Genomic DNA, 56,437 nt, shown 5'->3' on the forward strand with positions numbered 1-56,437 from the left:
GTCATCGGCCAGCAGGGGCCGGTGTCGATGTTCCCCGACGACCTGAACCCGGCGCTGGTGATGACCGGGTACTACGGCCGCCCGCAGCCCGAGACCGGGAAGCCGGAGTCGGTGTACCAGCTGGACAAGACGAAGCTGACGCAGTTCACCCAGAACGGTGACAAGTGGCGGTTCCAGCTCGCCCCCGGGCAGAGCGTCCCGCTCCCCGACAAGGCCGGGTCGCTCACGTTCGACGGCTACAGCCGCTGGGTGAAGCTGCAGATCAGCGACACGCCCGGCAAGAACCTGGCGCTGGGGGGCATCCTGCTGGCGATCCTCGGCCTGATGGGCTCGCTGTTCGTGCACCCGCGCCGTACCTGGGTACGGGTCCGCGACGAGGACGGGCGTACCGTTGTCGAGGTCGCCGGTCTCGACCGGGGACTGGAGCGTGGACTCGGTGACGAGATCGGCGCGATCGTGAAGAGCCTGAAGAAGCAGGAGCAGGTATGAACCCGTCCACCCTGGCATCGCTGTCGAATCTGCTGATCCCGACCGCGACGATCATCTACGGGCTCGCGATGCTCGCGCACGCGGTGGAATGGGCGAGCGGCCTGCGGGTGGTGAAGAAGGACGCCGAGGCGAAGGTGCTGGTCGCCGCGGACGGCGGGGAGGTTCCGGACGTCCCGGCCGATGCCGCTCCGGCCGATGCTGTCGCGGACGAATCGTCGGTGCGTGGCGACCAGGCGAGCCGGATCGGCATCCTGCTGACCGTGCTGGCCTTCGCGCTGCACGCCGGCGGTGTGCTGACCCGCGGACTGGCCGCCGGGCGGGTGCCGTGGGGCAACATGTACGAGTTCTCCATCACGGCGTCGCTGGCGGTCGCGATCGTGTACCTCGCACTGCTCAAGCGTCAGCGGCTGCAGTGGCTCGGTCTCGGAGTCACCTTCGTCATCACCGCCGCGCTCGGCATCGCCGTCCTGGCGTTCTACGTCCCGGCCGGTGACCTGCTGCCGGCGCTGCACTCGTACTGGCTGGTGATCCACGTGTCCGCGGCGGCGATCGCCGGTGGCGGGTTCACGCTGGGCGGGCTGGCCTCCGTGCTCTACCTGATCAAGTCCAGGGCCGAGGCCCGGGCCGTCGACGGCAAGCCGATGCCGGCCGCGCTGCGCCGGGTCCCGTCCGCCGAGTCGATCGACGCGGTCGCCTACAAGGTGCACGCGTTCTCGTTCCCGATCTGGACCTTCGGCGTCCTCGTCGCCGGGCCGATCTGGGCGTACTACGCCTGGGGTCGCGCCTGGGGCTGGGACCCGAAGGAGGTCTGGTCGCTGGTGACCTGGGTGGTCTACGCGGCGTACCTGCACGCCCGCGCGACGGCGGGCTGGCGCGGCCGCCGCGCCGCCTGGGTGGCGATCGCCGGGTGGGTCGTCTTCCTGTTCAACTTCGTCGGCGTCAACCTGCTGCTGTCCGGCTTCCACGCCTACTCCGGGCTCTGAGCCGGGGCTACCAGCAGATCACGCCGGTCTGATAGCGCCCGACGACACTCCCGCCGGCATCGTCGTACTGCACCATCACCCCACGCCCGCACACGAGCGGGGGAGCCGGTCAGGCGGTTGCTCGCCCTGTTCTGATAGGTGCCGTACTGGCAGTCGGTGATCCAGTCGGAGGCCGACGGCGTCAGCAATGTGCCGACCAGCGCGAGTGTTGCTGTGATGCCCAGCATCAGAAGGTCTTGTAGGAGGGGTCGGTGCCTTTCTGGAAGTGGACTCCGCTGCCGCTGTAGCTGACGCTGAGGAAGCCCCACCCGGCCGAGGCGCTGAAGCCGGACTGGCCCTGGTTGTGCTCGTAGGTGTACTGCGCGCCGTGGCCGTGCTTGGAGCAGCCCCTGGGCCGGGTGAGGATCACGTCGGTCACACCGTGGTCGGTGACCATCTTGTGGCCCGACGTCGCGTCCTTCACGGCACTGATCGGCGCGTTGGTCCCCAGGCCGCCGTGATACAGGTACGCCGCATTCGGAGTCTGCTCGTTGGTGTAGTCGTAGGTGCGGGTGATCGTCTGCTTGATCCGGGTGCAGCCGAGAGACAGTTGCACGCTCGAGAGGTCCTCGGGCCGTACGCCACCGACGAATCCGTCCCGGAAGTCCCAGATCCCGCGGGCGACGGTGCCGACCCAGACGAAACCGACGCTGAGGTTGTCCGCCGGGTTCTTGCCCGCCTTCCGTGCCGCCCAGCGCCGGTCGAGGATCTCTTGCGCCGCTGCGCCGGTCACGGGCTTGGCGATGCCGTTCAGCTGCACCTCGATACCTGCTCCGGTGTGTTGCCGGGAGACCCGGTCGAGACCGGCGAGGTCGAGTGGGTGAGCCACTGCGTACTCGTACACCGCGTCACCTGCCGGGACTGCCGCGGCCGGAACCGGAGCCACTGTCAGCGCGAGAGCGCCGACGACGACGGCAAGACGCATCATGCCCACCCCTTTCACGATGTGTAGTCCTTCGATTTCGGATCGTAGTCGGGGTGGGGGTCGTCGAGGCGAGGTCGGCGGGTGTGTGATGCTGTGAGGCGAGGAAAGGGATCGCTGTGAAGGAATTCGCCATCTACACCGGCCTGCGGGCCGCGCTGTTCGCCATCTGCTTCGCGGTGCTGTGGTTCGCGTTGAACAACTGGCTGACCGTCTTCCCCTTGCTGCTGATCGCCCTGATCCTCTCGTCGATCCTGTCGATCTTCGTCCTCCGGGCCGCCCGCGACCGGCTGGCCGGCAAGATCGAGACCCGCGCCACGAAGATCTCCACCCGCCTCGAGCAGGCCCGCTCGGCCGAGGACGACGACTGACCGCCCGCTGACCTGTGCGGTGGCGCCGGCGGCAGGATCGCCGCCGGCGTCCGCGGTGGGTCATGCCGCGTCGAGGGCTTCGGTGATCTTGCGGATCATCTCGGTCATGGCCGGTCCGGTCCCGCCGCGCTCGGCGCGGGCGCCCGCCTCGACCGCGGTGAGGACGGTGCTGCGGAAATTGGCGGCCTCGGTCTGATCCTGCTGCTGAAGCAGGCTCATGGACGCGGTCAGCGCCGGCAGTACCGTGTCGGCGAGTTCAGCGGTGGACTTGCCCTTGAGTTTCACGCTCTTCTGCTTCTCGGCGAGCGCGTGCCCGACCGGGCCGGTCGCGGCGGACAGGGCGAGGGCGCCGGCGACGGCGACCTTGCCGGCCGACTTCACGCCGGCCGCGGTGATGAGCGTGATCGCGCCGTGCGCGGCGGTGGCGAGGGTGAGCTTGTCGTTGTCGGTCAGGCTGATCGAGGAAGTGCTGTTGTTCGTCATGGGAAGACCATCGCGGTCCCGGCTGACACCGGTCTGTCCGCGCCCTGACACGGCCCCGACACGCCCGGGCGCCTCTGCGTACCAGTCGAGCACTGGTACGCAGAGTGATTTACGCCACTGGTGAATTTCGGGGAAAATCGTTTGTGCACTCCTTCACATGAGTCGTAACGTGGTGGATGAAACGAAACCGTTTCGTTCTATCGGTGTTCTTGTAGCTACTCAGGGTGATGACTGTGGATGTGGTGCGCCAGCGGCCGCGGGTCGAAGGCGGTCGGGAGGAGGAGATCCTCGATGCGACCGTCGCGGTGGTGGCCGAGCTCGGCTACGACCGGCTGACCATGGATGCGGTGGCGACGGCGGCGAAGGCCAGCAAGGCCACGCTGTACCGGCGCTGGTCCACCAAGGCGGAGCTGGTCGTGGACGCGATCAGCCGGGCGAAGGGCTGCCCGATGCCGGAGGACGTCGACACCGGCAGCCTCCGCGGCGACCTGGTCTCGATGGCGTGCGGCGACGGCGGTTTCACCGACGAGATGCCGATGTCGGTGGTGGCCGGCCTGCTCACCGCGCTGCACCGCGACGCCGACCTGCAGAAGGCCTTCCGGGAGCGCTTCCTGGCGCCCCGCAACGAGCTGACCAACAAGGTGTACGAGCGTGCCGTCCAGCGCGGCGAGATCGCGCCGGACGTCGACGTCGCCCTGCTGTCGGTGACGCTGCCCGCGGTGATCATCCACCACGCCTACATCCTCGGCGTCGAGCCGACCGACGACCTGATCCTCCGAGTGATCGACAACGTGATCCTGCCTGCGGCGCGGGGGTCGCAGGTGAGCTGACCGGTGAGGGGCCGGTCCGCGATTCAACCAGGCAAGTCTGCCCAAGAGGGGAAACACTCATGTCCGAAGAAGTCATCAACGCCGATCCGCCGGACGGCCGGCCGGTCGACGCTGTGGCGGCGACCGGAGCCAACGCGCACGGCCATCGCAACCTCGGCATCGCGCTCGCGCTGATCTGCATGGCGCAGCTGATGGTGGTGCTGGACGGCACCATCGTGAACATCGCGCTGCCGCACATCAAGAACGAGCTGGGCTTCAGCGACGCGTCGCTGCCGTGGGTGGTCAACGCCTACGCGCTGGCGTTCGGCGGTCTGCTGCTGCTCGGCGGCCGGATCGGTGACATCGTCGGCCGCCGCAAGGTGTTCGTGTTCGGCGTCGTCCTGTTCGGCCTGGCGTCGTTCGTCGGCGGTATCGCCCAGAGCGAGGGCGTGCTGCTGGCCAGCCGGATCCTGCAGGGCGTCGCGGCCGCGGCCGCCTCGCCGAACGCGCTGGCACTCATCACCACCACCTTCCCGGCCGGCAAGGAGCGCAACCGCGCGATGGGGGTCTACGCCGCCATGTCCGGAGCCGGAGCGGCGATCGGGCTGATCCTGGGCGGCGCGCTGACCGAGGCCGACTGGCGCTGGACGTTCTTCATCAACACGCCGATCGGTCTGCTGGTGGCCGTGGCCGCGTTCCGGTTCCTGGGGGAGTCGGAGCGGCAGACCGGCAAGTTCGACCTGCCGGGCGCGATCACCGGAACGCTTGGTCTCACCTCGCTGGTCTACGGCCTGACGCACGCCGCCACCGAAGGCTGGGGCGACACCTGGACGCTCGTCTTCATCTTCGCCGGCCTGGCGCTGATCGGGACGTTCCTCGGGATCGAGGCGCGCTCGAAGCACGCGCTGATGCCGTTCCGGATCCTCGCGAACCGGACCCGCGGCGTGAGCTTCTTCGTGATGCTGATCGTCGGCGCGGCGATGTTCTCGATGTTCTACTTCCTGGGCATCTTCGTGCAGTCGATCATGGGCTACAGCGCGATCAAGACCGGTCTGTCGTTCCTGCCGTTCAGCTTCGGCATCGTGGTCGCCGCGCAGGTCGCATCGACGCTGGTGGCGCGGGTCGATCCGCGCTGGATCTCCGGCGCCGGTGGCGTGTTCGTCGCGGCCGGCATGTTCGGGTTCAGCCGGCTCCAGGTCGACTCGTCGTACCTGACCGACCTGCTGCCGTACATCCTGGTGCTGTCGTTCGGTATGGGCCTGATCTTCGTCCCGCTCACGCTGACCGCGGTCAGCGGTGTCGCGGCCGAGGACTCCGGCGTCGGGTCCGCCGTACTGAACACGGTGCAGCAGATCGGTGGTGCGGTCGGCCTGGCGCTGCTGGGCACGATCTCCACCAGCGCGATCAAGGACAAGTTCGCCGAGCTGGCCCCGGGCCTGCAGAAGGCGGCCGAGTCCGGGCAGTCGCCGGAGCAGATCAAGCAGCTGCAGGGCCAGTTCACGGCGCTCGCCACGACGCACGGCTTCACCCGGGCGTTCATCTGGTCGGCGTTCCTGGCGCTGGGTGCGGCCGTGATCACGCTCGTCGGCCTGTCGATCAAGCACAAGGACCTGGCCAACGACGGCCAGACCGCGGTCCACGTGGGCTGATCGGCCGCAGTACCCGAAGGGCCTGCTTCCCGGGAGGGGGGAAGCAGGCCCTTCGTCTGTGTCTACAGCGGTTTGCGCATGACCAGTTCCCGCCGTACGCCGTCGGCCATCAGGTCGCCGGGCTCGTCGGTGTCGACGTACCCGTGCCGCAGGTACAGGTCGTGCGCCGGGTCGTTGCCCGGGACAACGGAAAGCTTCAGCGTCGCGGCGCCGATGCCGCGGGCCCAGTCCTCGATCGCGGTCATCAGCGCGTTGCCGACGCCCTTGCCGCGGCCCGCGGGCGCGACCCACATCGAGACCAGCTCGGCGGTGTCGTCGGCGCTCGGGAACCCGCCTGCCATACCGGCCGGCGTACCGTCGATCGAGGCGATCACCTGATAGGCGCCGGGCGAGCTCAGCCGCTCGCGCCAGCGGTCCTCGGTGGCGTCCACCCAGTCCGCGTACTGCGAGCCGAAGGCGTACGGCGCCTCCGCGAGCGCGGCGAGCCGGAGCTCGCGCCACGCCTTCCAGTCGTCGGGGCCGACGGGTCTTACGTCGGTCACGTCCTGCTCCGTCGGGTCAGGGGCGGCAGCCAGTAGAACGGAATGAGCAGCGAGAACGCGACGATGCCGAGGATCGGCAGGATCGCGCCGAGCGCCGTGCCGGCACCGTACAGCAACGGGCCGAGCAGGAAACGGCGGCTCATCCGGCGAGCCTCGTCCGGGTTGATCGTGTCGCCCAGCAGCCGGTGACCGCGGCGCGCGTACTCCCAGATCGCGTTGAACGGCAGGCCGCCGGCGACGAGCAGCGCGCCGTACAGGACGACCGCCGTCCGCTCGCCCTCGTGGTTGCGCAACGCCGACGCGAACACGCCGGCCGTGAACGGGATCAGGGCGACCAGCAGCAACAGGATCGTGTTCAGGAACAGCAGCGCCCGGTCCGCGCTCGCGATGTGGTCGAACATCGCGTGATGGTTCGCCCAGATCAGGCCGATCACCAGGAAGCTGATGACATAGCCCAGGTACGACGGCCACAGGTGGCCCAGCTGCTGCATCAGGTGAGAGGTGTCCTCGGGGACCTTGATCTCGATCACCAGCAGGGTGATCGCGATCGCGAACACTCCGTCGCTGAACGCTTCCAGACGAGCGGTCTTCAGCACCGGCCCCGTCACCGGGGTGGGAACTTCGAGGACACCCAGTCGCGGACGCCGCCGAGGCCGTCGCCGAGGTCGCGGAGGAACTTGGCCAGCGGGTCCTGCGAGCGGTTGAACGCGTCGGTGTACGACTTGGCGGCGTTCTTCGCCTCCTGCGAGATCGACGCGTCGGCGTCGCCCTGCCGCTTCGGGTAGTCGCCGGAGACGACCGTCGTGTACTCGCCCTCGTCGACCCAGCGGCGCAGCTCGTGCGCCCGGATGACGGCCATCGGGTGTGACTGCGCTTCGAGCAGCAGCAGCTTCAGCACGCTGTCGCGCAGGTCGCCGGCGCTCTCGTACTCCGTGCCCTGGGCGAGGAACGTGGTGGTGTCGAGTTCATCGAGCTGACCGCCGCTGGCGAGCTTCATCTGGACGCGCAGCGCGACCGCCGGGTCCTGGACCGCGAGCAGACCCGCCCGATCACCGGAGAGTTCCGCCTTGCGGTGCCACTCGTGCAGCGCGGCGATGATCGCGCGGAGGCCGAGGGCGCCGATCGGCATCCAGCCGACGGCACCGGTCAGCCGCATCAGCCAGAGCAGCAGCGACTGGTACAGCGCGTGCCCGCTCTGCGCGTGGCCGAGCTCGTGACCGAGGACGAAGCGCAGCTCCTCCTCGTCCAGGCCCTTGATCAGGGCGCTGTTCACCACGATGAACGGCTTGTCCATGCCGATCGTGACCGCGTTCCAGATCGGGCTGTTGGTGACGTACAGCTCGGGGAGCTGGCGGACGTCGAGCGTGGAGGCCGCCTCGGTGAAGAGCCGGTGCACGGTCGGGAATTGCCGCTCGTCGACCCGGATCGCGCCACCCAGGAACTGCAGCCGGAACGCCCGCTCGTTGATCATCCCCGACATCTTGCGCAGGACGTAGTCGAAGCCCTTCAGCTGCCGCAGCGCCACCAGCGCACCCCGGTCTGCCGGGTGCTCCCACGCCCGCGAGCTGATGTCGGTCAACGTCACCCGCTGCCGCGTCGGCCGATCACTGTTCTCGGTCATCGTTCCCCCTGCCCGGTCGTCATGGATTCCCAACCTAGCTCGCCCTCGGGGTCCAGCGGGGATTGAGCGCCGCGGCCAGCAGCCCGGTGGGGATCCAGCCGATCGGTACCGCCCACCAGCCGAGGCCCTGGCCGGCCGCGATGGCAGTCGTCCCGACCGACAGCGCCGTACCGGCCAGCCAGTACCAGAGCGCGTTCCAGCCGGGGCGCTGCGTGCCGCGGCGGTAGCCGACCCAGGCGAGCGTCAGGGTCGCGGGGAGGGCCAGGGCGATCGCGCCGACGGTGAGGATCGCGAGGATCATCGCGACCTCGGCCGGCGAGAACTCGATCGCGCCGAGCGGGATCACCGGGGCCGCCCGGCGTACTGCTGGGCGTGCAGCTGCTGGTACGGCGGCTGGTACAGGAGATGCGGGTGGCGGCCGGCGCGCAGGTACCAGTCAGGGACATCGATCATGGGACCGATCCTCGCGGCCGGGGTGGGTGGTTGCAGAGCGTAGGAATACTCAAATCGCGCCGTACGTCTTAGCCTGGCCCGCATGAGTGAGGTAGACGGGGTGTGCCGTGAGGTCGACCGGCGCGACGACAAGGCGCGGGCCTGGGTCTCCGAGGCGATCCGGATCGTCGACGCCGACGCGAACCGCAGCGCGGACACGCACCTGCACGTGTTCCCGATGCCGGCAGGTTCCGGCGTGGACCTGTACCTCAAGGACGAGTCCGTCCACCCCACCGGCTCACTCAAGCACCGGCTCGCCCGCTCCCTGTTCCTGTACGCGCTGTGCAACGGCTGGATCCACGAAGGCACCACCGTCATCGAGGCGTCCAGCGGCTCCACGGCCGTCAGCGAGGCGTATTTCGCCCGCCTGCTCGGCCTGCCGTTCATCGCGGTGATGCCGGCGTCCACGAGCCGCGAGAAGGTCGAGCTGATCGAGTTCTACGGCGGCCGCTGCCACTTCGTCGAGCGCTCCGGCCAGATCTACGGCGAGGCCAAGCGGCTGGCCGAGGAGACCGGCGGGCACTACATGGACCAGTTCACGTACGCCGAGCGTGCGACCGACTGGCGCGGCAACAACAACATCGCCGAGTCGATCTTCGGGCAGCTCTCGCTCGAGGCGCACCCGATCCCGACGTGGATCGTGGTCGGCGCGGGCACCGGCGGCACGTCGGCCACCATCGGGCGGTACGTCCGGTACCAGCGGTACGACACGTCGGTCGCGGTCGTGGACCCGGAGAACTCCGCGTTCTTCCCCGCCTTCGAAGCCGGCGACCACGACTTCTCCACCGGGCGCCCGTCCCGCATCGAGGGCATCGGCCGCCCGCGCGTCGAGCCGTCCTTCGTCCTCGGCGTCGTCGACCGGATGATCTCGGTCCCCGACGCCGCCTCGATCGCCGCGATGCGCTTCTGCTCCCGCGTCACCGGCCGTCTCGTCGGCGGCTCCACCGGCACCAACCTCTGGGGCGCCCTCCGCCTCGCCGCCGAGATGCGCCGCACCGGCGCCCGCGGCAGCATCGTCACCCTCCTCTGCGACAGCGGCGAACGCTACGGCAACACCTACTACGACGACACCTGGCTCCGCACCGCCGGCATCGACATCACCCCCTACACCACCACCCTCGAAACCTTCGCCACCACCGGCCACTGGACCGAACCGGAGTAAACAGCCCCCGCGTGCTACGCAGTACGTGTTTGTGGATTGCCGTCGACTGGTTGGTGTTCGGTCAGGGCAGGAGTGCGAGTTTGCCCACCGTGGCTCGGGAATCGAGTTCGGTGAGAGCTTTCGGGCCGTCGGCCAGGTCGTAGGTCGTGGGCTGGGCGGGGGTGAGTACCCCGGTGGCGATGAGGTGGAACAGTTCTGCCATCACCTCGCCGAAGATCTGTGGTGTGTGCTGGATCAGGGTGCCGATGTTGAGGCCGATGAGGTGGAGCTGGTGTTTATAGACCAGGTCCCAGTTGGTGATCGTGGCTTCTCCGGCGGGGAGGCCGGTGACGACTACTCGGCCGGTGACGCGTTTGGTAGCGGTCAGGCTGGTCTCGAGGGTGGGGCCGCCGATCGACTCCAGGGTCAGGTCGACACCGGCACCGTGCGTTAATCGCAGCACTTCGGCGGCCAGGTCGGTGCTGCGAGAGCTGAGGATGTGGTCGGCGCCAAGGGCGCGCACGACGTCGTGCTTCTCGGGGGAGGCGGTGGCGATCACCGTTGCGCCATAGTGCTTTGCCAGCTTCACGGCGGCTTGGCCGGTTCCGCCTGCCGCGGCGTGGATCAGCGCGGTCTGGCCGGCGGTCAGCCTGCCCAACGGCCGGAGCGCGGCCAAGGCGGTCGGCCAGCTGACGACCAGACCCAATGCCTGCTCGTCGTTCCATCCCGCAGGCACAGGCACGGCCGCGACCGTGGGCAGCACCAGGTGCTCGGCGAACGCTCCGCCGCCGATGCTGACGCCGATCACGTGAGTGCCGACCGCGAGCTGAACCCCATCACCGACGGAGACCACCTCACCGGCGGCCTCGATGCCGGCGATGTATGGCGGGTTCGGGCCGCCTGCGAAGGTGCCGCGGGACTGGGAGATGTCGACGTAGTTGAGGCCGGCAGCTCTGACTCGCACGAGAACCTCGCCGGGGCCGGGCTCCGGGATCGGCACGTCGGTCAGTTGCAGGTCCTGGGGTCCGTTGAGCGACATCTGCTGCAGTGCCCGCATGGCGCCTCTCCTTTGTTGGTCGATTGACCAACAAATCATGGCACCGCTGTACAGGTCGGTCAAGGTAAACTTGGTCGATCGACCAACAAAGTCGGGGAGGATCGATGGCAACCCGCGGCCGGCCGCGTACGTTCGACCCGGACGTCGCCTTGCGTCAGGCCTTGGACGTCTTCTGGGAACGCGGGTACGAAGGCACGTCGCTCAGCGACCTCGCCGGGGCGATGGGGATCCGGTCCGCGAGCATCTACGCGTACTTCGGCAGCAAGGAAACCCTGTTCCGGCAGGTCATGGCCCTGTACGGAACAACAGCCGGAGGTCCGCCTCGGCAGGCCCTCCGCGAAGGACCGACCGCCCGCGAGGCGATCCACGCGATGCTGCAGGCGACCGCGGATCAGATCACCCATCCAGAACATCCGCACTACTGCATGCTCGTCCTCGCCGCCCCGACCGGCGCCGTCGAGAATCACGCAATACGCGAGTTTCTGGCCGACGGTCGGCACGGCCAGTACGTCGAGATCAAGGACCGCCTGTCCCGTGGCGTGACCGACGGCGACCTGCCGACGCCAGTCATCGGGCTGGAAGCAATGGCCAGGTACTACGCGACCGTCGTCCAAGGCCTCTCGATCCAGGCCCGCGACGGCGCGACCCGCGCCGAACTGGAAACAATCATCACCTGCGCGATGGCTGCGTGGGACACCCTCGCCGCATGACTCGCATCCTGATCACCGGCCTGTCCGGCGCCGGCAAGACTGAGCCGCCATACGAACAACCCGTACGGCCGGACCGCGGACCAACAGGCCGAGATCGCCGGCCATGTCCGAGAAGTCGAGCCATTGCTGCGGCGAGGTGCGACTCTGGAACTGGACGGTGAACAAACGGTAGGGGAACTCGCCGACGCCATCGACGACCTGATCACGCGAATCCGCTGAGGCGGGGATCGTCAGGACCACACCGGTGGGAGGTGGACCATGCGGCTCGACCATCTCTGTGACGTCGAGTGGCGGTATGACTTGCTCCAGGCGGTCGAGCCGTCGGAGGCAGGCGACGGATTGCTGTACGGGCAGGGCACCGCGGTCTTCACGGGCCGGCTCAGCGGCACCGCTCGGTGGTCCAACAACCCCAGGATCCAGGGCGGGTACGCACATCCTGACGCCCGCGGAACGGTCGACGTCGGAGACGGCGGTTTCGTGCTGTTCCGGCTGACAGGTCTGTCGAACCTCGCCGACGGTGCAGGCCTGCATGTCCTCACCTTCGTGACCGATGACGAAACTCACCGGTGGCTCAACCATGTCCTCGCCATCGGCGAGGGCGCCGTCGACGTCGAGCGCGCTGCGCTGTCGATGCGCTACTACACCTGCGAGGTCGACTTCCGCCCCCGGGTTCCTGCCGACGAGTGAACGTTCGCGTCGGAACGGACTAGCCGCCCAGGGCGAGTCCAAGGCCGAGGCCGATCGCGTAGAGGAGTTCGGTCAGGCCGGTGAATTTGAGGACCGGGATGAGGGCGGGGCCTACGGCGTCGCTGAGGATTATGCGGGTGGACTTGATCGCCAGGGGGAGGGCTATGAAGGCGAGGAGGGTCCAGGGGGTGGCGATGGTGGAGACGGCGGCGAGGATGAAGGCTAGGGCGATCAACGCGGCGTAGAAGCGGCGGGAGAGGGCGGCGCCCAGGACCACGGCCAGGGTGCGTTTGCCGGTGACCGAGTCGGTCGGGATGTCGCGGAGGTTGTTCGCGACCAGGAGAGCGCAGGCGATGGCGCCGATCGAGACGGCGCCGGCCGCCGCGGTCCAGCTCAGGGTCTCGGCCTGGACGTACGTCGTACCGAGGACGGCGACCAGGCCGAAGAACAGGAACACGCTGACCTCGCCGAGGGCGCGGTAGCCGTACGGGCGCTTGCCGCCGGTGTAGAACCAGGCGCCGAGCAGGGACGCGGCGCCGGCGACCAGGAGCCACCAGCTCGACGTTGCGCAGAGCACGATGCCGAGGGCGGCGCCGATGCCGAAGCAGGTGAAGGCGGCGGTCTTGACCGCCCGTGGCGTGGCGACCTTGGAGCCGACCAGGCGGAGCGGGCCGACGCGGTTCTCATCGGTGCCGCGGATGCCGTCGCTGTAGTCATTGGCGTAGTTGACGCCGATCTGCAGCGCCAGCGCGACGCCGAGGGCCAGCAGCGCCTTCCACCAGACGAAGCCGTCGAGGTACGCCGCGGCGCCGGTGCCGACCAGCACGGGGGAGATCGCGGCGGGCAAGGTGCGGGGGCGGGCGCCTTCGATCCACTGGGCAGGGGTAGCCATGACCGTCGATTCTGTCAGCCGCACGGCCGACCGCCCGAAGCGCCCCGGCGCGCCGAGTCGTGGCGAATGGCTCCGGCCCTGTTCGCCGAGTCGTGGGAAATGGCAGGCCGGCACAGCCGGAATCCACGACTCGGTGGTCGGCCGCCGGTCGGCCGGTCCGGTGCGACCGGCTGGGTGGGTGGGCCGTACGCTCGGAGGGACATGTCTAGGTTGCGGCTGGTTCCGGGGACGCCGGACGGGGTGTTGGCGGCGCTCGCCGGGGTGTTGGACGGGAGCGGAGCGCCATTCGCGCCGGTGCCGGAGGACGCGGTCGGGGCCGCGCGGGTGCAGCAGGCGGCCAGGCCGGACGAGCCGGTCGAGGACGGCTGTGCGGTCGTGCTGACCACCTCCGGATCGTCCGGCGAGCCGAAGGGCGTGCTGCTCTCGCGGGAGGCGCTGGTCGCGTCGGCGGTCGCCACGCACGACAGGCTCGGCGGCCCGGGGCAGTGGTTGCTGCCGATGAAGCCGTACTTCGTCGGCGGGCTGCAGATCCTCACGCGCTCGCTGGTCGCCGGTACGACGCCGGTGCTGCTCGGCGACAACTTCACTGGAGCCGCCCGGCAGTTGACCGGCGTACGGCGCTACACGGCGATGGTGCCGACGCAGCTGGCCCGGTACCTCGAGACCGACCTCCAAGCGCTGCGCTCGTTCGACGCGATCATCATCGGCGGGGCGTCGACGCCGGAGCCGCTCAAACAACGCACCGCGGAGGCCGGCGTGAAGGCGATCCCGGCGTACGGGATGACCGAGACCGGCAGCGGCTGCGTGTACGCCGGCATGCCGCTGGACGGCACCGCGATCGACCTCGGCGCCGATCAACGCATTCTCATCAAGGGAAGCACGCTGTTCTCCGGCTACCGGCTGCGGCCGGAGCTGACCGCGGAGGTGCTGCGCGACGGGTGGTTCCGGACCCAGGATCGCGGTGAGCTGGTGGACGGTCGGCTGCGGGTGATCGGCCGCGTGGACGACGTGGTCATTTCCGGTGGGGTGAACGTCACGCTGACGACGGTGCAGGCCCGCCTGCTCGAGCATCCGCGGGTGAAGGACGCCGTAGTACTGGGCGTTCCGGATGCTGAGTGGGGGACGCGCGTCGTGGCGTTCGTCGTCGGCGAGCCGACGCGCGACGAGGCTCGGAACTGGGTCAGCCAGACCCTGCCGCGGACCTGGGCGCCGCAGGACGTCGTACAGCTCCAGGCGTTGCCGATGCTTGCTTCGGGCAAGGTGGATCGGCAGCGGCTCCTGGAGGGCGTGCGGTGATCACGTACTCGATCGGCCTCAAGAACAAGTTCCGCGGGATCACAGTGCGCGAGGGGATGCTGTACGAAGGCCCTGCGGGCTGGGCGGAGTGGAGCCCGTTCTTGGACTACGACGATGCCACCTGCGTGTCCTGGCTGCGGGCCGCCCGCGAGGCGGCCGAGGTCGGCTGGCCGGCACCAGTACGCGACCGTGTGCCCGTCAACTGCACTGTGCCTGCGGTAGGCCCTGAGAAAGCGGCCGAGATCGTCAGAGCATCTGGCTGCCGTACGGCGAAGGTGAAGGTGGCTGAGCCGGGTCAGACGCTCGCTGACGACTTGGAGCGCGTGGAAGCAGTACGGGACGCCATCGGCAGCGGACAGGTGCGCATCGACGCCAACGGGCTGTGGTCGGTGGACCAGGCCGTCCAGAACCTCAAGCAGCTGCAGCGATTCGACCTGGAGTACGTCGAGCAGCCGACAGCAACCGTGGAAGAGCTGGCCGAGGTCAGGCGCCGGACGGACGTACCTGTCGCGGCCGACGAGTCGATCCGGCGCGCTGAGGACCCGCTGCGGGTCAAGGAGCTCGACGCGGCGGACATCGCCGTACTGAAGGTGCAGCCGATCGGCGGCGTCCGTGCGTGCCTGGACATCGCGGAGCGGATCGGACTGCCCGTCGTGGTCTCGTCAGCACTGGAAACCTCGGTGGGTATCGCAGCCGGCGTTGCGCTCGCCGCCGCACTGCCGGAGCTGCCCTACGCCTGCGGCCTGGCCACGGTGTCGATGTTTACGCGAGAGGTCACCACCGAGCCATTACTGGCCAAGGACGGTTTCCTGCCGGTCAGACGCGTCGCACCGGATCCCGAGCTGCTCCAGCAAGCGCGGGCCGACGCGGACCGGACCAAGGTGTGGGAAGAACGCCTGTCCCGAGTAAGGAGTGCCGGATGAACCCCTCCACGGCCTTTGCGACGGTGGTGGTCGACGAGCTGATCCGCTGCGGCGTACGCGAGGCCGTGGTGTGCCCCGGCTCGCGCAGCGCCCCGCTGGCGCTGGCGTTCGCGGCCGCCGACCGGGACGGCCGGCTCAGGCTGCACGTGCGGATCGACGAGCGTACGGCGGGCTTCCTGGCGATCGGCCTGATGCGCGGTAGCGGACTGCCGGTGCCGGTCGTCACGACCTCGGGTACTGCGGTGGCGAACCTGCACCCCGCCGTACTCGAAGCGTCGCACAGCGGTCTCCCGCTGATCGTGCTGAGCGCGGACCGGCCTCCTGCGCTGAGAGGCAGTGGCGCGAACCAGACCACCGATCAGATCAAGGTGTTCGGCTCTGCGGTCCGCCTGTTCCACGAGATGGGTACGCCGGTGCGTGAGGCCGGCCAGGTGGCGTACTGGCGGTCGCAGGTCGCGCGTGCCGTGGCCAACGCGACAGGTGCCCGTTCCGCCGACCCGGGGCCGGTGCAGCTCAACTGCCCGCTCAGTGAGCCGCTGGTGCCTACTGACGGACCTGAGTGGCCGGAGCCGTTGCACGGACGCAGCACGGGACCGTGGACTGCTGTGCACGCTGCGAGTGCTCAACCCGCTGGCGTGTCTCCAGGGCCGAGGACCGTGGTCGTTGCTGGTGATGGGGCCTCGCAAGCGGCGCGGCTGGCTGCTGAGGCGGGGCGGTGGCCGTTGTTCGCGGAGCCGTCCAGCCGGGCGCGGACGGGCCCGGCGGTGGTCAGTGCGTACCGGCTGTTGCTGCAGGCAAGCCCTCTCGCCAGTGAGATCGAGCGGGTGCTGGTCTTCGGGCACCCGACCCTGTCGCGGCCGATCGCGAAGTTGCTGGCGCGGCCCGATGTCGAGCTGATCGTGGTCGCGCCGACCGGCCTGTGGCCGGACCCGGCCCGCCGCGCGGCCTCCGTGGTCTCCGGGCTGACCGTCACCGGACCCGACACGACCGGCTGGCTGCAGAGGTGGCAGGACGCCGACCAGGCGGCCCGTCCGGAGATCGACAAGGTGCTCGCGGACCGCCTCAGCGGACCGCGCGTCGCGGCGCTCGTCGGTGCGGCGGTCGGTGCCGACGGGATGCTCGTGGTCGCCTCGTCGAACCCGGTCCGCGACCTCGACCTCGCACCGGTCGTCCCGATCCGCACGATCGCGAACCGCGGCCTGGCCGGGATCGACGGCACGATCTCGACCGCCGTCGGCGCCGCGCTCGCGAACGCGGGCCCGACGTACGCGCTGATCGGCGATCTCGCCTTCCTGCACGACAGCACCGGGCTCGTCATCGGGCCGGACGAGGCCCGGCCCGACCTGCGGATCGTGGTCGTGAACGACAACGGCGGCGGGATCTTCTCCACGCTGGAACAAGGCGACCCGGACCACGCGACGCACTTCGAGCGGGTCTTCGGCACCCCGCACAACGTCGACCTCGGCGCTCTGTGCGCGGCCAGCGGTACGCCGTACACGCTGGTGGAGACGGTCGAGGAGCTGCAGGCCGCGCTGGCCCCCACGGTGGCCGGCCTGGACGTGGTCGAGGTGCGGGTCTCCCGGGACGGTCACCGGCCGATCGGCGCGGCACTGGTCGCGGCGCTCAGGCAGCTGTAACCGGCACCTTTCGCGCGGGCTGCAAGGTCCTGAGGTGGCTGAGCAGCGGGACGGCCATCGCGATGACCAGCGCCGTCGTGGTGAGGATAGGGATCGTCGCGCCGCGCAGTGACGAGTTGAGCGGGGCGGCGATGGTGAAGATCAGGCTGACCGCGGTGATGATCGTGGTCAGCCGGCGACCGGGCCGGGCCACAGCCAGGAACGGCAGACACCACAGGAAGTACCAGTCGTGCGCGCTCGGCCCGAGGACGACGACCGCGAGCAATGCGACGCCCACAGCCCTCGCCGCGTAGTGGATGGACGACCGGAGACTCAGCCACGCGATCAGGCCGAGCGCTGCGACCATACCGACCAGGCGGACGATCTGGAGAGCCTGTTCGGCCGCAGTGTCCTCACCGAGCCAGCCGAGGATGCCGGACGCGGCCATGCCGATCAGGTTGGCGATGGAGAACGGTGAACGGACCAGTCCGGGTACGTCGAGCGCCCCGAGCCAGCCGGAGCCCACACCGGTCAGCGCGCCGATGGTGACGAGCGTCAGTACAGATACCGCGCCCGCAACGGCCAGGCTGGCGAACCGGTGCAGCCGTCCGGCCAGCGGGCTCATCACTGCGGCAATGGCGACCGCCACCAGCCCGCCTGGAAGCTTCACGGCGGCCGCTGCACCAGCGATGACGGCCGCCGTACCCCAGCGGCCGGTCAGTGCGAGCGCAAAGGCGCTGCAGGCCAGCCCGAGCATCAGTACGTCGTTGTGCGCCGCACCGATGCCGTGGGTGATCAGCATCGGGTTCAGAACGACCAGCCAGGTGGCGACAGCCGGGTCGACGCGGCATGCGATCGCCAGCCGCGGCACGGCCCAGGCGATGAGCAGTATGCCCAGTACGGCGAGGAGGCGGTGCCCCAGCATCAGCACGTACGGGTCCATGGTGACGTGGGCGAGCAGGCCGCCGTACGCGAGCGGCAGGGGACCGTACGGCGCCGGTGTCTGCATCCACATCGGGTCGACGGCCTCGATGATGTGGCCGGACAGTACGCCGGGGCCTACGTCGTACGGGTTGTAGCCCTCGGCGACCAGGGCGCCCTGGGCCGCGTAGCTCCAGGCGTCCCGGCTGAACAGCGGCGGAGTGAGGAGGAGCGGTGCGCTCCAGCACGCCGCCATACGGAGCAGGGGGAGACGTGCGCCGGCCATGACCTGCCGGCCGACAGTCAGCCAGGCCCAGGCCGTCAGCCCGAGCCCGGCGACCATGAACGTCAACCCGACCATCCGACCGGGCAACGAGTGGCGAAGCGGAACCGCAGCGACCCACGACGACGCCGGCACCACCGACGTCACCAGGCTCGCCACCGCGACTACGACAGAGCCGACGACCCCACGGACCACCGGCGAGCGCATGAGCGGACCGTAGCCCGCCCATGCAACACGCCGATGAACATCAAGCGGACTCCTTGCGGAACGTTCTTGCGCCGACAGCGAGTCCGATGACTGTCAGCAGGACCACCCAGAACAGGCCCCAGAGCGAGGACGAGCTGCCGATGTCGCCGCGGAACAGGGCGCGGACGCCGTTCACCACGTGCTTCAGCGGGCTGATGTCGGACAGGTGCTGCAGCCAGGCCGGGCCGATCTGCATCGGCAGCAGGATGCCGGACAGCAGCAGCAGCGGCATGGCGATGCCGTTGAGCAGCGGCGCCAGTGCGTCCTCGCTCTTGGTGATGAGCGCGACCGAGTACGACAGCGAGGCGAAGGTGGCGCCGAGCAGCGCGACGATCACCAGCGACAGCAGTACGCCGCCCCACGGGGCCCGCAGACCCAGGGGGAGCGCTGCGAGCAGCAGGAGGATCGACTGCACCACGAGGACGACGACGTCACGCAGTACTCGTCCTGCCATCAGCGCGATCCGGGAGGCCGGGGTGACGCGGTCGGCCTCGATGACACCGGCCCGGTACTCCGCGATCAGGCCGAAGCCGACGAACATCGCGCCGAACATGCCGAGCTGCACGATCAGGCCGGGAATGAACACCTGGTAGGCGTTCGTGGTCGCGCCCTGGCTGATCTGGGCGGTGATCGGCTTCAGCAGCGGGCCGAACAGGAACAGGTACATCAACGGCTGGCTGAGCATCAGGATCGACCACATCGGGTTCCGCAGCGACAGCCGCATCGCGCGGTGGAAGACGATCCAGGTCTCACGCAGGACGGTCACGCCGCAGTCTCCTTGTCAGCCTCAGGTGCCGTGTCCTCGTCGCGGAGGGACCGGCCGGTCATGGTCAGGAACACGTCGTCGAGCGTCGGGCGGTGCACCTCGACGCCGTGCAACTCGATGCCCTGGGCATCGATCGAGCGGAGCAGGCCGGGCAGCACCGAACCGCCGCGCGGGATCCGGAAACCGACCACGTCGTCCGACGCCTCGACCTCGCCGGCACCGTCGAGTTCGCTGACGATCTTCATCACCACCGGCGCCTGCGCACCGTCCGCGAGACGCAGCCGGACGGCGTCCCCGGACACCTGTTCCTTGAGGTTTTCCGGCGTTCCGGAGGCGACGATCCGGCCGTGGTCGATGACCAGGATCCGGTCGCAGAGCGCGTCCGCCTCGTCCAGGTAGTGGGTGGTCAGGAAGATCGTCGCGCCCCGGTCGCGGAGGCCGCGGATGTGTTCCCACAGGTTGGCCCGCGCCTGCGGGTCGAGGCCGGTGGTCGGCTCGTCGAGGAAGATCAGCTTCGGGTCGTGGATCAGGCCCATCACGATGTCCAGGCGCCGGCGCTGACCGCCGGACAGCGTCTTGCACTGCCGGCGCCAGAGGCCGGGCAGGTCGAGCTCCTCGAACAGCCGCTGCCCGTCCGCGGCCGCCTTCGCCTTCGGCACGCCGTACAGCCGGGCGTGGTCGACGACCTCGTCGCCGGCGATCGCCTCGGGCAGCGTGGACCCGCTCTGCGGCACGTAACCGATCCCGCGCCGGACGCCGACCGGGTCCTTCGCCAGGTCGCAACCGGCCACCGTCGCGGTCCCCGCCGTCGGCGTGATCAGGGTCGCCAGCATCCGCATCGTCGTGGTCTTACCGGCCCCGTTCGGCCCCAGGAACCCGACGATCTCCCCGTCGGCCACCTCGAGATCAACCCCCTGCACCGCCTGTACAGGGCCTCTCTTCGTCTTGAACGTCCGCACCAGCCCGCGCGCTTCGATCATCATGCGGGCCAGTGTGACTAATCAACTTTGACTAGTCAATCTTGATTATCGCGCTCGGGGGCGTCCGGGATCTTGCCCCAGTGGGTCACCATGCCCGGGTACGGCTCCCAGTCGGCGGGCTCGCCGGCGAAGGCGTAGGCGCCGCCGCGGATCCGGTCGAGGAACTCGCGGGTCCAGCGCAGTTCGCCCTCGTCGCGCGCCTTGGTGATCCGGAACATCTCGACCACGTGGTTCGGCGTCCCGGGGTCTTCCTGGATCTGGCGCTCGGCGAACGGCTCCGACTTGAGCCAGGACTCGATCTGGGTGATCCGCGCCTCGAGTGCCGCGATCACCTCGTCGCGGCGCAGCGACCACAGGAAGCTGATCGTGGCCTGCATCTTGTCGGGATGGAACCCGTCCACGGTCCACAGCATGCCGCGCAACAGCGAGAAGTACTCCGTCTCGCCGTCCGCGGTCAGCTTGTACGACGTACGCCCGGGCCGGTGCGCGCCGTCCTGTTCCAGCTCCTGCAGGTACCCGTGCTTGGCCAGGGTCCGCAGGCCGGTGTAGATCGAGCCGGGGTTGATGTTCGCCCAGTTCTCCACCTGCCACGTCATCAGCTCGCGCCGCAGCTGGTACCCGTACGCCGGCTGGAAGATCCGCACGACGCCGAGCAGCAACAACCGCGTGGTGGACATGCCCGCAGTGTAAATCCGCAGGACCGGCCGGGCGCCGCAGGCGTACGCTCCAGGACATGGACGTCCGGGTGACGAGTGATCCGCGTGCCTTCGAGCAGACCGCATTCCCTTTCCTGCAACAGGATCCGGTGCTGCACAACTTGGTCATGACCGTCGTCCACGAGCGGGTGACGGGCCGGATGCGCGACGCCGAGCCGGCGTTCTACGTCTCCGTGCACGACCCGGACGTGGTCGGTGTCGCGATGCGGACCCCAGGACGTTACGTGTACCTGGGTGCGCTGCGCGAGGACCTCGCCGTACCCGTCGCCGACGCGTTCGCCGGTGTGCTGCCGCAGGAGGTCCCCGGCGTCGCGGGAGATCGACCCGTCGTGACCGCGTTCGGCGAGCGGTGGCGGGAGCATCGCGGCGGCCGGATGGACGTCGTTCGTGGCACCCGGCTGCACAAACTGATGGAGCTCACCCCGGCCGCGGCCGACGCCGGTGGCCCGCGGCTGATGACCGCGGACGAGGTCGACCTGGTCGCCGGGTGGGGCAAGGACGGGTTCGCCGAGGAGCTGCGCATCGGTTACCGCGAATGGGCCGAAGGGCACCTCGAGCACCGGACCCTGTGGATCTGGGAGGTCGACGGCGAGCCGGTCAGCATGGTCGGTTTCCACCGGCCGGTGTTCGGCGTCAGCCGGGTCGGCCCGGTCTACACGCCTCCGGACCGGCGCCGGCACGGGTACGCCGGCGCGCTGACCAGCCACGTGACGGCGCTGATCCTTGCCGACGGCAACCAGGCGTGTCTGTTCACCGACCTCGCCAACCCGACGTCGAACAAGATCTACCACCAGGCGGGCTACCGCCCGGTGGCCGACTTCGTCGAGGCCGAGCTCAGCTGAGCTCGAGGGACTGGCCGGGGGCCAGGCCGTGGTACGGGCGGCCGCCGGCTTCGCCGATCCAGCGCTTCATCATGCCGAGGCCGATGTCGCTGAGCAGGGCGTTGTGAATGCCGACGGTCTGCTCCGCCTTGACCGAGCGTGCGTACTCGACCGCCGCCGGCAGTGCGAACCACGGGCCGGAGATCGGCACCAGGTTGGTGTGCACCTCGCGGTCCGGCCGGGTGAACGAGTCACCGGGGTGGTAGACCGCGTCGTCGACCAGGTACCCGATGTTCTCGCACGGTACGCCGAGCTCCGGCAGGATCACCGCGTGGTCCTTGCCGTAGGCACGGACCGCGAACCCGGCCGCGTCGAAGGACTGACCGTCCGACACCACCGTGACCCGCTCGTCGCCCAGTTGGCCCGCGACACCGGCGGTGGTGAAGATCGGCGCCTGCAGCCCACGCAGCCGCTCGACGTCGACGTGGTCCGGGTGCTCATGCGTGATCAGCACGGCGTCCGCGGTCTCGAACGCGGCGTCCTCGCTGAACGTTCCGGGATCGATCAGCAGCACCTTGCCGTCCTTCTCCAGCCGGACACAGGCATGTGCGAACTTCGTCAGCTTCACCCTCAGTCTCCCAACGCGTCTCTCATCGGAACCAGCTTGGCGTTCGTCTCGGCCAGTTCGGCGTCCGGGTCGGACCCCGCGACGATGCCGGCGCCGGCGAACAGGCGCATCCGGCGCGGGTCGTCGGAGTCGGCCTGGCCACAGCGCAGCGCGATGCACCACTCGCCGTCGCCGGCGGCGTCCATCCAGCCGACCGGTCCGCTGAACCGGCCGCGCTGCATGCCCTCGATCTCGCCGATCAGGTCCCGCGCGACCGGCGTCGGCGTACCGCAGACGGCCGCGGACGGGTGCAGCGCGGCGGCGAGGCCGAGGGCGGAGGCGCCGTTGTTCGCGACGCCGGCGACGTCGGTCGCCAGGTGCATCACGTTCGGCAGGTGCAGCACGAACGGGGTCTCCGGCACGTTCATCGACGTACAGTGCGGCTCCAGCGCCTCGGCCACCGACCGGACCGCGAACTCGTGTTCCTCGAGGTCCTTCGAGGAACGGGCCAGCGACGCGGCCAGCGCCAGGTCGTGCGCGTCGTCACCGGTGCGCCGGATGGTCCCGGCCAGCACGCGGGACGTGATCAGGCCCTTCTCCCGGCGGACCAGCAGCTCGGGAGTGGCGCCGATCAGGCCGTCGACGGAGAACGTCCAGCAGTTCGGGTACGCCGTGGCGAGCCGGTGCAGCGGCCAGCGCTGGTCGATCGGCTGCTCGGCGATCGCGATCAGGTCGCGGGCCAGCACCACCTTGTCGAGCTCGCCGGCGGTGATCCGGCGGACCGCGTCGGCGACGATGCTCGACCAGTCCGTACCGGTCCGGGCGCCGTCGGCGAACGTCACGCCGAACACCGGGGACGGCTCGTGCCTGACCAGCTCCGGCGGGGCCGCCAGCGAACTGGCCGGCGAGATCGTGGTCACCCAGGTGGTGTCGCCGCGCCGGCCGACGATCACCTCGGGCACCACCAGCTCACTCGGGTCGGAGTCGGTGAACCCGAAGGACCCGAAGCAGACCAGCCCGGAGCCAGGTACGCCGATCTCGTCGCGGACCACCGCGGCGCCGGTCAGTTCCCGCCACCAGGTCACGGCCTGCTGGAAGCGATTGCCACCGGCAACGTCCAGCCGGGCGGCGACGCCCCAGCCGACGTGGCCGTCGCCACGCCGTACCCACGCGAGTCCGCCCTCGGCCGGCAGATGGTCGAGCAGGTGCGCCGACACCCCGTCCACCGGCTGACTGCGAACCACCAACTGCGGTGCGGGGCCTCGGGTCGCGAGGGCCGCACGGCTACCTGGAGATGCACTCACGAGATGCAAGCGTATGCCTCCTGTCGGCCCGGCCTCACCCCGCGTGATGAACTAGACAGCGTGACGCGCGCAGATCTCAGCAAGGACCCGCAGGCCGTGGCGGCCATGTTCGACAACGTGGCCGAGGGGTACGACCGGACCAACGCGGTCGCCACCATGGGGCTGGAGAAGCTGTACTGGCGGCCCGCGACGCTGGCCGAGATCGCGCCGCGGAAGGGGCTGAAGATCCTCGACCTGGCGGCCGGGACCGGCGCGTCGAGCATCAACCTGCGCGAGGCCGGCGCCGAGGTGGTGTCCTGCGACTTCTCGGTCGGCATGCTCCGGGTCGGCAAGCGCCGGCACCCCGAGCTGGACCTGGTCGCGGGTGACGCGCTCCGGCTGCCGTTCGCCGACGACACGTTCGACGTGGTGACGATCTCCTGGGCGCTGCGGAACGTGAACGATGTGGCCGCCGCCCTGCGGGAGATGCTGCGGGTCACCCGGCCGGGCGGGCGGCTCGTCGTCCTCGAGCAGTCGCACCCGACCTGGAAGCCGTTCCGGGTGGTGTACCTGGAGTACATGATGCGGGCGGTACCGGCGGTCGCGAAGGTGGTGTCGACGAATCCCGAGGCGTACGAGTACCTCGCGGAGTCGACCCGGGCGTGGCTGCCGCAGGAGCCGCTGGCCCGCGCGATCGAGGACGCCGGCTGGACCCGGGTGCAGTGGCGGAACCTGACCGGCGGCCTGGTGGCGATCCACCGCGGGGTGAAGCCGCGGCAGAATCCGGCCAGTTAATTACGCAACGGAACTTAAGCGAAAATCGCTTGTCCGCAAGGGGGTTGGGGCGAGTTTCGTGTCCGCGTCAGGCAGTCCTAGACTGTCGAGTGAAGAGGGTTCGTGAATGCCTTCACGAGCGCACAACGCCCCCCAACATCCAGGCCGGGAAGAGATGAGCCAGAGCGTGCCGAGCGGGCAGCAGGCGGAGACCGCCGATGTGATCGTCGTCGGCGCCGGACCCGCCGGATCGGCGGCGGCGTACCACCTGGCGAACGCCGGACTGGACGTCCTGCTGCTGGAGAAGACCGCGTTCCCGCGCGAGAAGGTCTGCGGTGACGGCCTCACCCCGCGCGGCACCAAGCAGCTCATCAACATGGGCATCGACATCTCCGAAGCGGCCGGCTGGATCCGGAACTACGGTCTGCGGATCCAGGGCGCCGGGCACGTGCTGCAGCTGGACTGGCCGGATCTGGCCAGCCACCCGAACTACGGCCTGACCCGCAACCGGATGGACTTCGACGACATGCTCGCCCGGCAGGCCGTCAAGGCCGGGGCGCGGCTGCGCGAGCGGACCAACGTCAGCGGGCCGATCCTGGACGACCGCGGCCACATCGTCGGCGTCACGGCGAAGCCGGTCGACGACAACGGCCGGCGGGCCGGCGACGACCTCGAGTTCCGGGCGCCGCTGGTGATGGCGGCCGACGGCAACTCGTCCCGGCTGAGCATCGCGATGGGCCTGCACAAGCGCGACGACCGCCCGATGGGCGTCGCCGTTCGGACCTACTTCACCAGCCCGCGGACCAACGACGACTACCTGGAGTCCTGGCTCGAGCTGTGGGCCGACGACCCCAAGCAGCCGGGCCAGCAGGTGCTCCTGCCGGGGTACGGCTGGATCTTCGGGATGGGCGACGGCACGGTCAACGTCGGGCTCGGCATCCTGAACACCTCCGACGCGTTCGGCAAGGTCGACTACGCCGACCTGCTGAAGGCGTGGCTGCGGAACACGCCGCCGGAGTGGCAGTTCACCGACGAGTTCCAGACCCTCCCGATCCGCGGGGCCGCGCTGCCGATGGGCTTCAACCGGCAGCCGCACTACACCCGCGGCCTGATGCTGCTCGGCGACGCCGGCGGCATGGTCAACCCGTTCAACGGCGAGGGCATCCCGTACGCGATGGAGTCCGGGGCGTTCGCCGCCGAGGTCGCCGCCCAGGCCCTGCGCCGGCAGCCGAACCAGCGCGAGCGCGCGCTGTCGGCGTACCCGAAGGCGCTCAAGCAGGAGTACGGCGGTTACTACACGCTCGGCCGGATCTTCGTGAAGCTGATCGGAAATCCGGAGGTGATGCGGCTGTGCACCAAGTACGGTCTGCCGCGCACCACCCTGATGAAGTTCACCCTGAAGTTGCTGGCCAACCTCACCGACCCGCGCGACGGCGACGTGATGGACAAGATCATCAACGGCCTCACGAAGCTCGCTCCCGCGGCCTGAATACGGCGGGGCGAGTGAGCTGAGCCACAGCGCAACTGATAACACAGTCCTGGTACAGGGCTGACCCGATAGACAGAACCAACCGGCTGAAGGAGGGAGCACGCAGCGATGCACCCCTACACACCGATTCTCGCTCTAGGTGTGCTCGCGGCGCTCTTCGTCGCGGGCAGTATCGCCGTCAGCGCGCTGGTCGGCCCGAAGCGCTACAACCGGGCCAGGCTGGACTCGTACGAGTGCGGCATCGAGCCGACCCCGCAGCCGGTCGGCGGCGGCCGCTTCCCGGTGAAGTACTACATCACCGCGATGCTGTTCATCGTGTTCGACATCGAGATCATCTTCCTCTACCCGTGGGCGGTCGCTTTCGACCAGATGGCGCTGTTCGGGCTGGTCGAGATGGTCATCTTCATCGTCACCGTCTTCATCGCGTACACCTACGTGTGGCGCCGCGGCGGACTGGAGTGGGACTGACATGGGTCTTGAGGAACAGCTTCCGGCCGGCGTGCTGCTGAGCACCGTCGAAGGACTGCTCGGCTACATGCGCAAGGCCTCGTTGTGGCCGGCAACCTTCGGGCTGGCCTGCTGCGCCATCGAGATGATGACCACCGGCGCCCCGCGGTACGACGCCGCGCGGTTCGGCATGGAGGTCTTCCGGGCCTCGCCGCGGCAGGCCGACCTGATGATCGTGGCCGGCCGGGTGAGCCAGAAGATGGCTCCGGTGCTGCGCCAGATCTACGACCAGATGCCCGGCCCGAAGTGGGTGCTGGCGATGGGCGTCTGCGCGTCGTCGGGCGGCATGTTCAACAACTACGCGATCGTCCAGGGCGTGGACCACGTCGTACCGGTCGACATGTACCTGCCCGGCTGCCCGCCGCGGCCGGAGATGCTGCTGGACGCGTTCCTGAAGATCCACGACCAGATCCAGAACATGAAGCTCGGCGCGCACAAGAAGGCGCTGCAGACCGAGCAGGAGGCCGCGGCCCTGACCGCCGCCCCGACGATCGAGATGAAGGGTCTGCTGCGGTGAGCGACACGCAACCCGAGAACCTTCCCGCGACCTCTGCGGCCGGGGACGCCCAGACTCCGGGCGCCGAGGTGATCGACCAGCGCGAGGGCATGTTCGGCGTCCGCGGCACCGGCGACACCTCCGGCTTCGGCGGCCTGCGCCGCCAGGTCGCGCTGCCGGGCAGCACCCCGCGGCCGTACGGCTCCTGGTTCGACGGTGCGGTGGACCGCCTCGAGGACCTGGCCGCCGACGGCGCGATCGAGAAGGTCGTCGTCGACCGCGGCGAGCTGACGCTGCACGTCAAGCGCGAGAACCTGGTCGAGGTCTGTCAGCACCTGCGCGACGACGAGGCGCTGCGGTTCGAGTTCTGCTCCGGTGTCAGCGGCGTGCACTACCCGCACGAGACCGGCCGGGAACTGCACGCGGTCTACCACTTCATGTCGATCACCCACAACCGCCGGATCCGGCTGGAGGTGGCGGCGCCCGACAGCGACCCGCACATCCCGTCGATCGTCGCGGTCTACCCGGCCAACGACTGGCACGAGCGGGAGACCTGGGACTTCTTCGGCATCGTCTTCGACGGGCACCCGGCCCTGACCCGGATCCAGATGCCGGACGACTGGCCGGGTCACCCGCAGCGCAAGGACTACCCGCTCGGCGGTATCGACGTCGAGTACAAGGGCGCTGTCATCCCACCGCCCGACACGCGGAGGTCGTACAACTGATGACCCAAACACAATCGACACCGTCAGACCCGTACGCGACCACCCGGGACACGACCGAAGGTCGGGTCTTCACCGTCACCGGCCAGGACTGGGACTCGGTCGTCTCCGGTCTCGGCGAGGAGCCGGAAGAGCGCGTCGTCGTCAACATGGGCCCGCAGCACCCGTCCACGCACGGCGTGCTCCGGCTGATCCTCGAGCTCGACGGTGAGAACGTGACCGAGGCCCGCTGCGGCATCGGCTACCTGCACACCGGCATCGAGAAGAACATGGAGTTCCGCTCCTGGACGCAGGGCGTCACGTTCTGCACCCGGATGGACTACCTGTCGCCGTTCTACAACGAGGCGGCGTACTGCCTGGCGGTCGAGCGGCTGCTCGGGATCGAGGACCAGATCCCGGAGAAGGCCAACGTGATGCGGGTGCTCCTGATGGAGCTCAACCGGATCAGCAGTCACCTGGTCTGCATCGCCACCGGCGGTATGGAGATCGGCGCGCTGACCGTGATGACGATCGGCTTCCGCGAGCGCGAGAAGACCCTCGACCTGTTCGAGCTGATCACCGGCCTGCGGATGAACCACGCGTTCATCCGGCCGGGCGGCGTCGCGCAGGACCTGCCGCCGGGGGCGCTGGACAAGATCCGCGAGTACATCACGTGGATGAACCGGCACCTCAAGGAGTACGCCGAGCTCTGCAACGCGAACCCGATCTTCAAGGCCCGGCTGCAGAATGTCGGCTACCTGGACCTGGCCGGCTGCATGGCGCTCGGCATTTCCGGCCCGACGGTGCGCTCCACCGGCTACGCGCTGGACCTGCGCAAGAGCCAGCCGTACTGCGGTTACGAGACGTACGACTTCGACGTGCCGACCTGGGACTCCTCGGACTCCTACGGGCGGTTCCGGGTGCGGCTGCAGGAGATGCACGAGTCGCTGAAGATCGTCGAGCAGTGCGCCGACCGGCTGGAGAAGATGGACGGTCAGCCGGTGATGGTCGCCGACAAGAAGATCGCCTGGCCGAGCCAGCTGGCCGTCGGCGCCGACGGGATGGGCAACTCGCTCGACCACATCAAGCACATCATGGGCGAGTCGATGGAAGCACTGATCCATCACTTCAAGCTGGTCACCGAGGGCTTCCGGGTGCCGGCCGGTCAGGCCTACGTGCCGATCGAGTCGCCGCGCGGCGAGATGGGCGCGCACGTCGTCTCCGACGGCGGCACGAAGCCGTTCCGGGTGCACTTCCGTGACCCGTCCTTCGCAAACCTGCAGGCGATGCCGATCATGTGCGAGGGCGGCCAGGTCGCCGACGTGATCGTCGCCGTCGCCAGCCTTGACCCGGTGATGGGTGGAGTGGACCGCTAAATGGCCGAGAACCACACGACTGCTACCGACAAGACGGTGCCATACAGCACCGGCGACTCGAAGATCACCGACGCCACGCTCGCCGAGATGCGCGAGATCGCGGCCCGGTACCCGGTCGCCCGGTCCGCGCTGCTGCCGATGCTGCACCTGGTGCAGTCGGTCGAGGGCCGGGTCACCCCGGAGGGCATCGAGGCCTGCGCCGACCTGCTCGGGTTGACCGGCGCCGAGGTGTCGGCGGTGGCCACCTTCTACACGATGTACAAGCGCCGCCCGGTCGGCGACTACCACGTCGGCGTCTGCACCAACACGCTGTGCGCGGTGATGGGCGGCGACCTGATCTTCGACCGCCTCAAGCAGCACCTGGACGTCGGCAACGACGAGACCACCGAGGACGGCAAGATCACCCTCGAGCACCTCGAGTGCAACGCCGCCTGCGACTACGCGCCGGTGATGATGGTGAACTGGGAGTTCTTCGACGACATGACGCCGGAGTCCGCGACCCAGCTGGTCGACGACCTGCGCGAGGGCAACGAGGTGAAGTCGCCCCGCGGTGCGACGGTCTGCACCTGGCGCGAGGCGGAGCGGGTGCTGGCCGGCTTCCCGGACGGCCGCGCGGACGAGGGCCCGACCGGCGGCAAGGCCTCGCTGGCCGGCCTCCGCCTGGCCCGCGAGCGCAACTGGTCGGCGCCGGGCGGCAACGGCGGCGGCTCCGGCCGTGCGGCCGAGACCACGGTGTCGCCGGAGGCGGCGGCCGGTCCGCGGCCGTCCGACCAGCCGGGCAAGGAATCGCAGGCAGTCGACGGTGACGACTCCCGGAAGGAGGACTGACGATGCTGACCCCCGTACTGTCCGACAACTGGGACCAGATCAACGCCTGGCAGCTCTCGTCGTACCAGCGAACCGGCGGGTACGACGCGCTGCGCACGGCGTTGCGGATGGAACCGGCCGACGTCGTCGCCGCCGTCAAGGACTCCGGTCTGCGCGGCCGCGGCGGCGCGGGCTTCCCGACCGGGATGAAGTGGTCGTTCATCCCGCAGGACAACCCGAAGCCGAAGTACCTGGTCGTCAACGCCGACGAGTCCGAGCCGGGCACCTGCAAGGACATCCCGCTGATGATGGCCTCGCCGCACACGCTCGTCGAGGGCGTCGTCATCGCGTCCTACGCGATCCGCGCGTCGGTGGCGTTCATCTATGTCCGCGGTGAGGTCCTGCACGTGATCCGCCGGCTGCAGCAGGCGGTCCAGGAGGCCAAGGACGCCGGCTACATCGGCCAGAACATCCTCGGCAGCGGCTACGACCTCGACGTGGTCGTGCACGCCGGCGCCGGCGCCTACATCTGCGGCGAGGAGACGGCGCTGCTGGACTCGCTCGAAGGTCGTCGCGGTCAACCCCGTCTGCGTCCTCCGTTCCCCGCGGTCGCGGGCTTGTACGGCTGCCCCACTGTCATCAACAACGTCGAGTCGATCGCATCCGTTCCCGTCATCCTCAAGAACGGCGCGGACTGGTTCTCCTCGATGGGCACCGAGAAGTCCAAGGGCATGACGCTGTACTCGCTGTCCGGGCACGTCACCCGCCCGGGGCAGTACGAGGCGCCGCTGGGCATCACGCTGCGCGAGCTGCTCGACCTGGCCGGCGGGGTCCGTGAGGGCCACCAGCTGAAGTTCTGGACGCCGGGCGGTTCGTCGACGCCGCTGCTGACGTCGGAGCACCTCGACGTCCCGCTGGACTACGAGGGCGTCGGCTCGGTCGGTTCGATGCTCGGCACCAAGGCGCTGCAGATCTTCGACGACTCGGTGTGCGTGGTGCGCGCCGTGCTGCGCTGGACCGAGTTCTACAAGCACGAGTCCTGCGGCAAGTGCACGCCGTGCCGCGAGGGCACCTGGTGGCTGGTGCAGATCCTCGAGCGGCTGGAGAAGGGCCAGGGGTCCGAGGCGGACCTGGCCGAGCTGCTCGACCTGTGCGAGAACATCACCGGCCGGTCGTTCTGCGCGCTGGCCGACGGTGCGACCGCACCGATCGCCAGCTCGATCGCGCACTTCAAGGACGAGTACCTGGCGCACTTCGAGAACGGCGGCTGCCCGTTCGACCCGATGGCAAGCACTGTCTTCGCGACTGCTGGAGCTAGCGCATGACGATCCAAGCGAACCCGCCGGCCGGGTCCGAGGTGGAGCGCACCGATCTGGTGACGGTCACCATCGACGACATCGAGGTCAAGGTTCCGAAGAACACCCTGCTGATCCGGGCCGCCGAGCAGATCGGGATCCAGATCCCGCGGTTCTGCGACCACCCGCTGCTCGATCCGGTCGGCGCCTGCCGGCAGTGCCTGGTCGAGATCACCGACGCCGGGAACGGCCGGGGAATGCCGAAGCCGCAGGCCTCCTGCACGATCACCGTCGCCGACGGCATGGTGGTCCGGACCCAGGTGTCCTCGCCGGTGGCCGACAAGGCACAGCACGGGATCATGGAGTTCCTGCTGATCAACCACCCGCTCGACTGCCCGGTCTGCGACAAGGGCGGCGAGTGCCCGCTGCAGAACCAGGCGATGAGCAACGGCGCCGCCGAGTCCCGGTTCCACGAGTCGCACGGGATCAAGCGGACCTACCCGAAGCCGATCAACATCTCGGCCGAGGTGCTGCTGGACCGCGAGCGCTGCATCCTCTGCGCGCGTTGCACGCGGTTCTCCGAGCAGATCGCCGGTGACCCGTTCATCGCGCTGATCGAGCGCGGCGCGCTGCAGCAGGTCGGCATCTACGAGAAGGAGCCCTTCGAGAGCTACTTCTCCGGCAACACGATCCAGATCTGCCCGGTCGGTGCGCTCACGAGTGCGGCGTACCGCTTCCGCTCGCGGCCGTTCGACCTGGTGTCGGTGCCGTCGGTGGCCGAGCACGACTCGTCCGGTGCCGCGATCCGGGTCGACTACCGGCGCGGCAAGGTGATGCGCCGGCTGGCCGGTGACGACCCGCAGGTCAACGAGGAGTGGATCTCCGACAAGGACCGGTTCGCGTTCCAGTACGCGAGCACCGGCGACCGGCTGACCCACCCGATGATCCGGGAGGACGGCGAGCTGCGGCCGGCGTCCTGGCCGGAGGCCCTGACCGTCGCGGCGGAGAAGCTGAACGCCGCGCGCGGCAACGCCGCGGTGCTGACCGGCGGCCGGCTGCCGCTCGAGGACGCCTACGCGTACTCGAAGTTCGCGCGGGTCGCGCTGGGCAGCAACGACATCGACTTCCGGGCCCGCCCGCACTCCGCGGAGGAGGCGGACTTCCTCGCCGCCGCGGTGGCCGGCACCGGCCTCGGGACGACGTTCGCGGACCTCGAGAAGGCCGGCTCGGTGCTGTTCGCCGGGTTCGAGCCCGAGGAGGAGGCGCCGTCGGTGTTCCTCCGGGTCCGTAAGGGCGTGAAGGCGCACGGCACCAAGGTGTTCACGATCGCGGCGTACGCGTCGCGTGGTGTGGAGAAGCTCGACGGCGTCGTCGTGCACGCGTCGCCGGGCACCGAGGCCGCCGTGCTCGCGGATCTCGGCAATGCCGGCGAGGCCGGGGCCGCTGCCCGGGCCGCGCTCGGACCGGACTCGATCATCGTCGTCGGCGAGCGGCTGGCCGCGGTGCCGGGCGGGTACTCGACGGCGCTCCGGCTCGCGCTCGACACCGGCGCGCAGCTGGCCTGGATCCCGCGCCGTGCGGGTGACCGGGCCGCGCTCGAGGCCGGCTGCCTGCCGGGCCTGCTGCCCGGTGGCCGCCTGGTCAGCGACCCGCAGGCGCGGGTCGACCTGCAGGCCGCCTGGGGTGTGGAGAGCCTGCCGGCCCAGCCGGGCAAGGACCTCACCGAGATCGTCCGGGACGCCGGATCGCTGCAGGCGCTGGTCGTCGCGGGTGTCGAGATCGACGACCTGCCCGACCCGGCCGCGGCGCTGGCCGCGCTCGCGGCGGCGCCGTTCGTGGTCAGCTTCGAGGTCCGCAACTCCCAGGTGACCGAGTACGCCGACGTGGTCTTCCCGGTCGTACCGCCGGTGGAGAAGTCCGGCACCTTCGTGAACTGGGAGGGCCGCGAGCGGCCGTTCCCGGTCGCGCTGAAGGTGCCGGCCGCGATGCCGGACGTCCGCGCGCTGGCCGCACTGGCGCAGGAGATGGGCCGCTCGCTCGGCTTCAGCACGCCCGATGGCGCGAAGCGGGAGTACGACGAGCTCGGCCGCTGGGACGGCGACCGGGCCCAGGAGCCGACGTACCAGGCCGGCCCGGCCCTCGGCGCGTTCGACTCCACCCGGCTCGCGACCTGGCGGATGCTGATCGACGACAGCCGCGCCTGCGACGGTGAGCCGCATCTGACCGCGACCGCGCGCAAGCCGGTCGCCCGGATCTCGCGCACCACCGCGCACCGGATCGGTGTCGCCGACGGCGACGAGCTGGCGGTGAGCACCGACGCCGGATCGATCCGGCTGCCGGTCGTCATCACCGCGATGACCGACAACGTGGTCTGGTTGCCGACGAACTCGGCCGACTCGCACGTGCGCCGGTCGTTGCACGCAGACCATGGCTCGATCGTGACGATCGCCGGAGGGAACGCATGAGCTCCATCCCACTCGCGGTACCGGACGCCGGGGTCGGGCACGACCCGTGGTGGGTCATCCTGATCAAGGTCCTGTTCATCTTCGTCTTCCTCGTGGTGCTGACGCTGTTCAACATCTGGTGGGAACGCCGGGTGGTGGCGCGGATGCAGCACCGGATCGGCCCGAACGTGCACGGCCCGCAGGGTCTGCTGCAGTCGCTGGCCGACGGTGTGAAGCTGATGCTCAAGGAAGACCTGATGCCGAAGGGCGTCGACCGGCTGGTGTTCGTCCTGGCGCCGGCGATCGTCGCGGTGCCGGCCTTCCTCACCTTCGCGGTGATCCCGTTCGGGCCGACGGTGAAGATCCCGTTCACCGACACCTACACCCGGCTGCAGCTCACCGACCTGCCGGTCTCGGTGCTGTACGTGATGGCGGTCGCCTCGATCGGCATCTACGGCATCGTCCTCGGCGGCTGGTCGTCGAACTCGACGTACTCGCTGCTCGGCGGTCTGCGCTCCAGCGCGCAGATGATCTCGTACGAGGTCGCCATGGGCCTGGCGCTGGTGACCGTGTTCCTGTTCGCCGGCTCGATGTCCACCTCGGAGATCGTCGCGGCGCAGTCGCACCAGACCGTGCACTTGTTCGGGGCCGACATCCCGCTGCCCGGGTGGTACGCGTTCCTGCTCTTCCCGTCGTTCGTGATCTACGTGGTCTCGATGGTCGGCGAGACGAACCGGGCGCCGTTCGACCTGCCGGAGGCCGAGGGTGAGCTGGTCGCGGGCTTCCTGACCGAGTACTCCTCGATCAAGTACGCGATGTTCTTCCTGGCCGAGTACATCAACATGGCGACCGTGTCCGCGCTGGCCACCACGCTGTTCCTGGGCGGCTGGCGGGCGCCGTGGCCGATCTCGCTCTGGGACGGCGCGAACTCCGGCTACTGGCCGGTGCTGTGGTTCATGGGCAAGCTGATGGGCTTCATCTTCTTCTACATCTGGCTGCGCGGAACGCTGCCGCGACTGCGCTACGACCAGTTCATGAAGCTCGGCTGGAAGGTCCTGATCCCGGTCTCGCTGTGCTGGATCCTGCTGGTCGCCACCGTCCGCGCGGTCGGCCGGGAGACCGATTTCAGCCGGACGACGCTCCTGGTCGCGGCCGCGATCGTGCTGGTGCTCGCGGTGCTCAGCATGTTCGCTCCGCAGAAGCCCAAGCCCGAGCAGGTCACCGAGGCGGACCGCGCGAAGGACTTCGACGCGTTCGCCGGCGGCTTCCCGGTGCCACCCCCGATGGCCGTCAACACTCCGAGCCGAAGCGAGGAAGCCAGCAATGGCTAGTGTCAAAGAGTCCCTCTGGGACCCGGTAGCCGGGTTCGGGGTCACCTTCCGGACGATGTTCCGCAAGGTGTTCACCGAGCAGTACCCGTTCGAGAAGAAGCCGACCGCGCCCCGGTTCCACGGCCGGCACCAGCTGAACCGCTGGCCGGACGGTCTGGAGAAGTGCATCGGCTGTGAGCTGTGCGCGTGGGCCTGCCCCGCGGACGCGATCTACGTCGAGGGCGCGGACAACACCGACGGCGACCGGTTCTCGCCGGGCGAGCGGTACGGCCGGGTGTACCAGATCAACTACCTGCGCTGCATCCTCTGCGGCCTGTGCATCGAGGCGTGCCCGACCCGGGCGCTCACGATGACCAACGAGTACGAGCTGGCCGACACCAGCCGCGCGTCCCTCATCTACGAGAAGAAGGACCTGCTGGCGCCGCTGCTCCCGGGCATGCAGGAGCCGCCGCACGAGATGCAGCTGGGCAAGACCGAGAAGGACTACTACCTCGGGCTCACCGGCGCTGCGGCCAAGGCCGACGGGAGTGACGCCAAATGATCGGTCTCGTCACCGGCCCGCAGGTCGCGTTCTGGATGCTGGCTCCGGTCATGATCCTGGCCGCGATCGGGATGGTGCTGGTCCGCAAGGCGGTGCACTCGGCGCTGCTGCTGGCGACGGTGATGATCTGTCTCGCGGTGCAGTACGCCGCGCAGGACGCGCCGTTCCTGTTCGCCGTCCAGATCATCGTCTACACCGGCGCGATCCTGATGCTGTTCCTGTTCGTGCTGATGCTGGTCGGCGTCGACGCGTCCGACTCGCTGGTCGAGACGATCCGCGGTCAGCGGCTGCTCGCCGGGATCGCGGCCCTGGGCTTCGGCGTCCTGCTGGTCGCCGCCGTCGGCAACGCGGTCTACGGCAACCCGGTCGGCCTGGCCGCCGCGCAGCCGGACGGGAACCCGAAGGCCATCGCGAACCTGCTGTTCAGCAAGTACGTCTGGGCCTTCGAGGTCACGTCGGCGCTGCTGATCACCGCGGCGATGGGCGCCATGATGCTGGCCCACCGCGAGCGGCTGACCAAGAAGCGCACCCAGCGCGACCACGCCGAGGACCGGATCCGCAAGTACGCCGAACAGGGCATCCACCCCGGCCCGCTGCCGACTCCGGGTGTGCTGGCCCGGCACAACGCCGTCGACACCCCGGCCCTGCTGCCGGACGGGTCGATCGCACCCACCTCGGTTTCGCGCGTGCTCCAGGCACGTGGCACCGTGTTGCCCGAGGCCGAGGAGCGCGCGGACATCGAAGAGGTGCGCGAGCTCGACCTGGGCGAGGCGTACCCGTCCGAGGCGGAGAGCACCGACACGACCGGATTCGTCGGCGAGGAGGACAAGAAATGACGACCGAGCCGTACATCGTGCTCGCGGCGATCCTGTTCAGTATCGGCGCGCTCGGCGTGCTGGTCCGCCGCAACGCCATCGTCGTCTTCATGTGCGTCGAGCTGATGCTGAACGCGACCAACCTCGCGTTCGTCAGCTTCGCCCGCCAGCACGGCAACCTCGACGGCCAGATCGCCGCCTTCTTCGTGATGGTGGTGGCCGCGGCCGAGGTCGTGATCGGGCTGGCGATCATCATGGCCATCTTCCGCACCCGTCGCTCGGCCTCGGTCGACGACGCCAACCTGCTCAAGTACTGAGGTAAGCACCCCATGAGTCATGAGCTGACGTGGCTGCTGGTTGCCGTACCAGCGGTGTCCGCGGCGATCCTGCTGCTCGGTGGCAAGGCCACCAACGCGTGGGGTCACCTGCTGGGCACGCTGGCGCCGGTGATCTCCTTCGTCTTCGGCGTCGTGCTGTTCGTCCAGATGCGCGGCTTGTCGGGCGAAGAGCGGTCCGAGACGGTCAACCTGTTCGAGTGGTTCTCGGTCGGCCACATCAAGGTCGAGTTCAGTCTGCTGATCGACCCGCTGTCGATCCTGTTCGTGCTGCTGATCACCGGTGTGGGTTCACTGATCCACGTCTACTCGATCGGTTACATGGAGCACGACCCGCGCCGGCGGCGGTTCTTCGGCTATCTGAACCTGTTCATCGCGGCGATGCTGCTGCTGGTGCTCGCGGCCGACTACCTGCTGGTGTTCGTCGGCTGGGAGGGCGTCGGTCTGGCGTCGTACCTGCTGATCGGCTTCTGGCAGCACAAGACCTCGGCCGCGGTCGCCGCGAAGAAGGCGTTCGTGGTGAACCGGGTCGGTGACATCGGCCTGTCGCTCGCGGTGATGAGCATGTGGGTGCTGTTCGGCTCCTCGGCCTTCGCCACGGTGTTCGCGGGCGCCGACCAGCTGTCGAAGACCTGGGCCACGCTGCTCGGCCTGATGCTGCTGCTGGCCGCCTGCGGCAAGTCCGCGCAGGTGCCGCTGCAGTCCTGGCTGCTGGACGCGATGGAGGGCCCGACCCCGGTGTCGGCGCTGATCCACGCGGCGACCATGGTCACCGCCGGCGTCTACCTGGTGGTGCGGTCCGGGGTGATCTACGAGCAGACCGAGGCGGCCTCGACCGCGGTGGTCATCGTCGGTACGGTCACCGCCCTGGCCGGTGCGATCATCGGTTGCGCCAAGGACGACATCAAGAAGGCGCTGGCCGGTTCGACGATGAGCCAGATCGGCTACATGATGCTGGCCGCCGGCCTCGGCCCGGCCGGCTACGTGTTCGCGATCTTCCACCTGCTCACGCACGGCTTCTTCAAGGCCAACATGTTCCTCGGTGCCGGATCCGTCATGCACGGCATGAACGACGACGTGAACATGCGCCACTACGGCGCGCTGCGGACGGCGATGAAGATCACTTTCGTGACCTTCGGCTTCGGCTACCTGGCGATCCTCGGTATCCCGCCGTTCGCCGGCTTCTTCAGCAAGGACAAGATCATCGAGGCCGCGTTCGCGGACAACACGGTGATCGGTCTGTGCGCGCTGCTCGGCGCCGGGCTCACCGCGTTCTACATGACGCGGGTGATGATCATGACGTTCTTCGGCAAGAAGCGCTGGGCCGAGGACGTGCACCCGCACGAGTCGCCGAAGGTGATGACGTGGCCGCTGATCATCCTGGCCGCGCTCTCGCTGGCCGGCGGTGCGCTGTACTTCGCCGGTCACTGGATCGTCGGCTGGCTCGAGCCGGTGGTCGGGCACGAGGAGGAGCACCCTCCGGTGAGCGCCGCGGTGATGACGATCATCACCCTCGCGGTGGTTGCCGTCGGCATCGCGATTTCGGTGCTGATGTACCGCCGGGAGGTGCCGCGGGAGGCTCCGGCCGGCTCGCCGGTCACCAAGTTCGCGCGTCGTGACCTGTACGGCGACGCGCTGAACGAGGCGGTCTTCATGCGCCCCGGGCAGTACCTGACCCGGACGCTGGTCTGGTTCGACAACCGGGTTGTCGACGGCCTGGTCAACGGCCTGGCCGCACTCTTCGGCGGGCTGTCCGGCCGCCTCCGCCGGGTCCAGACGGGCTTCGTCCGTTCGTACGCACTCAGCATGGTCTTCGGCGCCGCATTCGTGGTCGTCGCCCTCCTCGCGGTGAGGTTGTCGTGAACATCGGTTGGCTGACCCTGTTACTGCTCCTGCCGTTCGTCGGGGCCATCGCGACGATGCTGGTGCCGAAGGCGAAGGCGCTGACGGCCAAGCAGGTCGCGCTCGGGTTCTCGCTCGTGACGCTGGTGCTGACCGCGATCGTCGCGATCGGCTACCAGCGCAACGGCGCCGAGGACTACGCCGTGACGCACACCTGGATCAAGGCCTTCGGCGCGCACTACGCGCTCGGCCTGGACGGCGTGGGCATCGTCCTGGTGGTGCTGACCGCGCTGCTGACGCCGATCGTGATGATCGCGTCCTGGAACGACGCGCAGCAGGGCCGCTGGTCGGAGAAGTCCTTCTTCGCCTGGATCCTCGGCCTGGAGGCGCTGTCGATCGGCGTGTTCGCCGCCACCGACGTGTTCTTGTTCTACGTGCTGTTCGAGGCCACGCTGATCCCGATGTACTTCCTGATCGGCGGCTTCGGCGGCCCGCAGCGTTCGTACGCCGCGGTGAAGTTCCTGCTCTACTCGCTGCTCGGCGGTCTGCTGATGCTGGCCTCGGTCGTCGGTCTGTACGTCGTCTCCGCGCGGCAGGGCGACCCGTCGTACCTGCTGTCGGACATGATGAAGCTGGACATGAGCCAGAACACCGAGCGCTGGCTGTTCCTCGGCTTCATGTTCGCGTTCGCGGTGAAGGCGCCGATGGTGCCGTTCCACACCTGGCTGCCGGACGCGGCCGGTGAGGCGACGCCGGGGACGTCGGTGCTGCTGGTCGGCATCCTGGACAAGATCGGCACCTTCGGGATGATCCGGTTCTGCCTGGGCCTGTTCCCGAACGCGTCCGAGTGGGCCACCCCGGTGGTGCTGGTGCTGGCGCTGATCTCGGTGCTGTACGGCGCGCTGCTGGCGATCGGGCAGACCGACATCAAGCGGCTGATCGCGTACACCTCGATCTCGCACTTCGGCTTCATCGTGATGGGTATCTTCGCGCTGACGTCGCAGGGCCTGACCGGGTCGACGCTGTACATGTTCAACCACGGTCTCTCGACCGCGGCGCTGTTCCTGGTCGCCGGGTACCTCGTGTCCCGGCGCGGATCCGCCCGGATCGCCGACTACGGCGGGGTGGAGAAGGTCGCACCGGTGCTCGCCGGGACCTTCCTGTTCGCCGGCCTGTCCAGCCTGGCGCTGCCCGGTCTGTCGCCGTTCATCTCCGAGTTCATGGTGCTGGCCGGGACCTTCAGCAAGCACCGGACGATCGCGGTGATCGCGGTGGTCGGTATCGTGCTGGCCGCGCTGTACATCCTGCTGATGTACCAACGCACGATGACGGGCCCGGTCCGCGACGGGATCGAGAAGCTCAAGGACCTGAATGTGCGTGAGGTCTTCGCGATCGCACCGCTGATCGTCCTGATCATCGGCCTCGGAATCTTCCCGAAGCCGATCGTCGACATCATCAAGCCCGCCGTCGAGGCGACCATGCAGCATGTGGGCGTCACCGACCCGGCACCGGAGATCCCCGCGACGGAGGGACAGAAGTGAGCGCGTTGTTGCTGCCGCTGGCGGACTTCACGGCGCCGAAGATCGAGTACAACGAGCTGGCTCCGCTGCTCGTCGTGTTCGGCGCGGCGTGCGTCGGCGTCCTGGTCGAGGCGTTCCTGCCGCGGCCGTTGCGGCACCTGGTGCAGCTGGCGATCACGGTGGTCGCCCTGGTCGTCTCCGGTGTCCTGACCGGCATCCTGATGAACGACAAGAAGGAGCTGGTCGCCGCGCAGGGCGCGATCTCGGTCGACGGCCCCGCGCTGTTCACCTGGATCGTCCTGCTGGCGCTGACGCTGATCAGCGTGCTGCTGTTCGCGGAGCGCTCGATCGACGGCGGCCTGTCCGCGTTCGCCGGCCAGGCAGCCGCCGTACCGGGCTCCGAGGCGGAGCGAGAGGGCACCGCCGCGCGCATCGAGCACACCGAGATCTTCCCGCTGACGCTGTTCGCGGTCGGCGGCATGATGCTGTTCGCGGCCTCGAACGACCTGCTCGTGCTGTTCGTCGCGCTCGAGGTGTTCTCGCTGCCGCTGTACCTGCTGTGCGGGCTGGCCCGCCGGCGCCGGCTGATCTCGCAGGAAGCCGCGATGAAGTACTTCCTGCTCGGCGCCTTCTCGTCGGCGTTCCTGCTGTTCGGGATCGCGCTGCTGTACGGGTACGCCGGCACGATGTCGCTCGGCGGGATCGCGGACGCGCTCGGCACGCAGACCGGCGGCGACGCCATCCTGCTCGCCGGCACCGGCCTGGTGGGAGTCGGCCTGCTGTTCAAGGTCGGCGCCGTACCGTTCCACTCCTGGACGCCGGACGTCTACCAGGGCGCACCGACGCCGGTCACCGGCTTCATGGCGGCCTGCACCAAGATCGCCGCGTTCGTCGGGCTGATGCGGGTCTTCTACGTCGCGCTCGGCGGGACGCGCTGGGACTGGGCGCCGATGATGTGGATCGTCGCGATCCTCACCATGGTGGTCGGTTCGATCGTCGCGATCACGCAAACCGACGTGAAGCGGATGCTGGCGTACTCGTCGATCGCGCACGCGGGCTTCCTGCTGACCGCGTTCGTCGGCCTCGCGCAGGTCGGCAGCGGCGTGCACAACGGCATCACCTCGACGCAGGCGGTGCTGTTCTACCTGGTCTCGTACGGCTTCCCGACGATCGGCGCGTTCGCCGTCGTGACGCTGGTGCGCGACGCGGGCGGCGAGGCGACGCACCTGTCCCGCTGGGCGGGCCTGGGCAAGAAGTCGCCGCTGCTGGCCGGGATCTTCGCGTTCTTCCTGCTGTCCTTCGCCGGCATCCCGCTGACCGCGGGCTTCACCGGCAAGTGGGCGGTCTTCAGCGCGGCGTGGACCGGCGGCGCGTGGCCCTTGGTGGTTGTCGCTGTCCTGTCCAGCCTGGTCGCCGCGTTCTTCTACGTCCGCGTGATCGTGCTGATGTTCTTCTCCGACCTGCCGGCCGACGCGCCGGACGTGGCGCTGCCGGGCTGGCAGACCACGAGCGCCGTGGCGCTGGGTCTCGCTGCCACCGTCGTCCTCGGCCTGGTCCCCGGACCGGTACTGGACCTGGCGGCCCGAGCTGGTGAGTTCATCCGTTGAGTCCGACCCCGCTGCCGGCCGAGAGCCTGGGATTCGAGTTCGCCGACGCAGGCCTCGAGTCCCGGGTTCGTGCCGGTCTGGAGCGCATCGAGCGGGCATTGCTCGACGCGACCCAGTCCGAGGCGCCGTTCGTCACCCAGGCCGCCCAGCACGTCATGGTGGCCGGTGGCAAGCGGTTCCGGCCGTTGCTGGTGCTGCTGGCGGCCGAGTTCGGCGCCGACGTCCCCTCTGACGACGCAGTTGACGACGTGGTAAAGGCGGCCGTGGTGGTCGAGCTGACCCACGTCGCGACGCTGCACCACGACGACGTGATGGACGAGGCGGCGCTGCGCCGCGGCTCGTCGACGGCGAACGCGCGCTGGGACAACTCGGTGGCGATCCTGTCCGGCGACTGGCTGTTCGCCCGGGCGTCGGACCTGGTCGCGGACCTCGGGCCGGAAGCGGTCCGGATCCAGGCCCGGACCTTCGGCCGGCTGGTCGAGGGCCAGATCCGCGAGACGCTCGGCGTCGGCGAGGGGCAGGACCCGCTCACGCACTACCTGTCGGTGGTCGCCGACAAGACCGGCTCGCTGATCGCGACGTCCGCCGTCTTCGGTGCCCGGTACGCCGGCGCCTCGGAGGAGATCCAGGAATCGCTGCGGGCGTTCGGCGAGGAGATCGGCGTGGCGTTCCAGCTGGCCGACGACTTGCTCGACATCGCGTCGGAGTCCGGCCAGTCCGGCAAGACGCCCGGCACCGACCTGCGTGAGGGTGTGCCCACGCTGCCGGTGCTGATCTTCCGCGCCCAGGCAGACCCGGCGGACCCCACGGACGCCCGCCTGCTGGAGCTGCTGGACTCGGACCTGTCCGACGACGCGCGCCTCGCGGAGACGCTCGAGCTGCTCCGCTCGCACCCAGCCTTCCGCCAGGCCGAGGACGACGTACGCCGCCGCGCCTCCGACGCCCGCAAACTCCTCAGCACCCTCCCCGAAGGCCCCGGCCGCCAGGCCCTCGACGCACTCTGCGACCTGGTAGCCACCCGCTCCGTCTGACCTGAGCTCTGGGCCGCTTCGCGACTCTGTGCGATGCTGTGCCGACTATGGGTGAGCGGGATGTTGTGTTTCCGGTGGCCGGGCTGTCGGTGGAGTCGTTGGCCGAGAGTGTGTTGCTGCATCTGCCGGCGTTGACCGACGCGTTGGTGGAGACGATCTACGCGCAGAACCCGGCGTACCGGGTCATGGATGCGGTGCCGCAGCAGGATCTGTGGCGGTCGTGTCATGACAACGTGGCGCGGGTCGTGCAGATGATCGCCGACAACGAGGACCACTTCGACGCCGCGCAGGCGACCGGGCGGCGGCGTGCCGAGCAGCGGATGCCGCTGGACGACGTCCTGAAGTCGTTCCGGCTCGGCGGGCGGCTGGTGTGGGAGGCGTTGATCGAGGAGGCCCGCGCCCAGGGTGCGGTCGATTCGGAGGCGCTGCTCGATGTCGCGTCCAAGGTCTGGGAGGTCGTCGACCGGACGTCGTCGCAGGTCGCGGCCGCCTACCACGTCGCCGAGCGGCAACTCGTCCGCGCCGACGAGCGCCGCAGGTCGACGCTCTGGGAGGGCCTGCTGCACGGCCGCGGGAAGGACCGCGCGTTCGTCCAGGAAGCCGCCACGGTCCTCGACGTACCGATCGACGGCCGCTACCTGGTGGTGGCCATCGACAACTTGGTCGACGACGAGTGCACGACATCCTCGTTCGTACGCCGGTTCGCGGGAGTACGGGTCGCCTCCGCGTGGCAGGTGCGTCCGCAGACCGTCGTCGGCTTGCTTGCGCTCGGCACGGAATCGCTTCCGAAGGCACTCGGCATCCTGCGCGATGTCGTGCACGCACCCGCGGGTCTGTCCGGCGTGGTGAACGGGCTGGCCGAGGTGAATGTCGCCTACCGGCAGGCGATGCTGGCCCGGCGGACCCTGCCGGCCGGTCAGATCGACGTGGCAGCTCTGACGGAGCGGCTGCCCGAGGCGTTGTTGCTCAGCGCACCGGAGTTGGCCGGGCAACTGGTTCAGACCTGGCTGGTTCCCCTGACCACGGTGCCGGCATCGGAACGCGACCTCCTGCTCGACACCTTGGACAAGTGGGTGACGGCCGCCGGATCCGTTCGCCGGACGGCGGATCTCGCGCACTGTCACCGGAACACGGTCATCAACCGCCTGCACCGGGTGCATCAGATCACCGGCCGTGACGTCACCGAGGACGGTTGCCAGCTCGAACTCGGCCTTGCCCTGCGGGCGTTCAAGCTCTTCCCTGCGTGACCGATGGGTGTGCCTGTGCGTTGTGCACAGTGAACCCCTGCAAAACCTGGGCATTGCGGCCATGCCGCCGCCGCAGCGGCGGTGCCAGACTGCGTTCCCAGCATTGCTCGAGCACGGAGGACCCAGATGACCGAACGCAGCGAGAAGCCGGCCGGCGGACGGGGCCTGCTGGGCAGACGCAAGGTCCTCGGGTACCTGATCGCCGCCCCCACGCTCGCGGTCGGAGTCAGTTGGGTCGCCAACGAATCCGGCTCGCGGTCCGCGGATGCGGCGGTTCCCTCGCTGCCGCAGCCGCCGGACATCTTCGACCTGGGCGACCTGCAGAACCTCGCGGCCGCGCCGACGTCCGGGCTGATCACCGTGGAGCTGAAGACCGACGGCACCGCGCACTTCGCGGTGCCGCGCTGCGAGGTCGGCCAGGGCATCACGACCGCATTCGCGATGATGGTGGCCGAAGAGCTGGATCTCCCGATGAACAAGGTCGAGATCACGCTCGCCGACGCGCGGCCCGAGCTGCTGATGAACCAGCTCACCGGCGGCTCGAACTCGATGCGCAGCATGTACCTCCCGGTCCGGACGGCGGCCGCGCTCGCCCGGCAGCGCCTGGTCGAGACGGCCGCCGAGCACTGGGCCGTCGACGCCGGCCGGCTGACCACCCGCAAGGGCGTGGTGAGCGGGCCGAGCGGGCGTACGGCGACGTACGGATCGCTGGCGAAGGCGGCGGCCGCCCTGACGACGGTCACGTTCTCCGCGGAGCTCAAGGACCCGTCCGAGTTCAAAGTCCTCGGGCAGCCGCGGAACCGGGTCGACGGCCACGACATCGTCACCGGCCGCAAGGAGTTCGCGATGGACCTGCAGGTCCCGGGCGCGAAGCCGACCATGGTGGCCAGGCCGCCGACGATCAACGGGACGCTGCGGTCGATCAACAACCTCGCGGCGCTGCGGGCGCTGCCGGGAATCACCGACGTCGTTGGCATCACCCACGGCATCGCGATCCGTGGCGAGACCTTCGGCCAGTGCATCGACGCGATCCAGAAGGTCGACGCGACCTGGGGCCCGGGCACCGTCGACGACGAGTCCGACGCGACGGTGCTGGCCAAGCTGCGGGCGGCGCAGCTGCCGATGGCGGTTCCGCCGGTCCTGGCGCAGACGATCGACGCCGAGTTCGTGTTCGCGTTCGCCAGCAACAGCCCGCTCGAACCGGACTGCGCGATCGCCGACGTCCGCCCGGACAGCGCCGAGATCTGGTCGTGCCTGAAGGTCCCGATCGTGGCCCAGGAGGACATCGCCAAGCAGCTCGGCCTGCCGATCGACGCTGTGCAGGTGCATGTCGTCCAGGGCGGCGGCTCGTTCGGCCGGCACCTGTTCCACGACGTGGCGGCCGAGGCGGCGGAGATCTCGCAGAAGATGGGCAAGGCGGTGAAGCTGTCCTGGTCGCGGACCGACAACTTCCGCCAGGGCCGCACGCACCCGATGTGCACGTCCCGCGTCCGGGTGAACTACCTGGCCGGCAACGTGCTCAGCTACGAGCAGCGCCATACGAGTGTGCAGACCGACTTCGGTCACGGTCTCGGCGAGATGATCACCGCGTTCGCGGCGGACCTGCCGGTCGGCGGAAACCTGTCGTTCGCGGAGACGATCTTCGCGCTGACCCAGTCCTCGCCGTACGACTTCGGGGTCACCACGCAGCTGCTCAACGAGATCCCGCTGAAGTTCAACACCGGCAGCATGCGCAACATCTACTCGCCGAACGTGGTCTGCGCCGAGGAGCTGGTGGTCGATCAGCTCGCCAAGAAGATGGGCCAGGACCCGGTCCGGTTCCGGCGGAACTTCCTCAAGGATCAGCGGTTGCTCGCCGTGCTGAACAAGGCGGCCGAGGTCGGCCACTGGGGCAAGGCGATGCCGAAGGGTACGGCGCAGGGCATCGCGGTGCACTCGGAGTACCGGGCCGCGGTCGCGACGCTGGTCGAGATCGACTGCCGGCCGGAGACCGTGAACCGGCCGGTCGAGGGCGAGGCGGTGACCGGTCCGCGGGTGACCAAGGCGGTGATCGCCGTCGATCCCGGGTTCTGCATCAACCCGCGCGGCCTGGAGGCCCAGATGATCGGCGGTCTGCAGGACGCGATCGCGCTGGCGCTGACGTCGAGCCTGCACATCAAGAACGGCATCCCGCTCGAAGGCAGCTGGGACAACTACTTCTACACCCGGGAGTGGAACACGCCGCTGGACGTCGAGGTCGTGATCATGCCGAACACCGGTGACAGCCCGAGCGGCGCCGGTGAGCTGTCGGTGGCCCCGGCGTTCGCCGCGGTCGCCTGTGCGTACGCGCGGGCCACCGGCACGCTGCCGAAGTACTTCCCGATCAACCACGGCACGCTGAGCTTCGAGCCGTTGCCGGTGCAGCCGTCCACTCCGCAGTCGCCGACCGACGGCCTCGACCACACGTTCTGAGGAATCTCATGCCAACGCACACTTTCAAGCTCAACGGCAAGCAGATCAGCGTCGAGGCCGAGGACGGCGTCCGGCTGCTGTGGGTCCTGCGCGACCTGCTCGGCGTCACCGGGCCGAAGTACGGCTGCGCGCTGGAGGTGTGCAAGTCGTGCACCTCGCACATCAACGGCAAGGCGTTCAACCCGTGCTCGGTCCAGGTGAAGGACATCGAGCCGTCCGACGAGGTCACGACGATCGAAGGCCTGCCGGCGACGGTCGGCAAGGACCTGCACCCGATGCAGGAGGCCTGGCTGAAGTACGACGTCGCCCAGTGCGGCTACTGCCAGCCCGGTCAGATCATGGCCGCCGTCGCGAAGGTGAAGCAGGCCCGCGCGGAGGGTCGCGACATCACCGACGCGGACCTCGACGAGCTGCGCAACATCTGCCGCTGCGGCACGTACTCCCGGATTCGCGAGGCCGTGAAGGCCGGCGCGGAGGACATGGGTGCGTGACGTCGTCGCGCACGTCCGCCCCTGGTACGGCGAGAGGTTCGCGCTCGCCACGGTGATCGGCACGTTCCGTTCGGCGCCGCGGCAACCGGGCGCGTCGATGGCGGTGTCCGGCGCCGGCACGGTGGTCGGCAGCGTCTCGGGCGGCTGTGTCGAGGCCGACGTGTACGCGGTGGCCGAAGAGGTGATCCGGACCGGGGTGCCGGTGGTCCGGCGGTACGGGATCTCCGACGACGACGTGTTCGCGATCGGCCTGACCTGCGGCGGTCTGCTCGACGTCCTGGTGGAGCCGGTCGACCCGGCGTCGTACCCCGAGTTCGGCGCGGTCGCGGAGGCGATCGCGACAGGCCGGCCGATGGCGGTGGCGACCGTGGTCACGGCGGGCGAGCGCCTCGGCCGGCGCCTCGTCATCGGCCCTTCAGCCACCGGCGCCGTCAACGTCGGTGTTGATGTCCAGGGCAGCCTGGGCGACGCCGGTCTGGACGCGGCGGTGGTGCAGGACGCGCTGGCGATGATCAGCAGCGGTTCGACCGCGATCCGCGAGTACGGCCTGCACGGGGACTGCGGGCGGACCGACGTCGCCGTGTTCGTACAGGCGCTGACGCCGCCGCCGCGGATGTTCGTGTTCGGGGCGATCGACTTCGCGGCGGCCGTGGCGCGGGTCGGCAAGTTCCTCGGGTACCACGTGACGGTGTGCGACGCCCGCGGCGTCTTCGCCACCCGTGCCCGGTTCCCCGAGGCCGACGAGGTCGTGGTCGACTGGCCGCACCGGTTCCTCGCGGGCGTCCTCGACCAGGTCGACCGCCGGACGGCGCTGTGCGTGCTGACGCATGACCCGAAGTTCGACGTACCGCTGCTGCAGGTGGCGCTGCGGACGGACGCCGGTTACATCGGCGCGATGGGGTCGCGGCGTACTCACTTCGACCGGCTGTCGCGGTTGCGCGCCGCGGGCGTCACCGAGGACGAGCTGGCCCGGCTGACGTCACCGACCGGCCTGGACCTCGGCGCCCGGACGCCCGAGGAGACGGCGATCTCGATCGCGGCCGAGATCATCGCCTCCCGCAGCGCGGCCAGTGCGCGTCCGCTGTCCACCACGACGGGCCGGATTCACGCCGCGCTCATCGCGACGTGAGCTGACGGACCGACGGGCGGTGGTCCTCGACGTACCCGCCGTCGGGACGCCGGACGATCCGGCCGGTCTCGATGCCGTGCGTCGCGATCTCCTGCTCCTGCTGCTGCAGGCCGAGGCAGACACGGCGCGTGATGAAGAGCGCGGCGGGCGGACCGACGATCAGCAGGATCTGGAACAGCCGCAGCAGCGTGTTGAACGAGAGATGGAACTGTACGGCGATCGTGTCGGCGCCGGCGGCGGCCCAGAGGACGCCGTAGAACACGATGCCCGCGACACCGATGCCGGTGCGCGTCGGGTTGGCGCGCGGCCGCTCGAGCTCGTAGTGATCCGAACGGTCGCCGGTCACCCGTTCCTCGATGAACGGGTAGACCGCGACGAGCAGGAGGAACAGCGTGCAGAGCGCAACCGGCAACAGGACGGCCAGGCTGATCGTCTTTCCCCACCAGACGACCTCCCAGCCGGGCGCGAGCCGGAGCGACCCGTCCAGGAACGCGAGGTACCAGGCCGGGCCGACGCCGGCCGAGGTGTCCGCCGGGTCGGCAGGCCCGTACAGCCAGACCGGGTTGATGGTCGCGGTCGCGGCCATGACGAGCGAGACCCCGCCGACGAAGCAGAACAGGCCGACGCTCTTCACCACGTCGACGCGTCCGGCGGTGCGCTGGGGCTTCTCCGCGGGCTGCTTCACGGGCTTGCGGAGCGCGAGCAGGACGAAGAGCGCGATGATCGCCACCGGAAGGACGACGACGTGCAGCGGGTAGAACCGCGAGATCACGTCGCCCGGGAACTCGCCGCCGAACAGCAGGTGCGACAGCGCGGAGCCGACGAACGGCGTCGCCTGCAGGACACCGTCGAGGACGGCGAGGCTGGTGCCCGAGGCCATGTCGTCCGGGAGCGAGGTCCCGGTGAGGCAGGCGCCCAGCGTGAGGACGAGCAGGCCGAAGACCACCAGCCAGTTCAGCCGCCGCGGCCGACGGAAGGCCGCGGTGAAGAACAGTTGCAGCAGGTGCAGCGTGATCGCCGCGACCATGATCAGCGTGGCCCAGTGATGGACCTGCCGGACCAGTAACCCGGCACGGGTCTCGAAGGTGATCGCGAGGGTCGAGTCCAGCGCCCGCGACATCTCGGTGCCGCGCAGTGGTCCGTACGGTCCGTCGTACACGACCGGCTCGACGGACGGCTTGTAGTCCACCATCAGGACCAGGCCGCTGATCATGATCACGACGAAGCTGTAGAAGGCGATCTGGCCGAACAACAGCGACCAGTGGTCGGGAAACACTCTCGCTCGCAGATTGCCCAGTCGACTCTGCATGCTGGACCTCCCTCGGTCATACATACGACACCGCAGCGCGCGCGACTGTGACGCGACGTGCTGCACCTCACGTGCGCGGGCCGTGGCCGGTTGCGGACGGTCGCCGGACGGTCTCTGCAAGTGGAGCGACGGTGGAACTGTGGGCGGATAAGGTCCTGCGGTGACCGAACGCACCCTGGGTAACGGCCGCTACGTCCTGAGTGAGCCTCCGCTCGGTGTGGGTGGGATGGGGACGGTCTGGAAGGCGTTCGACTCCGTGCTGCACCGTGAGGTCGCGGTGAAGGAGCTGCGGATCCCCGGCGGGCTGAACCCCGAGGAGCAGGACAAGCTCCGGCTGCGGGCGCTGCGCGAGGCGCGGGCCGCCGCCGGGCTGGATCACCCGGCGATCGTCACGATCCACGACGTGGTGGACGAGGGCGGCCGGCCGTGGATCGTGATGCGGCTGCTGCCGGGCCGGACCCTCGACCACGTGGTCCGCGCGAACGGTCCGCTCAGCCCGCGGCGGGCGGCGGAGCTCGGCGTCCGGCTGGTCGAGGCGCTGAGCGCGGCGCACGCGAACGGCGTACTGCACCGCGACGTCAAGCCGCAGAACGTGATGCTCGGCGCCGACGACCGCTGGATGCTGACCGACTTCGGCATCGCCTCGGTCGCGGGCGCGACCCGCACGCTGACCGGCACCGGCATCGTGACCGGCACCCTCGGGTACGTCGCCCCGGAACGACTCTCCGGCGCCGAACCCGGCGCCCCCGCCGATCTGTGGGCCCTCGGCGCCACGCTGTACTGCGCAGTCGAGGGCCGCCACGCCTACGACTTCGACGACCTGCCCGCGATGATCGCCGCAGTCCTCACCCGCGACCCCGAACCGATGCGCCTCGCCGGCCCGCTCGCCCCGGTCATCGCCGGCCTGATGGAACGCGACCCGACCCGCCGCCTCACCCCCGCCGCCGCCCGCGAACAACTACTCACCATCGCCGGCGGCTACCCAACCTTCGAGAACCCCACCCAGCCCCTCACCGACCGCACCGAAAAGATCCCGACCGGAACGAAATTGCCGCCATCTGGCGAAGCGGTCGGCGTCTGGAGCACCCCGGCATTGCGGGCGAACGCGGGGATGCTGGTGGCGATGAATGCCGTGATGGGCACCTTGCTGGCCCTCCTGGTCTTCTCCTTGGCCAACGGCATGCCGGTCGGGATCGCCCTGGCTCTTGTCGTCGTGATGGCGGTGGGCGCCGGACTGGGCGCGTGGCTGGCGCCGAGCCTCGAACGGTGGATCGGCCTGCCCGCGGCTCTCCTCGGCAGCGTTCTGGTCACAGGCGAATCCTTCGTCGGAGCGGGCCTGTTGATGGACCCGCGACGGCCAATCGCGACGACAGCTCTGTGCGGCGTTGCCGTGGTCGCGTTCGCCGTCTGGCATCGCCTGTCCCGTGTACTGCGCCACCGTCTGCTTTCTGCTGAGCTACTGCGTAGAGCGCGGACCGTCCACCGCGCTGTAGGTTCCGGTGCCCTCGTCGTGGGTGCGGCCGTCGGCGCTGGCTTCATCGCCCTCATCGGCACGAGAAAGCTCCCCGCGTACGACGGCAACGTCGTGACGACGATTCTCGGCGGCGCCGGCCTCGTCGCGGTGCTGGCCGCGCTGCTGGCGATTCCCGCCGTACGATCGACGCCAACGAAACGCGTCGGCCGGTGGGCAGCGGTCGTGAGTACGTCGGCGGCGCTGGCGCTGCCGGTGATCATCGGTGTTCAGAGCACCGTCCACCACATCGAAGGCCGGGACGACTTCACCTCGCTGCCCAGCATCTGTTCATGGAGTTCGCTGTCTCAGGCCGGAGTTGCGCGCTACATCGACGACCCGCCGGAGCCGGACGCGTTCACGGGAACCAGTTCGGTCGACTGCACCTGGGAGCGCATCGGTGACGACCGCGCCGAGCTCGAGGTCTACGTCACGATGCACGACAACTCCCGCGACGCCAAGCGCCGGATGTCGTCGCGGCAGCAGTCGGCCGAGGACGACGGCCACAGGGTCACCGCGCTCGCGTACGGCGACCAGTCCTACTGGTACCTGTACGACAGCTACCTCAACTCCGAGGACACGTTGGGTGTCGGCGTCGAGATCCGGATCGACAACGTGGTGATCGAGACCAAGCTCGAACAAGCCGACGACAAAGGCAGCCCGCCCGCTGCCGAGGTCCAGGCATTGGCGGCGGACCTCGCGCGCCAGGTCGCCCAACACAAACCCCAGCGCTGACTCGCAATCCTCCGAAGCCCGGCTTCAGGGGCCGGTGTGTGGGTGTGGCCGGCGTGGGACTTGGTGTGTGCCGGTGTGGTCGACGACGAAGCGGAATCCGTGCGGGCTGGTCCATTCGATTCCGCCGGTGGGCAGGCGTCGGCTTCCCCAGCCGCCGAAGGTTTTGGCGCGGTGATGGAGCCGGCTCTGCGGTATGAGGTTGTCGACGCTGGTTTGACCGGGCGGGCCGGTGCCGTCCGGTGAGCGTCTCCGGCCAGGTGTCCGCGCTCCGGCGCGTGGGACCGGAGTCGCAGGTGGGCGCGTTGAGCCCGGTGGCCTTGTTGATGCCGACGCCCGCCGTACTGATGCCGCTGACGCCGACCGCATTGATGCCGCCGGCGCTGGCCGCACAGGTGCTGGTGATGGGCCGGTGTGGTCGTACGGCCTGATGTGGTCCTGGTCCATCGAGACCGTGGCTTCGGCGCCGCTGTACGGGAACATGTCGACCGGCTGCCGCAGGCGGACGCGTTCGCGGATGCGGTGGGGGATCTCGTAGCTGTGCACGCTGACTTGGTCGTGCAGGTCGATCACGGGCTTGATGATCACCTGGTCATGGCCGAGCAGTTCGCTGAGTTGGCCGGCGAGCAGGGGGCCGAGGTCCTCGACCCGAAGTACGCCGGTGCCGGTGGCAAGAGTCTTGTCGGTGAGGTGCACATACAGCGTGTGCCGGCTCCGGCGGCTGGGTCTGCCGCTCGCTGCTCCAAGACTGTTGCTGTAGGCATCGCATTTGATCGCGGCCAGCCGAGCCGCCAGGCTCCCGCCCAGCGCCTGCCGCGTGAACGCGTCCATGCCGTCCGAACCGTCGGCGTGATCCGCCTCGGCACCTGCTGCAGCAGTGTCGGTGCGAGCCGGTTCGCCTGGCGCGGTTGTGGCTGGGGGACGGGTGCGGGCGAGGTGGCGTGCGACCTCGATCAACTGGTCCGCGGCGGCGGGATCGCAGATCCAGCCGATCGCCTTCGCCCGGCGCTGATCGAGGTCGTCGGTATCGCCAAGCATCTTCAGTGCCCAGGCCAGATCGTCGATGGTGGCATCGAACCGGATCACATCGCCGGCGGCTGCACGCACCCAGATCCGTTTGGTGCCGTGCTCATCGGATTGAGCGACGAACACACCGCGGGTCTTCGCGGCCGCCTCTGCATTCGCGTTGGCCTGCTCGGGATCGGCTTCCCAGATCGCTGCGGTGGTGATGGACTTGAGCTTGCGCGGGGTGACGGTGTTCACGATCCCCGCAACCCTGCCGTCCACGATCGCCGCGGCCTCCAACGACAACGACAGGCACGCCTCGGCGATCTTGCGGGCGCGCCAGCTGAGCGCGTGCCCGGACAGCACCGCTGCCCATACGCGAGGCAGCCGGTGCCGCAGCCCCAGCGCCTCGCCCATCAACGCCGCCGCCGCACCACTCGACATGCCCAGCACGGCACCGAACTCGACCGGCGCGAACTCCGCCACCTCCGGACAGCCGTCGCCGCCGTACACGACGAACCGCTCACACCCGGGCAGCCGCTTGTAACCCGGAATCGTGGCGTTGCGGTCCGCGAACGCCAATGCTGCCCGCAAGACACCGACCGCGGCGTGTTCCTGATCTCGACCGTACTCGGCGGCCGCGGCCAGCAAGGCCGTGTCGCTGAGTTCATCCAGATCATTCTCGAACATGTGCTCTATTGTAGATCACGGATGGATCACAGCAAACCGGCAATGGCTGGGAATCCCTTGTGTGTAAGGTGAATGGGCCGCGACGGCCGTAGGGCGGTCGAACATCGTCAGCGGTTCTGCCAGGTGGGGCTTTCGATGTAGTGGTTGTCGTAGAGGTCGCTGGTCTTGGCTACTTCGGCCCAGTCGGTTTCGCCTTGGTAGGCGGATTCGAGGAGGCGGTAGTAGCCGAAGCGGGGCTTGGCGTTGGTGAGGACGAAGAGGACCTCGGCCGGGTCGTTGCCTGCGGCCTCGAAGGCGTGCGGTGTGTTCGGCGGGACGAGTAGGTAGTCGCCCTGGTGCAGCTCGACGAGGTTCTCGCCGGTGAGGACCCGCAGCGAACCATCGAGTACGAAGAACAGCTCGGCGGCCTCGCGGTGCAGGTGCGGGGGAGCGCCTTCCTTGCCGGGCTGGAAGATCGAGCGGTGGCTGGTCAGGTGGCCGCCGGTGTCGGGTACGTCGGCCAGCAGGGTCACGCCGCTCGCGGACAGCGTCTCGGCTTCGGAGGCGCGGATCAGTACGGTCATCGGAATCTCCTTCTAATCGGGATATTGAATGTCCAGAATCAAGTCGTGCGAACTGGCGGGCTGGGGAGTGTCAGAGGTTGGCGAACCTGTTCCGGGTGTTGCCGGGCGCATCTGGATACCGGTGCACGACCTCGTCGGCGAGGTCCGCGATCGACCGGCCCGCCAGCTCGCGGCGATAGGTCAGCTCGGCGCCGCGCATTGCCTGTGAGATCACGCAGACCTTGGTGTAATCGGCCTTCGCGTCCGCGCCCGGGCCTTCCTTGAGGATCTCCGTGCAGCGGAACGCCTCGTCGGGTCCGTCGATCGCGACGACGATGTCGAGCAGGCTGATGTCGCGCGGGTCGCGAGCCAGCTGGAAGCCGCCCTTCGGTCCCGACATCGACGTGAGGATGCCGGCCCGGGTGAGCGCCTGGAGCTGCTTGTTCAGGTACGCCGTGGGCAGGTTGTAGAAGGCCGCGAGCCGCTTGGCGGTGACCGCCTCGCCGGGGATCCAGCTGAGGTTCACGCAGCTGTGCATCACCCACTCGACGCCCTCGTTCATCTTCATAACCTGGATATTAGATGTCCTGAATAGGATTCGTCAAGAGGCCCGACCGCCAACCGGCCGGGCCTCGTGACGCGTGAGCTACGGGTACGCGACCCGCAGGCTCTTGATCACTCCGGACGGGAGTGCCCAGCTGGCGTAAGCGAACCCCTCGTCGTACCCGCTGATGGGCGAGTTGTAGACGCTCGAGGACTTGTACTCGGTACGCCGCGTGCAGGACGGGTCGCACAGGTCGGCGGTCTTCGAGGTGGTCTTGCCGTCGATGACGCGGCCGACGCGGACCCAGCGCGGCTCGATCCATTGGCCGGAGGCGGGGTTGACCAAGAGCTGTCCACGCTCCTGCATCTCTGCGCGGTAGCCGCGCTCGAGGCGGTTCACGCAGACCTTGCCGGCCGTGTACGTCACGCACTTGCCCACGACCTTGGTCCAGGCGCTCCACGAGGCGCCGACATCGAAGCCGTAGCCGAGTTCGCCGGACGTGCCCCACCCGACGTACGTGGTCTCGGAGGTCTCTGTCGCTGACCAGGAAGACGTCCAGGCCGTCGTCTTCGGCGCGCACGTGGTCGAGCAGTACTTCGTGATGTGGCTCTGCCAGACGTAGTGGTCGGGCGTGATCGACTGGCCGGCGACGGGTGTGACGATCAGCCGTCCGCGGTAGCCGGTGACGGACCCGGTGTCGGTCACGCGCTTCTGCACCTCGGCACAGACCGAGCCCGCTTCGACGTCCACCGTCGCCCACACGGTCTGGCAGTTCTTGTCGTGGGCCTGCCAGCTGGTGGCGGCGTCGGCGCCGTCGGCCGTGACCACGATCGTTGCTGCCGCGGCGGCCAGGGCCGTGACCGCGGCGATGATTTTGAGCAAGATTCCATCCAGCAGTTGAGGACCACAGGGCCCGGGGATCGATGGGACCGGCCGGAGACCGGCAACTGGAACGCTAGCCGGGCCCGATCTCCGGGTGTGACGGTCGTTCGCCCTACAAAAGCTGGACGAGCGCCCTGGTGGACCCTGCATCGGCCTAGCCTTGTACTCGTGGCCCACGGCAAGAGTGGCGCGTCGACGACCGTCGCCGGGTCCAGTGAGCGGCTGCTGAATCTGACCCTCGAGCGGTACGGCGTGTGGCTCCGGTGCACTGTCGTGTGTCTGTGTGGCGCGCTGGGGATCGTAGCGGCCGCAACGCCCAGGCTCGCGGTGGTGCTGCTCATTCCCGTGGTCGTTGCCTGCGGCATCCGCTTGTACGGCGTACGCCGCCGGATCGCGCCGACGCTGCTGTGGACGCTGGATGTGGCAGTGCTGCTGCTGACAGGGTTGTCGCAGCCGGTGCTCGGCGGCGAGAGCGCGGACGTCACGGTCGAGGCGATCATCGGGATCTGTGTCATCACCTCGCAGCACGAGTGGGCGACGCGTCCGGTCGCCGCGGCCGCACTGGTCGTTGCGGGGCTGGCCGCCTGCGTGCTGGGCGACGTTCTCGCCGCGCAGGGTCCGGAGTGGTTGCCGCTGGCACGCACTCTCGTCCTGGCGGGTCTGTCCAGGGGCGCGCACCTGATCATGCGGACCCGGGCCAGGGCTGCCGACCGGTCCGCAGCCCGCTGGGCGGAGTCGCGCCGTACGGCCGAGGTCGGCGCCGCGCGACGGGCGGCCGAGCGCGAATACCTGGCGACGTTGCACGACACGGCGAGTGCGACGCTGCTGATGGTCTCCCAGGGCGCCGGCCGGGACTGGGCCTGGCTGCCCGCACGAGCCAGGCAGGACCTGGACGCGCTGTCCGCCGTTCCCGGATTCGGGACGGGAAACGTCGATCTGGCCGCGCTGGTGCGCTGCCTGCCGGCCGGTGAGGGAGAGGCCGGCGTACGGCTCACCACGCGGATCGACGGCCCGCTCGTGCTGCCTTCCGGGGCCGCTCTCGCGATGTTCAACGGGATCCGCGAGGCCGTGGCCAATGTCGGACGTCATGCGGGCGTGCAGGAAGCGGAGCTCAGGGGCTGCGCGGAAGCGAACGGCGCGGTCGTCGAGCTGACCGACGCGGGACGGGGCTTCGACCCAGAGGCGGTCTCCGCGCGGCGCCGCGGCATCACCGGATCGATCATCGGCAGGATGCACGCGGTCGGCGGCTCCGCGTCGGTCACCTCACGGCCGGGCGCCGGGACCCGCGTGGAGTGGCGCTGGCACGGCCGGACCGCGCCGAGAACTGACACCGCCGGGCGGGCGCAGACGGCCGTCGTCACGCTGATCCGCAGGCAGTTGCTGCATGGGGCTCAACTCGCCGCACTGTTCATCAGCCTGCTCTCGCAGTTCGTCCTGTCGCTCCACCAACTCACGTCCTACCAAGATCTGTACCGGCCGGCCTGGGCTCAGACGGCAGCATTCGTCTGTCTCGCGGCCGTTGCGGCGGTCGGTGCTGCGTATCTGCTGCGTGGCCGGCAGCTCCCGTCGACGGTGCGCTGGTACGGCCTCGGGGTGGTGCTCGCCGTGTCCGCGATCTGCGCGTTCACGCTGCCGGCGGAGCGGCTGAC

Annotated in this window: 54 protein-coding genes (2 of these 54 only partly in view); 35 read left to right on the plus strand and 19 right to left on the minus strand. The window is 69.2% G+C overall.

What is annotated here, in order from left to right; genetic code table 11:
- Both AB0I12_RS39915 and ccsB read left to right on the plus strand, forming a co-directional pair.
- Positions 1 to 489, plus strand: partial view of a cytochrome c biogenesis protein ResB gene (locus AB0I12_RS39915; protein WP_359940814.1) — the 3' portion only. Its footprint begins 1,083 nt before the window's first position; 489 of the gene's 1,572 nt are visible here — the last part of the coding sequence; its start codon lies off the left edge, out of view; the stop codon is at positions 487 to 489.
- Positions 486 to 1,472 carry a c-type cytochrome biogenesis protein CcsB gene (gene ccsB / locus AB0I12_RS39920; RefSeq protein ID WP_359940817.1) on the plus strand — a complete coding sequence of 329 codons (987 nt, stop codon included), beginning with the start codon at positions 486 to 488 and terminating at the stop codon, positions 1,470 to 1,472. The genes AB0I12_RS39915 and ccsB overlap by 4 nt, the downstream gene beginning before the upstream one ends.
- 226 nt (positions 1,473 to 1,698) lie before the next feature.
- On the opposite strand, the gene AB0I12_RS39925 is transcribed toward ccsB, so the two are convergent.
- A complete protein-coding gene (locus AB0I12_RS39925; RefSeq protein WP_359940820.1) occupies positions 1,699 to 2,439 on the minus strand; it encodes a hypothetical protein in 741 nt (246 codons plus the stop codon).
- 113 nt (positions 2,440 to 2,552) lie between these two features.
- Here AB0I12_RS39925 and AB0I12_RS39930 point away from each other — a divergent pair, with 113 nt between their 5' ends.
- Positions 2,553 to 2,804 carry a DUF4229 domain-containing protein gene (locus tag AB0I12_RS39930; RefSeq protein ID WP_355694506.1) on the plus strand — a complete coding sequence of 84 codons (252 nt, stop codon included), beginning with the start codon at positions 2,553 to 2,555 and terminating at the stop codon, positions 2,802 to 2,804.
- A 60-nt stretch (positions 2,805 to 2,864) separates the two neighbouring features.
- Here the strand turns inward: AB0I12_RS39930 and AB0I12_RS39935 are convergent, their stop codons facing one another.
- On the minus strand, positions 2,865 to 3,287 hold the full coding sequence (locus AB0I12_RS39935) for a hypothetical protein (RefSeq protein ID WP_359940823.1): 423 nt from the start codon (positions 3,285 to 3,287) through the stop codon (positions 2,865 to 2,867).
- 233 nt (positions 3,288 to 3,520) lie between these two features.
- On the opposite strand from AB0I12_RS39935, the gene AB0I12_RS39940 reads away from it, so the two are divergent.
- Positions 3,521 to 4,117 (plus strand): TetR-like C-terminal domain-containing protein, encoded by a 597-nt coding sequence (locus AB0I12_RS39940; RefSeq protein ID WP_355482157.1) that lies wholly within the window; start codon positions 3,521 to 3,523, stop codon positions 4,115 to 4,117.
- Positions 4,118 to 4,176: 59 nt separating this feature from the next.
- On the plus strand, positions 4,177 to 5,745 hold the full coding sequence (locus AB0I12_RS39945; RefSeq protein ID WP_359940826.1) for an MFS transporter: 1,569 nt from the start codon (positions 4,177 to 4,179) through the stop codon (positions 5,743 to 5,745).
- A gap of 62 nt (positions 5,746 to 5,807) precedes the next feature.
- On the opposite strand, the gene AB0I12_RS39950 is transcribed toward AB0I12_RS39945, so the two are convergent.
- The 4 genes from AB0I12_RS39950 to AB0I12_RS39965 are packed head-to-tail and all read right to left on the minus strand — an operon-like array spanning position 5,808 to position 8,254.
- Positions 5,808 to 6,287 (minus strand): GNAT family N-acetyltransferase, encoded by a 480-nt coding sequence (locus tag AB0I12_RS39950; RefSeq protein WP_359940829.1) that lies wholly within the window; start codon positions 6,285 to 6,287, stop codon positions 5,808 to 5,810.
- Positions 6,284 to 6,895, minus strand: coding sequence for a TMEM175 family protein (locus tag AB0I12_RS39955; protein WP_359940832.1), 612 nt, complete (start codon positions 6,893 to 6,895; stop codon positions 6,284 to 6,286). The genes AB0I12_RS39950 and AB0I12_RS39955 overlap by 4 nt, the downstream gene beginning before the upstream one ends.
- The gene (locus AB0I12_RS39960; protein WP_359940835.1) at positions 6,892 to 7,908 is read right to left on the minus strand and encodes a M48 family metallopeptidase; all 1,017 of its coding nucleotides are present in this window, start codon (positions 7,906 to 7,908) and stop codon (positions 6,892 to 6,894) included. The genes AB0I12_RS39955 and AB0I12_RS39960 overlap by 4 nt, the downstream gene beginning before the upstream one ends.
- Before the next feature lie 34 nt (positions 7,909 to 7,942).
- A complete protein-coding gene (locus AB0I12_RS39965) occupies positions 7,943 to 8,254 on the minus strand; it encodes a hypothetical protein (RefSeq protein ID WP_359940838.1) in 312 nt (103 codons plus the stop codon).
- Positions 8,255 to 8,443: 189 nt separating this feature from the next.
- Between AB0I12_RS39965 and AB0I12_RS39970 the strand changes: the two genes are divergently transcribed.
- Positions 8,444 to 9,562 (plus strand): PLP-dependent cysteine synthase family protein, encoded by a 1,119-nt coding sequence (locus tag AB0I12_RS39970; RefSeq protein ID WP_359940841.1) that lies wholly within the window; start codon positions 8,444 to 8,446, stop codon positions 9,560 to 9,562.
- A gap of 61 nt (positions 9,563 to 9,623) precedes the next feature.
- Here AB0I12_RS39970 and AB0I12_RS39975 read toward each other — a convergent pair whose 3' ends face one another.
- On the minus strand, positions 9,624 to 10,598 hold the full coding sequence (locus AB0I12_RS39975; RefSeq protein ID WP_359940844.1) for an NADPH:quinone oxidoreductase family protein: 975 nt from the start codon (positions 10,596 to 10,598) through the stop codon (positions 9,624 to 9,626).
- Positions 10,599 to 10,702: 104 nt separating this feature from the next.
- Between AB0I12_RS39975 and AB0I12_RS39980 the strand changes: the two genes are divergently transcribed.
- Together AB0I12_RS39980 and AB0I12_RS39985 are read left to right on the plus strand one after the other, a co-directional pair.
- Positions 10,703 to 11,308 (plus strand): helix-turn-helix domain-containing protein, encoded by a 606-nt coding sequence (locus AB0I12_RS39980; protein ID WP_359940847.1) that lies wholly within the window; start codon positions 10,703 to 10,705, stop codon positions 11,306 to 11,308.
- Between the two features lie 258 nt (positions 11,309 to 11,566).
- Entirely contained in the window at positions 11,567 to 11,995 is a 429-nt protein-coding gene (locus tag AB0I12_RS39985) for a hypothetical protein (RefSeq protein ID WP_359940850.1), read from the plus strand.
- A 19-nt stretch (positions 11,996 to 12,014) separates the two neighbouring features.
- Here AB0I12_RS39985 and AB0I12_RS39990 read toward each other — a convergent pair whose 3' ends face one another.
- Complete coding sequence (locus AB0I12_RS39990; RefSeq protein WP_359940853.1) at positions 12,015 to 12,887, minus strand: 1,4-dihydroxy-2-naphthoate polyprenyltransferase; 873 nt, start codon at positions 12,885 to 12,887, stop codon at positions 12,015 to 12,017.
- Positions 12,888 to 13,088: 201 nt separating this feature from the next.
- Here AB0I12_RS39990 and AB0I12_RS39995 point away from each other — a divergent pair, with 201 nt between their 5' ends.
- From AB0I12_RS39995 to menD, 3 genes are read left to right on the plus strand one after another with little or no spacing between them, the layout of a single operon-like run.
- On the plus strand, positions 13,089 to 14,183 hold the full coding sequence (locus tag AB0I12_RS39995) for an AMP-binding protein (protein WP_359940856.1): 1,095 nt from the start codon (positions 13,089 to 13,091) through the stop codon (positions 14,181 to 14,183).
- Positions 14,180 to 15,106, plus strand: coding sequence for an o-succinylbenzoate synthase (locus AB0I12_RS40000; RefSeq protein WP_359940859.1), 927 nt, complete (start codon positions 14,180 to 14,182; stop codon positions 15,104 to 15,106). Before AB0I12_RS39995 ends, AB0I12_RS40000 begins: the two co-directional genes overlap by 4 nt.
- Positions 15,103 to 16,743, plus strand: a complete 1,641-nt coding sequence (menD, locus tag AB0I12_RS40005; RefSeq protein ID WP_359940862.1) for a 2-succinyl-5-enolpyruvyl-6-hydroxy-3-cyclohexene-1-carboxylic-acid synthase — start codon at positions 15,103 to 15,105, stop codon at positions 16,741 to 16,743. The genes AB0I12_RS40000 and menD overlap by 4 nt, the downstream gene beginning before the upstream one ends.
- Here menD and mptB read toward each other — a convergent pair.
- From mptB to AB0I12_RS40025, 4 genes are read right to left on the minus strand one after another with little or no spacing between them, the layout of a single operon-like run.
- A complete protein-coding gene (gene mptB / locus AB0I12_RS40010) occupies positions 16,730 to 18,133 on the minus strand; it encodes a polyprenol phosphomannose-dependent alpha 1,6 mannosyltransferase MptB (protein WP_359940865.1) in 1,404 nt (467 codons plus the stop codon). The genes menD and mptB overlap by 14 nt on opposite strands.
- A 40-nt stretch (positions 18,134 to 18,173) precedes the next feature.
- Positions 18,174 to 18,938: an ABC transporter permease gene (locus tag AB0I12_RS40015; protein ID WP_359940867.1), complete on the minus strand. Its 765-nt coding sequence runs from the start codon at positions 18,936 to 18,938 to the stop codon at positions 18,174 to 18,176.
- Positions 18,935 to 19,921, minus strand: coding sequence for an ATP-binding cassette domain-containing protein (locus AB0I12_RS40020; RefSeq protein ID WP_359940870.1), 987 nt, complete (start codon positions 19,919 to 19,921; stop codon positions 18,935 to 18,937). The genes AB0I12_RS40015 and AB0I12_RS40020 overlap by 4 nt, the downstream gene beginning before the upstream one ends.
- A 32-nt stretch (positions 19,922 to 19,953) precedes the next feature.
- On the minus strand, positions 19,954 to 20,595 hold the full coding sequence (locus AB0I12_RS40025) for a PadR family transcriptional regulator (protein WP_359940872.1): 642 nt from the start codon (positions 20,593 to 20,595) through the stop codon (positions 19,954 to 19,956).
- Positions 20,596 to 20,651: 56 nt separating this feature from the next.
- Here AB0I12_RS40025 and AB0I12_RS40030 point away from each other — a divergent pair, with 56 nt between their 5' ends.
- Positions 20,652 to 21,476: a GNAT family N-acetyltransferase gene (locus AB0I12_RS40030; protein ID WP_359940875.1), complete on the plus strand. Its 825-nt coding sequence runs from the start codon at positions 20,652 to 20,654 to the stop codon at positions 21,474 to 21,476.
- On the opposite strand, the gene AB0I12_RS40035 is transcribed toward AB0I12_RS40030, so the two are convergent.
- Positions 21,469 to 22,083, minus strand: coding sequence for an MBL fold metallo-hydrolase (locus tag AB0I12_RS40035; protein WP_359940877.1), 615 nt, complete (start codon positions 22,081 to 22,083; stop codon positions 21,469 to 21,471). The two genes, AB0I12_RS40030 and AB0I12_RS40035, sit on opposite strands and share 8 nt — an antisense overlap.
- 2 nt (positions 22,084 to 22,085) lie before the next feature.
- Positions 22,086 to 23,366 (minus strand): isochorismate synthase, encoded by a 1,281-nt coding sequence (locus AB0I12_RS40040; RefSeq protein WP_359940880.1) that lies wholly within the window; start codon positions 23,364 to 23,366, stop codon positions 22,086 to 22,088.
- A gap of 60 nt (positions 23,367 to 23,426) precedes the next feature.
- Here AB0I12_RS40040 and AB0I12_RS40045 point away from each other — a divergent pair, with 60 nt between their 5' ends.
- The 21 genes from AB0I12_RS40045 (at position 23,427) to AB0I12_RS40145 (ending at position 47,574) form a co-directional block, all read left to right on the plus strand.
- A complete protein-coding gene (locus AB0I12_RS40045; protein ID WP_359940883.1) occupies positions 23,427 to 24,140 on the plus strand; it encodes a demethylmenaquinone methyltransferase in 714 nt (237 codons plus the stop codon).
- 154 nt (positions 24,141 to 24,294) lie between these two features.
- On the plus strand, positions 24,295 to 25,608 hold the full coding sequence (locus AB0I12_RS40050) for a geranylgeranyl reductase family protein (RefSeq protein WP_359940886.1): 1,314 nt from the start codon (positions 24,295 to 24,297) through the stop codon (positions 25,606 to 25,608).
- Between the two features lie 108 nt (positions 25,609 to 25,716).
- Positions 25,717 to 26,076: an NADH-quinone oxidoreductase subunit A gene (locus AB0I12_RS40055; protein ID WP_355694469.1), complete on the plus strand. Its 360-nt coding sequence runs from the start codon at positions 25,717 to 25,719 to the stop codon at positions 26,074 to 26,076.
- Position 26,077: 1 nt separating this feature from the next.
- A complete protein-coding gene (locus AB0I12_RS40060) occupies positions 26,078 to 26,632 on the plus strand; it encodes an NADH-quinone oxidoreductase subunit B family protein (RefSeq protein WP_359940889.1) in 555 nt (184 codons plus the stop codon).
- The gene (locus AB0I12_RS40065; protein WP_359940892.1) at positions 26,629 to 27,336 is read left to right on the plus strand and encodes an NADH-quinone oxidoreductase subunit C; all 708 of its coding nucleotides are present in this window, start codon (positions 26,629 to 26,631) and stop codon (positions 27,334 to 27,336) included. The genes AB0I12_RS40060 and AB0I12_RS40065 overlap by 4 nt, the downstream gene beginning before the upstream one ends.
- A complete protein-coding gene (locus tag AB0I12_RS40070; RefSeq protein ID WP_359940894.1) occupies positions 27,336 to 28,688 on the plus strand; it encodes an NADH-quinone oxidoreductase subunit D in 1,353 nt (450 codons plus the stop codon). The genes AB0I12_RS40065 and AB0I12_RS40070 overlap by 1 nt, the downstream gene beginning before the upstream one ends.
- Positions 28,689 to 29,516 carry an NADH-quinone oxidoreductase subunit NuoE gene (nuoE, locus tag AB0I12_RS40075; RefSeq protein ID WP_359940897.1) on the plus strand — a complete coding sequence of 276 codons (828 nt, stop codon included), beginning with the start codon at positions 28,689 to 28,691 and terminating at the stop codon, positions 29,514 to 29,516.
- Between the two features lie 2 nt (positions 29,517 to 29,518).
- Positions 29,519 to 30,820, plus strand: coding sequence for an NADH-quinone oxidoreductase subunit NuoF (gene nuoF / locus AB0I12_RS40080; RefSeq protein ID WP_359940900.1), 1,302 nt, complete (start codon positions 29,519 to 29,521; stop codon positions 30,818 to 30,820).
- The gene (locus AB0I12_RS40085) at positions 30,817 to 33,255 is read left to right on the plus strand and encodes an NADH-quinone oxidoreductase subunit G (protein WP_359940903.1); all 2,439 of its coding nucleotides are present in this window, start codon (positions 30,817 to 30,819) and stop codon (positions 33,253 to 33,255) included. The genes nuoF and AB0I12_RS40085 overlap by 4 nt, the downstream gene beginning before the upstream one ends.
- Complete coding sequence (gene nuoH / locus AB0I12_RS40090; RefSeq protein ID WP_359940906.1) at positions 33,252 to 34,565, plus strand: NADH-quinone oxidoreductase subunit NuoH; 1,314 nt, start codon at positions 33,252 to 33,254, stop codon at positions 34,563 to 34,565. Before AB0I12_RS40085 ends, nuoH begins: the two co-directional genes overlap by 4 nt.
- Complete coding sequence (nuoI, locus tag AB0I12_RS40095) at positions 34,558 to 35,106, plus strand: NADH-quinone oxidoreductase subunit NuoI (protein ID WP_359940909.1); 549 nt, start codon at positions 34,558 to 34,560, stop codon at positions 35,104 to 35,106. Before nuoH ends, nuoI begins: the two co-directional genes overlap by 8 nt.
- A complete protein-coding gene (locus AB0I12_RS40100; RefSeq protein WP_359940912.1) occupies positions 35,103 to 35,942 on the plus strand; it encodes an NADH-quinone oxidoreductase subunit J in 840 nt (279 codons plus the stop codon). The genes nuoI and AB0I12_RS40100 overlap by 4 nt, the downstream gene beginning before the upstream one ends.
- Positions 35,939 to 36,238 carry an NADH-quinone oxidoreductase subunit NuoK gene (nuoK, locus tag AB0I12_RS40105; RefSeq protein WP_130384807.1) on the plus strand — a complete coding sequence of 100 codons (300 nt, stop codon included), beginning with the start codon at positions 35,939 to 35,941 and terminating at the stop codon, positions 36,236 to 36,238. Before AB0I12_RS40100 ends, nuoK begins: the two co-directional genes overlap by 4 nt.
- A 12-nt stretch (positions 36,239 to 36,250) precedes the next feature.
- The gene (gene nuoL / locus AB0I12_RS40110; RefSeq protein WP_359940916.1) at positions 36,251 to 38,119 is read left to right on the plus strand and encodes an NADH-quinone oxidoreductase subunit L; all 1,869 of its coding nucleotides are present in this window, start codon (positions 36,251 to 36,253) and stop codon (positions 38,117 to 38,119) included.
- Positions 38,116 to 39,639, plus strand: a complete 1,524-nt coding sequence (locus AB0I12_RS40115) for an NADH-quinone oxidoreductase subunit M (RefSeq protein ID WP_355694453.1) — start codon at positions 38,116 to 38,118, stop codon at positions 39,637 to 39,639. The genes nuoL and AB0I12_RS40115 overlap by 4 nt, the downstream gene beginning before the upstream one ends.
- Positions 39,636 to 41,225, plus strand: coding sequence for an NADH-quinone oxidoreductase subunit NuoN (gene nuoN, locus AB0I12_RS40120; RefSeq protein ID WP_359940919.1), 1,590 nt, complete (start codon positions 39,636 to 39,638; stop codon positions 41,223 to 41,225). Before AB0I12_RS40115 ends, nuoN begins: the two co-directional genes overlap by 4 nt.
- Positions 41,222 to 42,256 carry a polyprenyl synthetase family protein gene (locus AB0I12_RS40125; RefSeq protein WP_359940922.1) on the plus strand — a complete coding sequence of 345 codons (1,035 nt, stop codon included), beginning with the start codon at positions 41,222 to 41,224 and terminating at the stop codon, positions 42,254 to 42,256. Before nuoN ends, AB0I12_RS40125 begins: the two co-directional genes overlap by 4 nt.
- Before the next feature lie 47 nt (positions 42,257 to 42,303).
- Positions 42,304 to 43,503 (plus strand): helix-turn-helix domain-containing protein, encoded by a 1,200-nt coding sequence (locus AB0I12_RS40130; RefSeq protein WP_359940925.1) that lies wholly within the window; start codon positions 42,304 to 42,306, stop codon positions 43,501 to 43,503.
- A gap of 126 nt (positions 43,504 to 43,629) precedes the next feature.
- A complete protein-coding gene (locus tag AB0I12_RS40135; protein WP_359940928.1) occupies positions 43,630 to 45,954 on the plus strand; it encodes a molybdopterin cofactor-binding domain-containing protein in 2,325 nt (774 codons plus the stop codon).
- Positions 45,955 to 45,962: 8 nt separating this feature from the next.
- A complete protein-coding gene (locus tag AB0I12_RS40140; protein WP_359940931.1) occupies positions 45,963 to 46,445 on the plus strand; it encodes a (2Fe-2S)-binding protein in 483 nt (160 codons plus the stop codon).
- Positions 46,438 to 47,574, plus strand: a complete 1,137-nt coding sequence (locus AB0I12_RS40145; RefSeq protein ID WP_359940934.1) for an XdhC/CoxI family protein — start codon at positions 46,438 to 46,440, stop codon at positions 47,572 to 47,574. Before AB0I12_RS40140 ends, AB0I12_RS40145 begins: the two co-directional genes overlap by 8 nt.
- Here AB0I12_RS40145 and AB0I12_RS40150 read toward each other — a convergent pair.
- Positions 47,561 to 48,883, minus strand: coding sequence for a cytochrome b N-terminal domain-containing protein (locus AB0I12_RS40150; RefSeq protein ID WP_359940937.1), 1,323 nt, complete (start codon positions 48,881 to 48,883; stop codon positions 47,561 to 47,563). The two genes, AB0I12_RS40145 and AB0I12_RS40150, sit on opposite strands and share 14 nt — an antisense overlap.
- A 160-nt stretch (positions 48,884 to 49,043) precedes the next feature.
- Between AB0I12_RS40150 and AB0I12_RS40155 the strand changes: the two genes are divergently transcribed.
- Entirely contained in the window at positions 49,044 to 51,128 is a 2,085-nt protein-coding gene (locus AB0I12_RS40155) for a bifunctional serine/threonine protein kinase/MFS transporter (protein ID WP_359940939.1), read from the plus strand.
- 24 nt (positions 51,129 to 51,152) lie between these two features.
- Here AB0I12_RS40155 and AB0I12_RS40160 read toward each other — a convergent pair whose 3' ends face one another.
- The 4 genes from AB0I12_RS40160 to AB0I12_RS40175 form a co-directional block, all read right to left on the minus strand.
- Positions 51,153 to 52,820 carry a hypothetical protein gene (locus AB0I12_RS40160; protein WP_359940942.1) on the minus strand — a complete coding sequence of 556 codons (1,668 nt, stop codon included), beginning with the start codon at positions 52,818 to 52,820 and terminating at the stop codon, positions 51,153 to 51,155.
- 107 nt (positions 52,821 to 52,927) lie between these two features.
- Positions 52,928 to 53,383, minus strand: coding sequence for a cupin domain-containing protein (locus AB0I12_RS40165; protein ID WP_359940945.1), 456 nt, complete (start codon positions 53,381 to 53,383; stop codon positions 52,928 to 52,930).
- Positions 53,384 to 53,453: 70 nt separating this feature from the next.
- Positions 53,454 to 53,930 (minus strand): Rrf2 family transcriptional regulator, encoded by a 477-nt coding sequence (locus AB0I12_RS40170; RefSeq protein WP_359940948.1) that lies wholly within the window; start codon positions 53,928 to 53,930, stop codon positions 53,454 to 53,456.
- A gap of 78 nt (positions 53,931 to 54,008) precedes the next feature.
- Positions 54,009 to 54,788, minus strand: a complete 780-nt coding sequence (locus tag AB0I12_RS40175; RefSeq protein WP_359940951.1) for a hypothetical protein — start codon at positions 54,786 to 54,788, stop codon at positions 54,009 to 54,011.
- 168 nt (positions 54,789 to 54,956) lie between these two features.
- Between AB0I12_RS40175 and AB0I12_RS40180 the strand changes: the two genes are divergently transcribed.
- Positions 54,957 to 56,437, plus strand: partial view of a hypothetical protein gene (locus tag AB0I12_RS40180; RefSeq protein ID WP_359940954.1) — the 5' portion only. It continues 823 nt past the right edge of the window; only the first 1,481 of its 2,304 coding nucleotides appear in the window; its start codon is at positions 54,957 to 54,959; its stop codon lies off the right edge, out of view.

The sequence above is a fragment of the Kribbella sp. NPDC050459 genome, assembly GCF_040655315.1.
In the GTDB taxonomy this organism is placed as follows: Bacteria; Actinomycetota; Actinomycetes; order Propionibacteriales; family Kribbellaceae; genus Kribbella.

Excerpts from the sequence above, each read along its gene's own strand:
- AB0I12_RS40025 (WP_359940872.1), bottom strand. The coding sequence starts at position 20,595 with ATGTCCACCACGCGGTTGTTGCTGCTCGGCGTCGTGCGGATCTTCCAG.
- AB0I12_RS40135 (WP_359940928.1), top strand. The coding sequence starts at position 43,630 with ATGACCGAACGCAGCGAGAAGCCGGCCGGCGGACGGGGCCTGCTGGGC.
- AB0I12_RS40030 (WP_359940875.1), top strand. The coding sequence starts at position 20,652 with ATGGACGTCCGGGTGACGAGTGATCCGCGTGCCTTCGAGCAGACCGCA.
- AB0I12_RS40020 (WP_359940870.1), bottom strand. The coding sequence starts at position 19,921 with ATGATGATCGAAGCGCGCGGGCTGGTGCGGACGTTCAAGACGAAGAGA.
- nuoL (WP_359940916.1), top strand. The coding sequence starts at position 36,251 with ATGAGTCATGAGCTGACGTGGCTGCTGGTTGCCGTACCAGCGGTGTCC.
- AB0I12_RS39975 (WP_359940844.1), bottom strand. The coding sequence starts at position 10,598 with ATGCGGGCACTGCAGCAGATGTCGCTCAACGGACCCCAGGACCTGCAA.
- AB0I12_RS40055 (WP_355694469.1), top strand. The coding sequence starts at position 25,717 with ATGCACCCCTACACACCGATTCTCGCTCTAGGTGTGCTCGCGGCGCTC.
- AB0I12_RS39995 (WP_359940856.1), top strand. The coding sequence starts at position 13,089 with ATGTCTAGGTTGCGGCTGGTTCCGGGGACGCCGGACGGGGTGTTGGCG.
- nuoE (WP_359940897.1), top strand. The coding sequence starts at position 28,689 with ATGGCCGAGAACCACACGACTGCTACCGACAAGACGGTGCCATACAGC.
- AB0I12_RS39970 (WP_359940841.1), top strand. The coding sequence starts at position 8,444 with ATGAGTGAGGTAGACGGGGTGTGCCGTGAGGTCGACCGGCGCGACGAC.
- AB0I12_RS40050 (WP_359940886.1), top strand. The coding sequence starts at position 24,295 with ATGAGCCAGAGCGTGCCGAGCGGGCAGCAGGCGGAGACCGCCGATGTG.
- AB0I12_RS40070 (WP_359940894.1), top strand. The coding sequence starts at position 27,336 with ATGACCCAAACACAATCGACACCGTCAGACCCGTACGCGACCACCCGG.
- nuoH (WP_359940906.1), top strand. The coding sequence starts at position 33,252 with ATGAGCTCCATCCCACTCGCGGTACCGGACGCCGGGGTCGGGCACGAC.
- AB0I12_RS39935 (WP_359940823.1), bottom strand. The coding sequence starts at position 3,287 with ATGACGAACAACAGCACTTCCTCGATCAGCCTGACCGACAACGACAAG.
- AB0I12_RS40100 (WP_359940912.1), top strand. The coding sequence starts at position 35,103 with ATGATCGGTCTCGTCACCGGCCCGCAGGTCGCGTTCTGGATGCTGGCT.
- AB0I12_RS39980 (WP_359940847.1), top strand. The coding sequence starts at position 10,703 with ATGGCAACCCGCGGCCGGCCGCGTACGTTCGACCCGGACGTCGCCTTG.
- AB0I12_RS39925 (WP_359940820.1), bottom strand. The coding sequence starts at position 2,439 with ATGATGCGTCTTGCCGTCGTCGTCGGCGCTCTCGCGCTGACAGTGGCT.
- AB0I12_RS39990 (WP_359940853.1), bottom strand. The coding sequence starts at position 12,887 with ATGGCTACCCCTGCCCAGTGGATCGAAGGCGCCCGCCCCCGCACCTTG.
- AB0I12_RS39985 (WP_359940850.1), top strand. The coding sequence starts at position 11,567 with ATGCGGCTCGACCATCTCTGTGACGTCGAGTGGCGGTATGACTTGCTC.
- AB0I12_RS40140 (WP_359940931.1), top strand. The coding sequence starts at position 45,963 with ATGCCAACGCACACTTTCAAGCTCAACGGCAAGCAGATCAGCGTCGAG.
- AB0I12_RS40150 (WP_359940937.1), bottom strand. The coding sequence starts at position 48,883 with ATGCAGAGTCGACTGGGCAATCTGCGAGCGAGAGTGTTTCCCGACCAC.
- AB0I12_RS39945 (WP_359940826.1), top strand. The coding sequence starts at position 4,177 with ATGTCCGAAGAAGTCATCAACGCCGATCCGCCGGACGGCCGGCCGGTC.
- AB0I12_RS40170 (WP_359940948.1), bottom strand. The coding sequence starts at position 53,930 with ATGAAGATGAACGAGGGCGTCGAGTGGGTGATGCACAGCTGCGTGAAC.
- nuoI (WP_359940909.1), top strand. The coding sequence starts at position 34,558 with ATGGCTAGTGTCAAAGAGTCCCTCTGGGACCCGGTAGCCGGGTTCGGG.
- AB0I12_RS40060 (WP_359940889.1), top strand. The coding sequence starts at position 26,078 with ATGGGTCTTGAGGAACAGCTTCCGGCCGGCGTGCTGCTGAGCACCGTC.
- ccsB (WP_359940817.1), top strand. The coding sequence starts at position 486 with ATGAACCCGTCCACCCTGGCATCGCTGTCGAATCTGCTGATCCCGACC.
- nuoF (WP_359940900.1), top strand. The coding sequence starts at position 29,519 with ATGCTGACCCCCGTACTGTCCGACAACTGGGACCAGATCAACGCCTGG.
- AB0I12_RS40160 (WP_359940942.1), bottom strand. The coding sequence starts at position 52,820 with ATGTTCGAGAATGATCTGGATGAACTCAGCGACACGGCCTTGCTGGCC.
- mptB (WP_359940865.1), bottom strand. The coding sequence starts at position 18,133 with ATGCGCTCGCCGGTGGTCCGTGGGGTCGTCGGCTCTGTCGTAGTCGCG.
- AB0I12_RS40165 (WP_359940945.1), bottom strand. The coding sequence starts at position 53,383 with ATGACCGTACTGATCCGCGCCTCCGAAGCCGAGACGCTGTCCGCGAGC.
- nuoK (WP_130384807.1), top strand. The coding sequence starts at position 35,939 with ATGACGACCGAGCCGTACATCGTGCTCGCGGCGATCCTGTTCAGTATC.
- AB0I12_RS40130 (WP_359940925.1), top strand. The coding sequence starts at position 42,304 with ATGGGTGAGCGGGATGTTGTGTTTCCGGTGGCCGGGCTGTCGGTGGAG.
- AB0I12_RS40085 (WP_359940903.1), top strand. The coding sequence starts at position 30,817 with ATGACGATCCAAGCGAACCCGCCGGCCGGGTCCGAGGTGGAGCGCACC.
- AB0I12_RS39960 (WP_359940835.1), bottom strand. The coding sequence starts at position 7,908 with ATGACCGAGAACAGTGATCGGCCGACGCGGCAGCGGGTGACGTTGACC.
- menD (WP_359940862.1), top strand. The coding sequence starts at position 15,103 with ATGAACCCCTCCACGGCCTTTGCGACGGTGGTGGTCGACGAGCTGATC.